The organism is Deinococcus koreensis (assembly GCF_002901445.1).
GTDB classification, from domain to species: Bacteria; Deinococcota; Deinococci; order Deinococcales; family Deinococcaceae; genus Deinococcus; species Deinococcus koreensis.
Map to the genome: position 1 here is coordinate 503149 of NZ_PPPD01000001.1, position 55869 is coordinate 559017.

Consider the following 55869-nt stretch of genomic DNA (forward strand, 5'->3'; position numbering starts at 1 on the left):
CCTGGCGGGTGCGCAGGCGGCTGCGCAGGAAGTCGTACTCCTCGGGGTGCAGGTACTGGAAGCTGAGATCCTCGAGTTCCCACTTGATCTGCCCGATGCCCAGGCGGTGCGCCAGCGGCGCGAAGACCTCCATGGTCTCGCGGGCGATCCTGACCTGCTTCTCGGGCTTCATGGCTCCCAGCGTCCGCATATTGTGCAGCCGGTCCGCCAGCTTGACCACGATGATGCGGATGTCGTCGGTCATGGCGACCAGCATCTGGCGCAGGTTCTCGGCCTGCACGTCGCGCCCGGCGTCGCTGACCTCGGCGGCCTGCGAGCCCTGCTTGGAGAGCTTGGAAACCTTGGTCTCCCCTTCCACGATGCGGCGGACATCCGGGCCGAAGCCCTCTTCGATGCCCTCGAAGGTCACGTCCTCGACGTCCTCCACCGTGTCGTGCAGCAGCCCGGCCATGATGGAGTCCGAGTCCATGCCCAGCCCGGCCAGGATGACCGCCACCGCCACCGGATGCGTGATATAGGGCTCGCCGCTCCGGCGGAGCACGCCGCTGTGGGCACGCCGCGCGAACTCGAAGGCCCGCTCGATGCCGTCACGTTCAGCCGGCGGCCGGTTCGCGACCAGCCGCCTGAGTTCGTCCATTCCCCCATACTCCCCTGTCGAGTGGTGCTCGCGCTCCGGCACGACGCAGAGCATAGCGCGCCGCCCGTCGGGGCGTCCGGGGGCTGTCTCACGCTGGGGGGGCTCACGCTGGAGCGCAGCCACAGCAAACACCCACCCGGTGGGGTGGGCGTGGGAGTGTGGGAAGAGGGAGGCCGTTAGCGCCGGTCACGCACGCGCACGGGAATGGGCACCAGCTGCGGTTGGGGTTCGCCCTTGAGCGCCTCCCGGAGCCAGTCAATAAATTCGCGCAGGCCCTTCATGGACTCAGTGTAAGACTTTCTTTCTGACACAGATGGCACCGGGCTTACGGTCGATTCACGCAGCCCGTGGGGGATGACACAATGCCCGCCATGCCGTCGCCTCTGTCGCCGCTCTCCCCCCGCCCCGTGGTGCTCGACCTCGATCCCGGCCATGACGACGCCGTGAATATCCTGCTGGCGCTCGCCAGCCCGGAGCTGGAGGTGCTGGGCCTGACCACGGTGTTCGGCAACGTGGGCCTGGAGCGCACCACCCGCAACGCCCTGATCACCCGCGAGCTGATCGGTGCGGCCGTGCCGGTCTATGCCGGCGCCGACCGCCCGCTGGTGGTGCCGACCATCTCCGCCGAGGCCGTGCACGGCGCCAGCGGCCTGGACGGCCCGTCTCTGCCCACCCCCACGCGCGGCACCGAGGACGAGCACGCGGTCGACTTCATCATCCGCACCGTGCGGGCGCGGCCCGGCGAGGTGACCCTGGTGCCCACCGGCCCCCTGACGAACGTGGCCCTGGCGCTGCGGCTGGCCCCGGACATCGCCCCCCTGATCCACAGGGTCGTCTGGATGGGGGGCTCCACCGACACCGGCAACTGGACGCCGGCCGCCGAATTCAACGCGCTGGCCGACCCGCACGCGGCGCACATCGTCTTCACGAGCGGGGTGCCGCTCACCATGATCGGCCTGAACGCCAGCCATCAGGCCATCGCGCACCCGGCGCGCGTGCAGGCCCTGCGCGCCCTGGGCACCCCGGTCGGCGAGTTCGTGGCGGTGCTGCTGGAGTTCTTCGCCGGGCACCATCTGGAGCGTTACGGCTGGGACGGCGGCGCGCTGCACGACCCGCTGACGGTGGCCTGGCTGCTGCGCCCGGAGCTGTTCGAGACGCGCCCCATGCACGTCGAGATCGACCTGACCGACGGCCCCAGCCAGGGCCGCACCGTGGCCGACGTGTGGCGGGTGACCGGCAAGGCGCCCAACGCCGAGGTCATGACCGATGTGGACGCCGACGGCTTTTTCGCCTTCCTCACGGAGCAGATCGCCACCTACCGGTAGGCGCGCTACCCTGAAGCCGTGCCCACCCCCGAATACCGGATGCTGGACGCCCTGGACACCCGCCTGCACGCCCGGATCGTGGGCGACCCCGCCCGGCCGCCGCTGATCGTGCTGCACGGCGGCCCCGGCCTGGATCACACGGAGTTCGCGGATTACCTCGACCCACTGGCCGATACCGTGCGGCTCGTGATTCTCGACATGCGCGCCCAGGGCCGCAGCGACCGGGACGCGCCGCAGGAGACCTGGACGCTCGCGCAGATGGCCGCCGACGTGAGCCGGGTGGCCGCCGCCCTGAACGCGGAGCGCTACGCGGTGCTGGGGCACTCCTACGGCGCCTTCGTGGCGCTGCAGCACGCCGCCGACTTCCCCGGCACGGCGGCGGCCACGGTCGCCTGCTGCGGCGTGGGCTCGGCCCGCTGGCTGGACGACATCCCCGCGAAGCTGGAAGGCTTCGAGCCCGTGGAATTGCGCGAACAGGTACGCGCCTCCTGGGCCGACGAGGCCAACGTCCGCACCCAGGCCGACTTCGCCCGGCTGATGCACGAGCAGATGCCCTGGCACTTCGCCGATCCGCTGGACTCGCGCATCGCCGACTATGAGGCGCGTGTGGACGCCCTGGGGCCCCGCTACGCCCCGGACGTGCTGCGGCAGTTCAGCGTGGCGGGCTACGGTGGGATCGAGGTCGAGGATGGGCTGGGCACGGTGTCCCAGCCCCTGCTGGCCCTGGCCGGGCGCCACGACCGCACCTGTCCGCCGGGGGCCAGCGCCGTGCTCGCCCAGCGTGCCCCGGCCGGCGAACTGCACGTGTTCGAAGAGAGCGGCCACATGCCCTTCGTCGAGCAGCCGGACGAGTTCCTGAGCGTGGTGCGGGGCTTTCTTCGGCGGACACTGGGCTAGCGGCCTCAGCGCAGGGCGCGGAGCGCCGCCGCGGACAGCGGGTGCGCCGCGCCCCCGTGCGCCCAGAACGTGACATGCGGGGGCTCGCCCGGCCCCAGGCACAGCACGCCGCCCACTCGGGGGCGCCGCTGCTCGAAGGCGCGGGCGCGCCCGGGCGGCACCCCGGGCAACGTCTCGCCCTGCGCCGCGTGGGCCAGCATCCGCAGGGCCGCCGGAGCGAGCACGGCCGCCTCGCCGTCGGCCGGGAGAACCGCCGCCAGCACCACCCCGGCCCCCGGCGGCAGTTGCCCCGCCTTGTCGGCCAGCACGCGCGCCAGCTTGTATTCGGGGGCCTGCGTCCCACCGCCGCGCAGCCGGGCGACCTCGACAAAGACGAGTGAGCCGCCCGGCAGGCGCAGCGCGAAGTCGGGGCCGCGCCCCCCCGCCGCCTTCAGGGGCTCGTAAACGAGGGTGACACCGGGTTCGCGCAGCAGCCACGCGGCCACCGCGAGTTCGGCCCGCAGGTCGGCCTGAACTTCCTCCCCCACCGCCTCGCGCGCCTTCTTGCGGAGCTTGGGCACGTTGGCCTCGGCGAAGGCCAGGAAGGGGCGCGACTGGCACCACGCGCGCAACGGGACGGCCAGGGGGTGGGCCGGGTCAGGACACACGGCGGCCACGACGCTCTCCAGGCGGCTCACGCCCGCCGGTAGCCGCGCACCCACTCGACCTCCAGCGTCTTGGGCCACGGCCCCTGCCGGCCGGCGGGGAGCTGATCGGGCAATTCGTACAGGTCGAGCATGAACTGCATGGGATAGGCCGGCGACTGCCGCACGCGGCGGCGGAAGGTGTCGTCCACGAAGAAATCCACATGCGTGGGCGTCCAGTCCACCGCGTAGGTGTGGAAGGCGGCGGGATCGACCTCCAGCACCTCCTCGTCAAATTCCTCGCGCAGCGCGGGGTCGCCGAAGGGGTGGATGCCCGACTTCACGGTCAGCGTCTGCGCGGTCACGTCCTGCCCGAACAGCTCGACGACGCAGATCTCGCCGGATTCCTCGGGCCGCTCCTGAAAGCCGATCATCCAGAAGGCCGCCATGTACCCCGGCACCGGCACCGCCTTCAGGCGAACCTCGAAATAGCCGTACCGGGGCGTGTAGAGCCGGGTGGTCGGCTGCTCCTCGGTGACGCGCAGGCCGGGCTTGAAGTGCAGCTGCCCCACGCTGCTCCCCAACGGCCCGGCGAAGCAGCCGGTCTGCAGGTTCGAGACGCGCAGTTCGCCGTCGAAGGCCGGGTTCCAGGGCACCATGTCCTCGGTGATGTGCAGCTGCAGCCCGCGCCCGGGCAGGGTGTAGCGGGTCGCCGTGCGTGCCCGGCTGCTCCAGTGCGGCAGGTAGTGGGGCAGCCAGCGCGAGCGGTCGAGATCGGGGCCGATGAACTCCTCACAGAAATCGAGCACATAGCCGGGGCGCTCAGGGATGGTGGTCATGCCCCAGTGTGCCGGGCGGGGCCGGAGCCGTCCAGGGCGCCCGGAGGTCGGCGGCCCCGAACCGGCCGCTCAGGGGGCCGACTTCAGACGGAGGCCCCAGGCGGCGAGAGCCCTGCGCAACGCCTTCATGAACGCCTCGCCGGGGTCGCTCTTGTGGGTCAGGTAGCCCGGCTGCCGCTCCTCCCACAGGGGCGAGCCCATGAAGCGCTGGGATTCGAAGTGTCCGATCAGGTACTCGATGGGATAGCGCGCCTTCAGGTCGGCCACCAGCGCGGTGTCGGCCCGCAGCTGCTCGGCCGTCAGCGACCCCGAGCCGACGTTCTCGATGCCGATGGCCGAGCGGTTGAGCCCGATGACATGCCGGGCCAGCGTGGTCTCGTTCTGGAGCCGGTACACCGTGCCGTCCCGGTCGACCAGGAAGTGGGCACCGACGTTCAGCCGGCCCCCGCTGCGGATGTCGGCCCGGCCGCTCAGCACCTCGGGCCGCAGGGTCGCCAGCGCCGAAGCGAGGGTCGAGGTCGCCGTCCAGTGGATCACGACCATGACGGGCCGGATGCGCGTGGACGTGGCCTGCGGATCGGAATGCTGCCGGATGTACGCCAACGTGAGCCGGGTGCGCTCGGGACTCGGGGGAAGGCGGTAGCGGTCGGAGACGATCAGGGCGGGCTGAACCGGGGCCGGCCGGGCACTGCCGAAGGACAGGACGCTCAGCAGGGTCGCCAGCGTCAGACACCGCCCCCGGCGGACATGGATCGGCCGGGGACGACTGGACAGGGCCGGTGTGGAGAGGCGTGGCCCGCGCCGCGTGCTCACCGGCAGGCTCAGGCGCCGCGGCGTGCCGAGAGCCGGGTGTAGAGCCCGCCCACCGCGCCCCCCAGCGCCCCGACGCCGGCCAACAGCCAGCCGATCAGGACGACGGGAATCCTGGTGTTCACCTCGGTGACGAGGCGGTGGAAACACATCTCCAGTCGGCCTGCCTGCTGCGGTGCCGGGGCGATCCACTCCCCGATCAGCTCCATCTCCTCATCCTTCGCCACCCACAGCACCGTCTCTTTCGTCCGGTCGTATTCGCGCGCTGTCAGCCCACGCAGGGTCAGCCACTGCGCCAGACCAGCCGTGGCGGCCGGGCCGTCGCGGTACTCGTAGATGCCGACCGAGTCACAGTCAGTGTCGGCCTTTTTGAGAACCGCCGCGATGGCGCCGCCTTCCGAGAACGACGCCATCGCGGGTCGGCCGACGAAGCCGCCGAGAGAATCAGGAAACCCGAATCCAGCGCCCTGGGCTGTACTCCCCACGAGGCACAGCAGGAAGGGGAGCAGCCGGGGACAGGAGGACATGCTTCATCCTATCTTCATGGAGTTTTTATGCCATGCACATGTGACCACCCCCCCCGGAGTGGGCCCCTTCATTCAGTCCGCGAAGCGCCTGAGCACGTCCCGGCTGATGACCAGACGCTGCACCTCGTCGGTGCCCTCACCGATGCGGGTCAGGCGGTTGTCGCGCCAGAAGCGTTCGACCGGATACTCCTTGATGTAGCCGTAGCCGCCGAGCATCTGGATCGCCTCATCGCAGGCTTCCACGCCGACCGTGGTGGCGTACAGCTTGGCGCGGGCCACGTTCACCGTGAAGTTCATTCCGGCGTCCTTCAGGTCGGCGGCCTTGCGGATCAGCAACCTCGCGGCCTCCAGCCTGGTGTCCATGTCGGCCAGCCGGAAGGCGATGTTCTGGTTGTGGGCGATGGCCTTGCCGAACTGCTCGCGGCCCAGCGTGTAGCGCGTGGCGTACTCAAAGGCGGCGCGGCCCAGGCCCAGGCCCATCGCGGCGATGCCCACGCGCCCGCCGTCCAGCACCTTCATGACGTCCTTGAAGGCGTTGCCGCGTTCGCCCAGCAGAGCGTCAGCGGGCAGGTGGATGTCCTCGAAGATCAGCTGCGCGGTGTCGCTGCTCCGCAGGCCCAGCTTGTCCTCCTTCCGGCCGATGGAAAAGCCCTGCACCTCGTCACGGTTGAAGACGAAGGCGGAGATGCCGTCGTTCTTACCCTTGCCGGGCCGCGCGGCGTCGGTGCGCGCCAGCACGACGTAGGTGCCGCCGACCGAGCCCTGCGTGATGAAGTTCTTGGAGCCGTTGAGCACCCACGACCCGTCGGGCTGCTCCACCCCACGCGAGCCCATGCCGCCGCTGTCGGAGCCGCTGCCGGGCTCGGTCAGGCCCCAGGCGCCCAGCTTTTTGGCGGAGGCGAGGTCGGGCAGGAACTTGCGCTTCTGTTCCTCGGTGCCGCCGATCAGGATGTGGCCCTGGCACAGCGAGTTGTGCGAGGCGACCGTCAGGCACAGCGAGCCGTCCACCGCCGCGATCTCCTCGATGATCATGGCGAAGGTGGCCGTGTCCAGCCCCGCGCCGCCGTACTCCTCGGGCGTCTGGGCACCCATGATGCCCATCTCGCCCAGTTCGCGCACGATCTGCATGGGGAATTCGCCGGTCTGGTCGCGCTCGGCGGCGCCGGGTTCGACCCTGTTCTTCAGGAAGGACTTCAGCGCGGAGACGATGGTGCGCTGGTCGTCGTTCAGGGGCGCGGTGTTGGGATTCGTGGTGCTCATGCGGTCGAGGGTGCTGGTCATGGTGGTTCTCCTTGAGTGGGGAAAGGTGGAGGGTTCGGAGTTCAGTCGCGCAGGTGGCTCTGCACCACGTCCAGGGCGTCGGGGTTCTCCAGGCTGCTGAGGTCGCCGCGCACCTCGCCGTGCTCCAGCAGGTCGCGCAGCAGGCGGCGCATGATCTTGCCGCTGCGGGTACGCGGCAGGGTCGGCACGACGTAGACGGCAGCGGGGCGGGCGTATTTGCCCACCCCGCCCACGATGGCCTCGGCCAGTTCGGCCTTCAGGCTGTCGCTGGAGGTGATCCCGGCACGCGGCACCACGAAGGCCACCGGCACGGCGCCGCGCAGCTCGTCGGGCTGGGCGACCACCGCCGCCTCGCTGACCGCCGGGTGGGTGATCAGCGCCGCCTCCAGCTCCATGGTGCCGATGCGGTGGCCCGAGACGTTCATCACGTCGTCCACCCGCCCGGTCACCCAGAGCTGTCCATCCACGTCGATCAGGGCGGCGTCGGCACTGGCGTAGCGGCCGGGGAAGTCGCTGAAATAGGTGTCCAGATAGCGTTGCGGGTCGCCCCAGACAGTGCGGGCCAGGCAGGGGAAGGGTTCGGTGAGGGTCAGCACGCCGAGCTGGCCGGCGGACACGGGCTTTCCAGTTTCGTCCACCACTTCCGCCCGGTAGCCGGGCAGCGCCTCGCCGCAGGCCCCCGGCCGGGTGGGCGTGACCCCCACGATGGCCGAGGCCCAGGCCGTGCCCGTCTCGGTCTGTCCGTAGGTGTTGTTCACGAAGGCGCCGAAGGTGTCGGTCGTCCAGTGCCAGGTCTCGGGGTCGAGGGGTTCGCCCACCAGCGAGATCAGATCGACCCCGCTGGGGTCGTGCCCCGCCAGCGCGTCCTGACCGGCCCGCCGCAGCATCCGCAGCGCCGTGGGGGCCGTGAAGACCTTGTTCACGCCGTACTTCTCGATGAGCTCATACGGGCGGCTGGGGCTGGGCGTGTCGATGCTGCCCTCGTACAGCACCTGCGAGGCGCCGCCCGCGAGCCCGCCGACCAGCGCGAAGATCGGCACGACCAGCCATCCCACGTCCGCCGTGCACCAGTAGCGGTCGTCGGGGCGCAGGTTGAGCGACCACTTCACGTTGGCGTAGGTGCCCACCAGAAAGCCCAGGCCCGCGTGCACCAGCCCCTTGGGTTTGTTGGTGGTGCCCGAGGTGTAGATGATGAAGCCGGGCTCGTTGGCCTCCAGCATGACGGGCTCGGCCAGCCGCGCGGTACGGGCCATGACTTCGGCATAGTCCAGTTCATCGGGTTGGAGGAGATGGCACAGCCCTAGCCGGTCGATCACGATGACGTGCTCGATGCTGCCCACGCCGCGCCGGGCCTCGTCCAGCACCGATTTGAGTTCCACCACCTTGCCCCGCCGCAGGGTACCGTCGGCGACGATGACCACCTTCGGGCGGGCGTCCTCCAGCCGGTCGCGCACGGCGGCGGCCGAGAAGCCCGCGAAGATCACCGAGTAGATCGCCCCGATGCGGTAGCAGGCCTGGATGGCGACGAAGGCCTCGGGGATGTTGGAGAGCAGCAGCGACACGCGGTCGCCCTTCTCGACCCCAAGGTCTTGCAGGGCGGCGGCGAAGCGCGCGGTCTCGGTGGTCAGGCGGGCATACGTCCAGGTTTCGGTCAGGCCGTCCTCGCGCTCGTAGTGCAGGGCCACGCGCTCGGGGGTGGCCGCCGCGTGGCGATCCAGGCAGTTCACGCTGACGTTGCCGCGCGCCCCCACGAAATAGCGGAAGTCGCCCAGCTTTCCATCCAGCACCTGCGTCCAGGGCTGATCCCACTGGAGTTCGGCGGCGACCCTGGCCCAGTACTCGGTGGGCGGGAGCGCCTTCAGTCGCGCCGCTTCCTCGGGCGAGACGATAGCCTGGGCCCGCAGCACGTCGCTGGGCGGCACGAGGGACTGGGCGTGGAGGTCGGCGTCGGTGGTCATGGGGACTCCTTCGGAGAGTGCAGAAGGCGGAAGGCAACAGGCAGATGGCAAAAGACAGGAGCCGGAGCTGAGGCGGTCGTTAGCCTTCTGACATCAGCCTTCCGCCTTCTGCACCCCTACACCTGGAACACGCCCACCCGGAACTCCTCCTGGTGCGGATTCTGGGCGCAGGCGTCCAGGGCGCGGATCAGGCGCTCACGGGTGTCATTCGGCGGGATGATCTCGTCGACCCACAGGCGGGCGGCGGCGTAGCGTGGGTCGAGTTCGGTGTCGTACTTGGCCTTCACCTCGTCGTAGAGGCGCATCAATTCCTCGTCGTCGGGCTCGTGGCCCGCGCGCTTCAGGGCGGCGAGCTGGATGTCCAGCAGGGTCTTGGCCGCCGCGTTGCCGCTCATGACGGCGTATTTGGCACTGGGCCAGGCGAACAGGAAGCGCGGCGCGTAGGCCTTGCCGTTCATGGCGTAGTTGCCGGCCCCGAAACTCCCCCCCGTGATGATGGTGATCTTCGGCACCACCGAGTTGGACACGGCATTCACCAGCTTGGCCCCGCGCCGGATGATGCCCTCCTGCTCGGAGTCGCGGCCCACCATGAAGCCGGTCACGTCCGACAGGAAGACCAGCGGCACGCCCGCCTGGTTGGCGTCCATGATGAAACGCGCCGCCTTGTCGGCCGAGTCGCCGTAGATCACGCCGCCGACCTCGATGCGGGTGCGGAGGCCGGGTTCACCGCCCGCCTTGAGCTTCTTCCTGATCACCGTGCGCTGATTCGCCACGAACGCCACCGGGTAGCCTCCCGCGCGGGCGAAGCCGCAGACGATGGTCTCGCCGTACTCGGGCTTGAACTCGTGAAACTCCCCCCCATCGACCAGCGCGGTGATCAGGTCGCGCACGTCGTAGGGTTTGCTGCCGTCGAAGCCGACCAGTTCGGTCAGGTCGCGTTGGGGGGCGGGCACCGAGTCGCGGCGACGCCGGGCAAACGGGGCCGGGTCGCCCTGCGCGTACAGGTCGGCCAGTGCCCGGACGCGCCTGAGTGCTGCGTCGTCGTCAGGCTCCTTGTAATCCACGGTTCCGGCGATGGAGGCGTGCATCCCCGCTCCGCCCAGTTCCTCGGACTCCACGACCTGCCCGATGGCGGCCCGCACCAGCGCCGGCCCGGCCAGGTACAGGCCCGAGCCCTCGGTCATGATCAGCGTGTCGCACATCACCGGCAGGTAGGCGCCGCCGGCCACGCAGTTGCCCATGATCGCGGCGATCTGCGGGATGCCCCGCGCACTCATGCGGGCGTTCAGGTAGAACACCCGGCCGAAGTCGTCCTGATCGGGAAAGATCTCGTCCTGCATGGGCAGGTAGACGCCCGCCGAATCGACCAGATAGATCACCGGCAGGTGGTTCTCCAGCGCGATGGTCTGCGCGCGGATCACCTTCTTGGCGGTGATGGGGAAAAACGCGCCCGCCTTCACGGTGGCGTCGTTGGCGACCACCATCCAGGGGCGCCCCTGCACGGTGCCGATCCCGGTCACGGTGCCCCCCGAGGGGCAGCCGCCCACCTCGGCGTACATGCCGTGACCGGCGAAGGTCATCAGCTCGTCGAACGGCGTGCCGGGGTCGATCAGCCGGGCGATGCGCTCGCGGGCCGTCAGGCGGTTCTTGTCGTGCTGGCGCTGCTGGGCCTTGGCCCCGCCGCCCGCCCGGACGGTCTGCTGATCGGCCGCGAGGCGGGCCAGCGCATCTTGCCAGGCGGAGCCGGGGACGGAAGGGGGCGGCGCGGTCGCGCTGGAGTCGGGCTGGGTCATTGTCGAGCACAGTCTAACAAACGGTCGTTAGGGACGGGAGAGGGGTGGGCCACGGTTTAGGGGACGGGGCTGAGAACGTCAGAAGCGTCCCCTCCCCCACTCCCTGCTTGACCTCGACCTACGAGATTTCCCTTGAAAGGGAGACTCAAAAGCCAGATTGACACGCCTTTCTTGGCTCCCTTCTGGGGGGAGTTGGTACCGAAGGTGACTGGCCGGTACAGCCGCGAAGCAGGGGGGTCGCCTTCCACCTGGCCGCACCCACCCACATTGATTCCTCGTCCGCCCCCACCACACCTGCTCTAATTCCCCCATGACTTCCCTTCCAGGCTGGCCGGACGGGCCGCGCGGCCACGGCCTGCTGGGCAACCTGCCGGAACTGCGCCGCGACGCGGTGGGCTTCATGCGGCACACGCGCGCCGCCTACGGCGACCTGTACCGCATTCGCCTGGGCCCGCGCGACGTGCTGGTCGTGGCCGACCCGGCGGTGGCGCGCGAGGTGCTGGTCGGGCACGCCGCCAGTTTCCGCAAGGGGCGCGGCATCCAGAAGATGCAGGACTTCCTGGGCACCGGCCTGCTGACCGCCGAGGGCGAGACCTGGCGCGGGCACCGCCGCCTGATGCAGCCGTCCTTTCATCGCGGAGCGATGGAGGGCATGGCCTCCGAGATCGTGGGGGCCTGTGAACCGCTGCTGGCGCGCCTGAAGGGCGCCGCGCAGTCGGGCACGGAGGTGGACGTGGGTTCCGAGATGCTGCGGGTGGCGCTGCGGGCCGTGGCCTCGGTGCTCTTCGGCACGGCGCTGAGCGAGGCGGAACTGGAGGTGGTCGAGCGCGAGCTGCCGCCCCTGCTGGGCCGGACGGCGCGGCGGGTGCGGTCCGTGGTCGATCTCGACCTGCCCACGCCTCAGCGGCAGCGGGAGCGGGCGGCCGCGCGGGCCCTGGACGGCATCGTTCACCGCATCATCCGCGAGCGGCGGGCCTCCCACGAGGACGGCCACGACCTGCTGGGCCTGCTGCTGGCCGCCCGCGACGAACACGGCGAGGGCGGCCTGAGCGACCGCGAGCTGCGCGACGAGGTGATGACCCTGTTCCTGGCGGGCCACGAGACCACCGCCACGCTGCTGACCTTCCTCTTTCTGGAACTCTCCCGCCGTGGGGACATCCGCGCCCGGGTGCAGGCGGAGGTGCGCTCGGTGCTGGGGGACTCGGTGCTGGGCGAGAGCATCCCGAGCGCCGCCGACCTCCGCGCCCTCCCCCTCCTGAACGCCTGCATCCAGGAAACGCTGCGCCTGTATCCGCCCGCGTGGCTGATCCCCCGGCAGGCGACCCAGGGTGTCACGGTGGGCGGCGTGCCCGTGCCGGAGGGCGCCAACGTCTCCATCAACATCTTCCTGATGCAGCGCAACGCCCGGCACTGGCCCCGGCCGGACGAGTTCCGCCCGGAGCGCTGGCTGGAGACCAGGCGGCCCCCCGAGGCGTTCATGCCCTTCGGCGCGGGCGCGCGGATGTGCATCGGCAACCACCTCGCGCTGCTGGAAGCGGGGCTGATCGCGGCGCTGGTGCTGCGCGGCTTCACGCTGGACGTGCCTGGTGGTGGGCCAGAGGGCTTGCTCGCGGGCGTGACCCTCAAACCCGGCGGCCCGGTCTGCGCGTCGGTCGAGGTGGGCTGAAGAAACAGGCCCGGAAGCATCTCGCCTCCGGGCCTGAATTCAGTCCGCCTTACTTCGCGGCCGAGTAGCGCTTCTGCACTTCGTCCCAGTTCACGACGTTCCAGAAGGCCTTCAGGTAGTCCGGGCGGCGGTTCTGGTAGTTCAGGTAATAGGCGTGTTCCCACACGTCCACGCCCAGGATCGGCGTGCCACACACCCCGGCGACGCTCTCGCCCATCAGGGGGTTGTCCTGGTTGGCGGTGGACACCACGGCGAGCTTGCCGTTCTGGACGACCAGCCACGCCCAGCCGGAGCCGAAGCGGGTCTTGGCGGCGTCCTCGAACTTCTCCTTGAAGGCGTCGTAGGAACTGAAGGCGTCGGTGATGGCCTGCAGCAGCTCACCGCTGGGCTGGCCCGTGCCCCCCGGCCCCATGATCTGCCAGAACATCGAGTGGTTGGCGTGCCCGCCGGCGTTGTTGCGGAGCACGTTCTTCTTGTCGGCCGGCACCTGATCCAGTTTGGCGATCAGTTCCTCGACCGGCATGTTCGCCATGTCGCTGCCTTCCAGCGCCTTATTGGCGTTGTCCACGTAGGCCTGGTGGTGCTTGCCGTGGTGGATCTCCATGGTGCGCGCGTCGATGTGGGGCTCCAGGGCGTTGGGGGCGTAGGGTAAAGGGGGCAGTTCATAGGCCATGACAGGACTCCTTTCACGCCGGAGAACGCGGGCCACTGCGGCCTTCCTCCCGGCGAACGTTTCGTATCTTACGCGCCGCCCCTGAGGCCCGAGCCGGCCCCGGAACTTTATGGGGCCTTAATGCCCCGGCTCGCCCGGATGGGCGTTCTGGCGGCCGAACGCCCGCAGCACGACTTTGCTCTAGCATGGGCCCGATGCGTTCTCCCCTGCCACGCGCCGTCATGACCCGTCTGGAAACCGGGCGGCTGGTGGTGCTGAGCGTGCTGTTGGGCGGGCTGGTCGGCGGCCTGTGCATCCTGCTGCGCTCGGGCCTGGACGCGCTGCTGGGCTTCGGGGCCACGCTGACCGGCTACAGCCCGCCGGGCACGCCGGGCGAGGGCGGTCTGCTGATCGCCTTCGGCACGGCCACCCCCTGGGGGCTGCTGGCCCTGCCCTTCGTGGGGGCCGCCTACGCCTGGCTGATCCCGGCGGCCACGGGCGGCCCGCTGACCCAGCTGGTGGGCGGCTACCACGCCCGCGGCCAGTGGCCCTCCCTGAGCACGCAGCTGCGAACCCTGGTGGGCAGCGTGCTGGGCTACTCCTCGGGCCTGCTGGTGGGCCGCGACGCCGCCTTCACGATGACCGGGCAGCTCGGCACCCGGCTGATGCAGCGCGTGACCCGCCTGGACGCCGTGGAGCTGCGGGCGCTGACGCTGGCGGGCGCGGCGGCGGCGCTGGGCACGGTGCTGCACGCCCCGCTGGCGGCGGCGGTGTTCGTGGTCGAGGTGCTCTACCGCCGCTTCGAGTTCGAGTTCGAGGTGCTGATGCCCTGCGTGCTGGCTGCCGTGGCCGGCAGCGCCGTGTACGGCCTGGCCTACGGCTTCGAGCCCCTGCTGAGCCTGCCCGACCTGCAGGTGCCGGCGGCGGCGCAGGTGCCGGCCTTCGTGCTGATCGCCGCGCTGGTGACCCTGGCGGGCTGGGCGCTGCTGTGGCTCACGCGGCTGTGGCCCCAGAAGGTGCTGAGCGGCTGGCTGCGCCCCCTGCTGGGCGGGGTGTTCGGCCTCCTCACCGCCCTGATCGCCTGGTTCTTCACCCCCTCGGTGCTGGGCGACGGCAGCGGCTTCGTGCAGCTGGCCACCTCGGGCTTCGTGGGGCCGGAGGGGGTGGGCCAGGGAGCGTGGCGCTGGGCGCTGCTGGCGCTGGGTGCGGGGCTGGCCTTCGGGGGCGGTGTGTTGCCCTCGGTGGGGGTGGGCGGCCTGCTGGGCGCCGGGCTGGGCAGCCTGCTGGGCATCGACACGGCGATTTCCACGCTGGTCGGCGCGGTGGCCTTCCTGACGGTGACCCTGAACGTGCCGCTGGCCGCCGCGCTGCTGGGCGTGGCCTGGGGCGGCGAGGCGCTGCTGCCCATCGCGCTGGTCGCCAGCGGCCTGGCCCACGCGCTGAGCGGGGTCTCGGGCCTGCTGCCCACCCAGCTGACCTCCCGGCGGGAGAGCGGCGTGCACGCGGGGGGCGCCGCCCTGCTGCCCGACTCGGTGCGCTTCATTCCGCGCCGCGCGCCGGACGCGCCCGCCGTGCCCTTCGACGCTCCGGCGGCGCCGCAGGCGGTGGAGTCCGGCCCCGTGGCCCTGGCGGAGCGCGAACTTTACCGCCGCGGCGTGCCGCCCAGCTGGCGCGGCGCGCGGCTGCAGCTCCTCAGCCTGCCCCCCGGTGTGGAGGTGGTGGGCATCGTCCGCGACGGCACTGTGCGCCTGCCGCGCCCCGAGCTGCGCCTGACCTCCGAGGATGAGCTGGTCTTCCTGGCCCGGCCCGATGCCTACGCCGCGCTGGAAGGCATCCTGCGGCTGCCGGGGTCGTGAGCTTCGGGTTCGGATTGGAGATCATACGGTCTGCCGCCCCATCCCGGAACATCGACGGTGCGGACACGTCCGATGAAATGCAGGGAGCCGACTGGAAGACTTCCATCCCGGACGCTTTTTCCTCTCGCGCCCTCTGCCTCGCCGCTCCGCGAATCCTTTCGATTGGATGAATTCCGGACTCAGTACGGACGACATTCGGAATTCGCTTCAGCCCATCACCGGGAGCTTGCCCGCGATGATCATCTCCAGCACCTGATCCTGGGTGATCTGCGAGGTCAGCGCCGAGCCGACCACCCGGCCGTTCTTCATGACCGTCAGGCGGTCAGCCAGATGAAAGACGTCGTGCAGGTCGTGGCTGATCAGGAAGATGCCCACGCCCTCCTGCCGGAGCGAGCCGATCAGTTCGTTCACCTGCGCGGTCTCCTGCGGGCCGAGCGCCGCCGTGGGCTCGTCCATGATCAGCACCTTCGCCTTGAAATAGATGGCGCGGCTGATGGCGATGCACTGCCGCTGCCCGCCCGACAGGTTGAACACCGGCTTCTTGAGATCCGGCAGGTTGACCTTCAGGCGGTCGAGCACCCGGCGCGACTCCAGCTCCATGCTGTCCTCGTCGAGCACGCTGCCGCGCATCAGCTCGCGGCCCAGGAAGATGTTGGCGGCGACGTCGAGGTTGTCGGCCAGCGCGAGGTTCTGGTAGATGGTCTCGATCCCGAGCCTCTGCGCGGTGCGCGGTGAGCCCAGGCGCACCTCCTCGCCGTTCATCAGGATCTGGCCGCTGTCGGCGGTGTACGCCCCCGAGAGCATCTTGATCAGGGTGGATTTGCCGGCGCCGTTGTGCCCCAGCAGGCCCAGCACCTCGCCCGGGTAGAGCTGCACGGACACGTCTTCCAGGGCGTGGACACCGCCGAACGCCTTGGAGAGCCCGCGGGTCTCGATCAGGGGCACGCCCGTGCGCTCGACCGGACTGCCAGCAGCATGACCGGCGCTCACCGGTTCCTCCGCTGCTGCGCCACCACGTCCAGCGTGACGGCCAGCATCAGCACCAGCCCCTGCACCACGTTCTGCCACGCGCTGGACAGGTCGAGCAGCAGCATCCCGTTGATCAGGCTGGCCATCAGGACGGCGCCCAGGAACGCGCCGGGCACGCTGCCGGTGCCGCCCGAGAGCGAGGTGCCGCCGATCACGGCCGCCGCGATCACGCTCAGTTCGGCCAGCGTGCCGGTGGAGTTCGTGCCGGCGTTCAGGCGGGCGGTCTGGATGGCGCCCGCCAGCGCGGCCAGCACGCCCATCAGGGCGAAGACCGAGACCGTGAGCTGCGTGGTGTTGATGCCGGCCAGCCGCGCGGCCTCCGGATTGCCGCCGTAGGCGAACACGTAGCGCCCGAAGCGTGTGGCGCGTACCACCCACATCATCAGAGCCGTCACCGCCAGCATGATCAGCACCGGCACCGGCATCCCGCGCGGCTGGCCGCTGCGCGGATCGGGGTAGCCGTTCATGACCAGCACGAAGCCCAGCACCAGCAGCAGGCTGCCGCCCGTGAACAGCGTCTGCAGGGGCAGCGGGCGGTTGGGCAGCCCCCGCCGCGCCCGTTGGCGCCGCGTGAGCAGGTCGCTGGCCAGGATCGCGGCCATCAGGGCCAGACCCACCAGCCAGCTCCAGAGGCCGCCGATCGAACCGTTCAGGCCGCCGCCCAGCACCTGGAACGACTCGGTCAGCGGGGCCACGGTCTGGCCGCTGGTGAGCAGCCAGGCGCCTCCCCGGAAGATCAGCAGCCCCCCCAGCGTGACGATGAACGAGGGCACCGCCAGCCGCGCGACCCAGGTGCCCTGCAGCGCCCCCAGCACGCCGCCCAGCAGCAGCCCCAGCGCCAGCGTGAGCAGCGCCCCCCACGCGCTGTCCTGCGGGATCAGGCGGGTGTTGACGACCGCCATCGCCATGCCCGTGAACCCCAGGATCGAGCCGATGGACAGGTCGATGTTCCGCATCACGATGATCAAGACCATGCCGCTAACCATCACGCCCACGGAGGCCGTCTGCACCGACAGGTTCCAGAGGTTGCGGGACGTGATGAAGGTGCCCTGGGTGAGCAGATGGAACATGATCCAGATGCCGGCGATGGCGGCCACCATGAACACCAGCCGGCCGTCGAGACCGAGCTGGGCCAGCAGGGGCCGCCGCGAGACGGGAGCAGGACGGACGCTCTGCATAGACCTCCAATGAGCGGATGGGGAGAACGAGGAAGGGCCTGCGCTGGACGACCCGGCGCCGGCGCGAACCCTCTTCAGGCTGGCCGGCATCCAAACCCGCCTGGCACGGCAGCGGGACGCTGGCTGAGTGCCCGGCGCCCCGCTCCTGTGCTAGGCGGCGATCAGCGGCAGGCGGCCGGCGCGGCCGCGCCCGTGACGCCCTTGCAGATCTCGGCCTTGGTGGCCCACCCGGCCGTGATCAGCGTGCCCAGGTTGGCCCGGGTGATCACCACCGGCTTGAGCAGGATGGAGCTGACCGCCACCTTGCGCGGCCCGCCGTTAAAGCTCTTGCTGCCGCTCACGGCCGCGACCCTGGTGCCCCCGGCGAGCTGCACGGCGATCTTGGCGGCCTCGGTGCCCAGCGTGCGCGAGTCCTTCCAGACAGTGCCGGTCTGCTGGCCCAGCGCGATGCGGTTCAGGGCGGCCTTGTCGGCGTCCTGGCCCGAGACCGGCACCTTGCCGGCCAGACCCACGCTCGCCAGGGCCGCGACCGCGCCGCCCGCCGTGCCGTCGTTCGAGGCGACCACCGCGTCGATCCTGTTGGCGTTGGCGGTCAGCATCTGCTCCATGTTGCGCTGGGCGGTTTCGGGCTTCCAGCCCTCGGTGAACTGGTTGCCCACGTTCTTGATCGCGCCGGACTTGATGGCCGCGCCCAGGACTTCGAGCTGCCCGTCGTACAGCAGCTGGGCGTTGGGATCGGTCGGGCTGCCCTTGATGAAGGCGTAGTTCCCCCTGGGCTTGGCGCTCAGGATCATGCGGGCCTGGAGCCGGCCGACCTCCTTGTTGTCGAAGGAGATGTAGAAGGCCCAGGGGTCTTCGATCAGGCGGTCGTAGGAGATGACCGGGATGCCCTCGGCCTTGGCCTTGGCGACGGCCGGCAGCACGGCCTCGGAGTCCTGGGCCAGCACGATCAGCACCTTCGCGCCGCGCGTGATCAGGCTCTCGATGTCCGAGAGCTGTTTTTCGTTGCTGCTCTGGGCATCGGCGCTGATGTACCGGGCCCCCAGCTTGGCGAGCTGGGCCTTGATGGCGGCTTCGTCGGTCTTCCAGCGTTCCTCCTGAAAATTCGACCAGCTCACGCCGACCGTGACCGGAGTCTGGGCGTGCGCGGGGCCGGTCAGCAGGGCGAGACCGAACAGGGCCGACATGAGCGTGGCACTTCGTTTCATGGCACTCCTTGTGCGGGACAGGCCGCCCGCCGACCTCAGAACACAGACCTCGGAACGCAGCCCTCACGGCACACGACACCGCGGGACACCCTGGAACACCGCACCCGGAGCCGCTCCACCACGGGAATTGGCGCCGCCTGTGATCCAGGCCACCCGGCCGCTGCGTCACAGGGAAATGAATTTCGGTAGATCGATGGTACACCTTTCGGGGCGCCGCTCCGGCACCGACGCCCGGCGCGGCCAGGGGCCGATAATGCCCCCCATGCCGCGAATGAACTGGAGCCGGAACGAGCGGCTGGGCATCCTGAACGGCTGGGCCGTGTTCACCGGCGACGGCTTCCTGAACGTGTCGGTGGTGGTCTCCGGCTTCGCGGCGCGGCTGGGCACCCCGAACTGGGTGATCGGGCTGCTGCCGGCCATCGCGGCGGGCGGCTGGATGCTGCCGCAACTGCTGGTCGCCGCGCGGGTGCGCGCCCTGCCCTACAAACTGCCGGTGTACCGCTCGGCGGCCGGACTACGGGCCGGCGCCTACGTGGCGATGGTGCTGATCGCGGCGCTGCTGGCCGACCGTCCAGCGCTGTGCCTGTCGCTGTTCGTGCTCGCCATGCTGGTCAACGCGCTGGCCTCGGGGGTCTCCGGGCTGCCCTTTCTGGAAGTGGTCAGCAAGACGGTGGACACGGGGCGCCGGGCGCGCTACTTCGGCACACGCAACCTGTACGGGGGCCTGCTGGCCTTCGGGGCGGGGCTGCTGGTGCGCTGGATTCTGGGTTCGGAACTTGAATTCCCGCTGAACTACGCGCTGATCTTCGCGCTGGGCACGGTGGCGTATTCCTACGGCTACTGGGTGTTCGGGCGGGTCGAGGAGCCGCCCGATCCGCCCCAGGCCGCGCAGGGGGTGCGCGCCGAGTTCCGGGCCATCCCCGAGACGCTGCGCGATGGGCACTTCCGCGCCTTCCTGAACGTGCGCCTGCTGCTGGCCGGCGCGAGCATGGCCGAGCCCTTCTTCGCCGTGTACGCCCTGCGCGAGCTGAACTATCCCGCCGCCACCCTGGGCATCTTCGTGATGGCCCTGACCGGCGCCGCGCCCTTCTCGAACGTGGTGTGGCAGCGGGTCGCGGAGCGCAAGGGCTCGCGGCGGATCATCCGCTACGCCACCTTCTTCTACGCGCTGGCCCCGCTGTACGCCGGGACGGTGGGGCTGCTGGGGCTGGGCCCCTGGGCCTACCTGGGCGTGTTCATCCTGACCTCGGTGGCGGCGCAGGGCTTCAACCTGGGGCACACCAACCATCTGCTGAACATCGCTCCGGCCCACGCCCGCAGCCGCTATATCGGCACGCTGAACACGCTGGTGGGCACCGCCCTCTTCACGCCCGTGCTGGGCGGCCTGATCGCGGACGCCGCCGGCTACGGGCCGGTGTTCGTCCTGAGCGCCCTGTTCAGTGCGGCCGCCTGGTGGCAGTGCGGGCGGCTGCGGCGGGATGCGTGAGAGCGAGTGATGAGGCTTGAGCGACGGGTGATGAGCCGTCGCCCGCCCCTGCTCATCACTCAACCCTCGTCCCTCATCACCTCACTTCAGTGCCCCAGGATCTTGCTCAGGAACGCCTTCGCCCGCTCGTGCTGCGGGTTGTTGTAGAACTCGTCGGGCGTGGTGTCCTCCACGATGTTGCCGTGGTCGAAGAACAGGATCCGGTCAGCCACCTCGCGGGCGAAACCCATCTCGTGGGTGACCACCAGCATGGTCATGCCGCTGCGGGCCAGCTCCTTCATCACGTCCAGCACCTCCTTGATCATCTCGGGATCGAGGGCGCTGGTGGGCTCGTCGAAGAGCATGATCTTGGGATCCATCGCCAGGGCGCGGGCAATGGCCACGCGCTGCTGCTGGCCGCCCGACAGCTGGGCCGGGTACTTGTGCGCCTGCTCCTCGATGCCCACCCGGCGCAGCAGCTCCATGCCGCGCGCGTCGGCGTCGGCCTTGCTGGTCTTGCGAACGCGGATAGGCGCCAGGGTGATGTTCTCCAGCACGCTCAGGTGCGGAAAGAGGTTGAACGACTGGAACACCATGCCGACCTCGCGGCGGATGGCGTCCATGTTCCCCTTGCCGTTCAGGGGAATGCCGTCCACGGTGATCTCGCCGCCGTCGTGCGGGTCGAGGGCGTTCAGGGTGCGGATGAAGGTGCTCTTGCCGCTGCCGGAGGGGCCGATCACCACCACCACCTCGCGGGGCTGCACGCTCAGGTTCACGCCGCGCAGGGCGTGGAAGGAACCGAAGTGCTTGTGCACGTCCTGCGCGACGATGATGGGCGCCTCACCGGACGCGCCGGACATACGGGACTGGGTCATGGCGCCACTGTACAGGGCCGCCAGCGGGCAGGAACAGCCTGGAGCTTAAGCCGCCTTCAGACCGGGCTTTCCGGACGAGCACCCTCGTGGTTGTCCGGGTGAACAACCGGAGCACAGGAGGCCGTGTGCTACCATTCCGGCATTCACAGACCCTTCAGGCAGAGCCACTTTGCCCGTGCAGCAGGAGAAAATCATGAAAAAAGCAGTGACACAGCTCAGCGCCGTTCTCGTGCTCGGTACCGCCGCCTTCGCGCTGGCGCAGGGCGCCAACTTCCTGACCATCGGCTCCGGGAGCACCACCGGGGTCTACTTCCCGGTCGCCACCGGCATGGCCAAGCTGGTCAACGACGCCGGCGACGGCGTGCGCGCCAACGCCCGCTCGACCGGCGGCAGCGTGTTCAACGTGAATGCCCTGGCGACCGGCGAGCTGGACGCCGCCCTGGTGCAGAACGACATCACCTACTACGCCTACAAGGGCACCGGCCTGCCCAGCTTCGAGGGCAAGGCCAACGCCAAGCTGCGAACCATGGCCGTGCTGTACCCGGAAGTCCTGCACGTGGTGGCCCGCAAGGACTCCGGCATCCGCTCGATTGCCGACCTGAAGGGCAAGCGCGTGGTCATCGGCGACCTGGGATCGGGCACCGAACAGACCGCCAAGCAGGTGCTGGAGGCCTACGGCCTGGGCTTCGACGATCTGGGTCAGGCGCTGCGTGTTTCCCCTGCCCAGGGCATCACGCTGATGCAGGACAAGCGCGCCGACGCGCTGTTCTACACGGTGGGCGTGGGGGCCAGCGCCATCGCGCAGATCGCCCAGACGGTGCCGGTCAGCCTCGTGCCGGTGGCCGGCAACCAGGCGACCACGCTGCTCAAGAAGTACCCCTTCTACGTGCGCTACAACATCCCCGGCGGAGCCTACAAGGGTGCGGGCGCCACGGTGCCCTCGGTGGCCGTGCAGGCGACCCTGGTGACCACCACCGCCGCCACCGACGACACCGTGTACAAGGCGATGACGGCCATGTTCGGGAACGAGGCCGCCCTCAAGGCCATCCACCCCAGCCTGGCGAACAACTTCTCCTACGCCAAGGCGGTCAAGGGCCTGCCCGCGCCGCTGCACCCCGGCGCCGTCAAGTTCTTCAAGGAAAAGGGCCTGAACGTCAAATAAGGCCCCTGCCGGCCACACCTGGGCCAGCCGCGAACCACCTGCGGCTGGCCCCCTGCATTCAAGGAGGATGAGCAACATATGAGTGATCCGACGAAACCCATCAGCTCCGATCCCTCCCTGGGGCGCACTGGCCTGGAGCACGCCGGGATGACGGAGGGCGAGCGGCGGGCCATCGAGATGGTCGAGGCGGCCGAGACCGGCGGACGCAAGCTCTTCGGGTGGCAGGCCGGGCTGGTCACGCTGCTCGCCGTGGCCTGGTGCCTGTTCCAGATGTACGCCGCCTACGACGGCACGCTTGTGCCCACCACCCTGCGCTCGGTTCACCTCGCCTTCGCCTTCGCGCTGGCCTTCCTGGTCTTTCCCTTCCGCAAGACGCCGGGCGCTCTCCAGACGCGGGTGCCCTGGGCCGACTGGCTGCTGGGGGCGGTCGCCACAGCCGGTGCCCTGTACTTCTTCGTGGAATACGCGAACATCGCCAACAACGGCGGGATGAGGGCCGACGTGCCGCTGGATCTGTGGGCCGGCAGCGCCCTGGTCGTGCTGCTGCTGCTCACCGCCTGGCGCACGCTGGGCATCGCCATGCCGCTGATCTCGCTGGCGTTCATCCTCTTCGCCTTCGTGGGCGCGCGCGGCCTGATCCCCTTCCTCCAGACCCCCTTCCACAACGGCTACACCTGGCCGCAGCTGATCGGGCAGCTCGCCACCAACACCGAGGGCATCTTCGGCACGGCGCTGGGCGTCAGCGCTCAGATCGTGTTCCTGTTCGTGCTGTTCGGCGCCGTGTTCGACAAGCTGGGCGCCGGCGACTGGTTCATGCGCGTGGCCCAGGGACTGCTCGGCTCCTTCCGGGGCGGCGCGGCCAAGGCCAGCATCCTGAGCAGCGCCCTGAACGGCATCATCTCCGGCTCGGCGGTCAGCAACGTGGTCACCGGCGGGAACATCACCATCGGCACCATGATCCGCACCGGCTACAGCCGCGAGAAGGCCGGGGCCATCGAGGTCGCCAGCTCCTCCAACGGCCAGCTCATGCCCCCGGTGATGGGCGCGGCCGCCTTCATCATGGCGCAGAACCTGAACATCGAGTACCGCTCGCTGATCCTAGCGGCGGCCATTCCGGCGTTCCTGTGCTACGCCGCGCTGCTGGTCGTGTCGCACATCGAGGCGCTGAAGCTGGGCCTCAGGGGCCTGCCCAAGAGCGAGCTGCCGCGCGTGCGCCAGACGCTGCTCGCGGGCTGGTACTACCTGCTGCCGCTGGGCTACCTGCTGGGCACCCTGCTCGTGAACCCCGACGCCAACCCCGAGCGCATCGCGCTGTACACGATCCTGATGATGCTGGTCATGATGCCGCTGCAGGAGGTCTTCTTCGGCTCGCGCGACGGGCGCACGCCGGGACAGGGCCTGCTGGACGGCGGGCGCAAGATCATCCAGGCCTTCGAGGCCGGCGCCCGGAGCATGATCGGCATCGCCATCGCCACCGCCGCCGCCGGGATCATCGTGGGCATCGTGACCATCACCGGGCTGGGCTTCGGGCTGGCCGACGTGGTGCAGGGGGTGGCCAACCTCTTCGCCAACCCGTTCATCCGCATCCTGGTCGTGCTGTTCATGGGCCAGCTCATCGCGCTGATCCTGGGCATGGGCCTGCCCACCACCGCCAACTACATCCTGATGAGCGCCCTGATCGTGCCCATCATCGCCAAGGTCGCGGGGCTGGACACCTCCAACCCGGCGCAGATGCTGCCCGTGCACATGTTCGTGTTCTATTTCGGCATCATGGCCGACTCCACGCCGCCCGTGGCGCTGGCGGCCTTCGCGGCGGCGGCCATCAGCGGGGGCAACCCGGTGGCGACCGGCGTGCAGGCCTTCCAGTACGAGCTGCGAACCGCCCTGCTGGCCTACATGATGTTCTTCAACCCGCAGCTGCTGCTGATCGCAGGTGGCCGGCTGGGTGGGCTGCCGCTGGGCGAGGCCATTCCTATGGTCATCTTCGCGTTCATCGGGCTGGTGGCCTTCAGCGCGGCCACCCTGCGCTTCCTGCACCGCAGGACCAACCCCGTGCAGTTCGTGATGCTACTGGTCGCGTCGTTCATCCTGATCATCCCCACCCACATCTTCTGGAACCTGGGCGCGCTGGCGTTAATCGGGCTGGTGTACTTCTGGCAGAAGGCCGGCAGCCGCGCCGAGCCGCCCCCCGCCCTGAGCGCCGCCGCCTGAGCGTCCCGATCGCGCTCTGATTCCCTGCCCCCGGCCTCCACACCGGGAACCACTGCCTGTGAATCCAGGCGTGTTCAGCACGGAAAGTGGCAGGATAGAGCCATGCCTTCCCACCCCGACGCGCCCCCACCGCCTGAGCACGCCCTGGTGAGCTGGTGGAACGCGCGCGATGTGCGCCACCTGCTGCGCCTGATGTGGGCGCGGCCCCTGGTGCGGCTGCTGGCCTACCTGGGCATGGCGTGGCTGGCGTGGAGGGTGCTGAGCTGGGGCTGGGGGCTGCTCGCCAGCGTGATCGTGACCGTGTTCACCGCCTACGCGCTGGCCTTCCTGGCCCAGCCGGTGCTGAGCTGGCTGGAGCGCCGCCGGGTCGGGCGGATGTTCGGGGTGCTGCTGCTGCTGGTGAGCACCATCGCGCTGCTGACCCTGCTGGTCATGACCCTCAGCTCGCAGGTCACCGGCCTGATCAACAGCATTCCGCAGATCGCCTTCAATCTGGAAAGCGTGCTGCTCAAGACCCTGGATCGCCTGGACAAGATCCCCGGCGCCGAGGGCCTCAAGACCAGCCTGGATAGGTACATCAGCGAGCAGTCGGCCAGCTTCACGCAGAACGCCGGGCCGCTGCTCGAACGCCTGCTCAGCTCCGGCCCGACCGTGCTGAGCACCCTCTCGAACCTGATCGGCTGGATCGGGCAGGTGGGCTTCATCGTCACGCTGGCGATCTATTTCATGTTCGATTACGCCCGCGTGGGCGTGGGCACCCTGCGCGTGTTCCCGCGCGCCTGGCAGCCCACCCTGTACCGCCTCTCCGAGGACGTCAGCGAGAGTTTCGGCGGGTATATCCGCGGGCAACTGCTGCTGATGCTGGCCGGCGCCGCGCTGGCCTATCTGGGCCTGCTGATCCTGAAGGTGCCCAACGCGCTGGCCCTGGGCGTGCTGAGCGGCTTGCTGAGCCTGGTGCCCTACGTGGGCATCGTGCTGGCGGCGGTGGTCGCCATGCTGCAGGCCATTCCGCAGGGCACGCTGGTGGTCGGTCTGGTGGCGGTGGTGTACTTCGTGATCAATCAGTTGCAGGGCAACGTGCTGGGGCCGCTGATCATGGGCCGCACCGCGTCGCTGAGCCCCTCGGCCATATTGATCGCGCTGCTGGTGGGCCTCAGCCTGGGCGGGGCGGTAGGCGCCATCCTGGCGGTGCCGGTGGCCACGCTGCTTAAGCGCTGGATCGAGCGCTACTGGCTGCCCAGCGCGGCCTACCGGGGCCGCGCCGTTCCCTTCACCATGCCCACCCCCACGCCGCCCGAACGCCCGCCCGGCAAGGCCGTATCCTCCGGGGAATGAGTGACCTGTTCCCACAGCCCGATTCCGGCACCTCTGACCGCAGCACCTCTGACCGCAGCACCTCTGACCCCAGTACCCCCGACCTCGGCACCTACGACCCCCGTCCCCACGCCGACCTGCTCACGGACTACTGCCTGTCGGCCCAGCCCGGCGAGCGCATTCTGGTGGGCGGCACGCTGGAGGCCGCGGCGCTGCTGCGCGAGGTCACCCGTGCCCTGCTGCGGCGTGGCGCGCGCCCGGTGCCCCGGCTGGACTACCCCGAGTTTCAGGACGATCTGGCCGAACTGGCCTCGGACACGGTGCTGGACGCCTTCCACCCGGTCGAGGCGCAGGACATGGAGGCCATCGACGGCAGCCTGCGCCTGCTCACCACAGACCGGCAGGCGCCGGGGAACGCGGCCCGCCGCGCCCGCCTGAGCGCCTCACGCGCGCCGCTGGCGACCCTGCGCGCCCGGCGCAAGTGGGCGCTGACCCTGTACCCCACCGCCCGCGCCGCCGAACTCGCCGGCCTGAGCCTGCCGGAATTCGGCACCTTCGTCATGGGGGCCATGTTCCTGGATCGGCCCGACCCGGTGGCGGCCTGGGGCGAGGTGCGGGCCTCGCAGGCCCGGCTCATAGCGCGCCTGTCACGCGGCGACCTGATCCGTATCGAGGCGCCGGGCACCGACCTGACGCTGCGCGTGGGCGGCCGCACCTGGGCCAACTCCGACGGAAAACGCAACATGCCCAGCGGCGAGGTCTTCACCGGCCCCGTTGAAACCTCCGCCGAGGGGGTCGTGACCTTCACGGTTCCCGCGCTGTACGGGGGCCAGATGGTGCGCGGCGCCCGGCTGGAGTTCCGCGCCGGGCAGGTCGTGGAGGCCCGCGCCGACGAGGGCGAGGCCACGCTCCTGGCCGCGCTGGAGACCGATCCCGGCGCCCGCCTGCTGGGGGAACTGGGCATCGGCACCAACACGGGCATCCAGCGGCCCACCGGCAACATCCTCTTCGACGAGAAGATCGGCGGCACCGTGCATCTGGCGCTGGGACGCAGCTACCCCGAAACGGGCGGCGTGAACGCCAGCGCCATCCACTGGGATCTGATCACGGATATGAGGACGGGCGGCCGCCTGAGCGTGGACGGCGAGGTCATTCAGGAGAACGGGGTCTTTCTCTGAGCACTGGTCAGCTCAGTCCAGGCGTCCTCTGGGTGCTGTCCGGCAGTCCGGGGGTGGGCAAGAGCACACTGGCGCGGGCGCTGCTGAGGCGCTTCGAGCGGGGCCTGCACCTGCCGGTCGATGACCTGCGGGAACTGGTCGTATCGGGCCTCGCGCACCCCAGCCTGGACGAGAACCCGGAGGCGACCCGGCAGTTCCGCCTGGCCCGGCACGCCGCCGCGTTCCACGCCCGCCTGTATGTCGAGGCAGGGTTCACCGTCGTGGTGGACGATGTGCTGTGGCCCGCCGATCTGTCGGTGCTGGCAGGTCAGTGGACAGGTCTGGATGTCCGCCCCGTCCTGCTCGCCCCGACCCTGACCGTCACCCTGACGCGCAACGCTGAGCGCACTGGAAAGGCCTTCGAGACGTCGTTGCTCGTGCCCCTGATCGACGCCCTGCACCCGGCGATGCGCCCTCCCGACTTTCAGGCGGCGGGTTGGGCGGTGCTCGAGACCTCCGGCCTCACGGTCGAGGAGGCGGTGGACGCGCTGCTGGCGATATCCTGGCCGACCCATTGATCGGCGTGCAGAACTGGCTCGACCGGACTCACCCTCCTCCCGGGGCGCGCCGGGCTACAGCAGGGGTCGGCTCCGCCGCCAGCTCAGCAGGGCAATGATCAGGGTGAAGGCGACCATGCTCAAGACCGGAATGGTGACGACCGTGTTCAGTCCGGCCAGTGCGCCGCCGCCCCACAGCGGCCAGGGCACGTTGCAGGCGACCGTGCCGGGATCGGCGGTGCAGGCCCTCAGGGTGGGAATCCAGCCCCAGGTTTCGGCATTCTGCACCAGGGCGACCACCCAGCCGATAGCCGCCAGGGGCAGGGCGTAGACCCGCACCCCCAGGTCGCCGCGCAGGGCCGCGATGCCGAGCCACAGCGCCAGCGGATACATGCAGATGCGCTGGTACCAGCACAGCACGCAGGGCTTGAAACCCAGCACGTTGCTGAAATACAGGCTGCCCAGCGTGGCGACCAGCGCGACCACCCACGCCAGATAGAGCCGGTTGTCGCGGGTGAGCATGGCTTAAGGCTGCGCGGCGTCGATCGCCCGGCTGATGTCGGCCAGGAGGTAGCTGCTCTGGCCGCTGCCATTGAGCACTTCCTTGCCGTTCACGAACACCGTGGGCGTGTGGTTCACGCGGGCGTCCTCGACCTGCTTCTTGTCGGCCTCCACGCGGGCGGCGGTGGCGTCGGAGTCCAGGCAGGTGGCGAACTTCGCTCCGTCCAGGCCCTCGACGTTGCCTGCCAGTTCCTTCAGGCGGGTCTTGGTGGCCCAGACCTTGGTCTCGTCGCCCTGCCCGCGGAAGAGGATGGCCTTGAAGGCGTTGAAGCCGTCGTTGCCCTGCTGGTCGTAGACGCAGCGGGCGGCCTGCGCCGCGAACTTGGAGTCGTCCTGCGCCAGCCCGCGCGAGGGCGAGGCCAGGAAGGGCCAGATCAGCGAGTACAGCTTGACCTTGCCGGTGTCGACATATTTCGTCTTCAGTTCGGGGGCGATGGTGTCTTCGAACTGCTTGCAGACCGGGCACTTGAAGTCCTCGATCACCACCACGTTCACCGGCGCACTCTCCTGACCGGCGTAGGCCACGCCGCTCAGGTTGAAGTTGCCGTTCAGGCCAGCGCCGGGGGCCGGCCGGCCGCGCACGGCGAAGAGGGCCACGGCGATCAGGGCCACGGCGATCAGCGTGCCGATCACGAGCACGCTGCGGTTGGAGTTGTTTCCCTGGAGTCTGGTCATGCTGATCAGGAGTCTACCGCCTCAAGATGAAGGCTGAACCGGCGTTCAGGCCGGCAGATCCACAGCCTGACCGGTCGCTCCGGCCTGCGCTTCCCGGAGCTGCCGGGCCCGCAGGCGCCAGATGATGCCGATCAGTTGCCGCACGAAGCTGAAGGTGAGCCCGGCCAGCATGGCGATCAGGGCGGTGCGCTGGAAGGTCGCGTTGGCCGGCAGGGTCAGCTGCGGATCGATCTTCGGGCCGAAGCGCCCCACCGCCAGCAGGGTGCCGCCGAACAGCAGGGCCGCGAAGGGCAGCACCAGCGGCCCCCCCGAATGCTTGACCAGCAGCAGCGCGAACAGGGCGCCGCCCACCAGCGGCAGGATGACCAGCCACTGGGCGGGCTGGGCCTCCGGACTGAGATAGCCCAGCCCGCCCAGCAGCACGCCCACGTACCCGAACCAGCCACCGAACTCGTCGGCCAGGATGGTCAGCGCCACCCAGGCCAGCAGCCTCGTGGGCCACTCGCCCGGCGTCCACATGAAGTAGGCCAGCACGAGCAGGGTCGCCGCCCCTCCGAACAGCCGCAAGAAGCCCAGGAACTGCGCCCGGTGACGCTCCTCGGCCGGGGTGCGGACGCGGCGCAGGCGCCTGAGTCGGGCGCCCTGTCCTGACTCCGGCGCCACCGGCCGGCCCACGACGGGGGAAGCCGGCGTGAGGTCGGCAGCGGGGTCAGGGGTCGGCTTCGGGTCGGGCGGCTGGGTCATGCTGCCCCTTTCTTAGCACGTCCCTTGCGGGCCGGGGCCGCCCCCACCAGTTCCGGCGCCGCCAGCGCGGTATTCGCCGGGATGATGCCGGGGACTTTACGCAGGTACAAGCCGGTGTGGCTCGTGGAGTGCGCGGCCATCTCCTCGGGTGTACCGGTGGCGACCACGGTGCCGCCGCGCACGCCGCCCTCCGGCCCCAGGTCGATGATGTGGTCGCCGCACTTCATCACGTCCAGGTTGTGCTCGATGATGACCAGCGTGTTGCCGCCCTCGACCAGGCGCTGCAGCACCTCCATCAGCTTGCGGACATCCTCGAAGTGCAGCCCGGTGGTGGGCTCGTCGAGGATGTAGATGGTCTTGCCGGTGGCGCGTTTGCTCAGCTCGGTCGCCAGCTTGATGCGCTGCGCCTCGCCACCCGAGAGCGTGGTGGAGGGCTGCCCGATCCGCATGTAGCCCAGGCCCACGTCGAGCAGCAGCTGCATCTTGCGCTGGATGGGCGGGATGGCCTCGAAGAAGGTGTTGGCGTCCTCCACCGTCATGTCCAGCACGTCGGCAATCGTCTTGTGGTTGTACTTCACTTCCAGCGTCTCGCGGTTGTAGCGCGCTCCCTTGCAGACCTCGCAGGGCACGTAGATGTCGGGCAGGAAGTTCATCTCGATCTTCATGACCCCGTCGCCCTTGCAGTGCTCGCAGCGCCCGCCCTTGACGTTGAACGAAAAGCGGCCCGCCAGGTAGCCCCGGCGCCGCGCCTCGGGCGTGCGCGTGAACAGGTCGCGGATCTCGGTGAAGACGCCCGTGTAGGTGGCGGGGTTGCTTCTGGGCGTGCGCCCGATGGGACTCTGGTCGATCTCGATGACCTTGTCCAGATGCTCCATGCCCTCGATGCGGTCGTAGCGGCCCGGCGTGGTCTTGGCACCGTTCAGCTCGCGCGCCAGCGTGGCGTGCAGGATGTCGTGGATCAGCGTGGACTTGCCCGAGCCGCTGGGGCCGGTCACGACCGTCATGGTGCCCAGCGGGATGTCGATGTCCACGTTCTGCAGGTTGTGCTCGCGGGCGCCGATAACCCGCAGGGTCTTGCCGTTGCCGCGCCGCCGTTCCTGGGGCACCTCAATCTTCAGCTCTCCGCGCAGGTACTTGCCGGTCAGGCTGTGCCGGTCGTGCTTGACCTGCTCCGGCGTGCCGACCGCCACGACCTCGCCGCCGTGGACGCCCGCGCCCGGCCCCATGTCAACCAGGTAGTCGGCCTCCATCATGGTGTCCTCGTCGTGCTCCACCACGATCAAGGTGTTGCCCAGGTCGCGCAGGTGCTTGAGGGTGCCGATCAGGCGGTGGTTGTCCTTGGGATGCAGCCCGATGGAGGGTTCGTCCAGCACGTACAGCACGCCGGTCAGGCCCGAGCCGACCTGGGTCGCCAGCCGGATGCGCTGGGCCTCGCCGCCCGAGAGGGTGTTCGCGGTGCGGTCGAGGCTCAGGTAATCCAGTCCGACATCCACCAGGAACTTCAGGCGGGTGCGGATGGCCTTCAGGATGGGGGCCGCGACCGCCGTGCCGAAGTCGCCCAGCACATACTCGTAGGCGCGCGGGCCGTGGGCCCTGGCCTCGCCGCCCAGGTGGCCCTTCAGGAAAGGCTCGATGGCGGCGTGGTTCAGCTCGGCGTCCTGAAGGCGGCGGAAGTAGGCGTCGGCGTCCAGCACGCTCATGCCGCTAAGCTGCGAGATGTTCAGGCCGCCCACCCGCACGGCCAGGATTTCGGGCTTGTAGCGCGTGCCGCCGCAGGTCGGGCAGGGACGCAGCTCCATCAGTTCCTCGAGCTTCTCGCGCATGAACTCGGACTCGGTGTCGGCGTAGCGGCGCTCCAGGTTGGAGATCACACCCTCGAACTCGGTCATGAAGCGCATGGTTTCCTTGCTGCCGCGCCGGTAGATGACTTCAAAGGGGGCGCCGGGGCCGTGAAGCACCGCCTTATGGGCCGCCGCGCCCAGCGTCCGCCAGGGCGCCTTGAGGTCGAAGTCCAGATGCTCGGAGAGCGCCTTGAGCTTGTCCCAGTAGTACACGCCGCCGCCCGTGCCCTTCTTGCTCCAGGGCAGGATGGCGCCCTCGGCGATGGACAGCTTCTCGTCGATGACCAGATCGGGTGAAAATTCCTGCTTGCTGCCCAGGCCCGCGCAGTCGCCACAGGCGCCGTAGGGCGAGTTGAACGAGAACGAGCGGGGTTCCAGCTCCTCCAGCACGGAGCCGTGCTCGGGGCAGGCGAACTTCTCGGAGTACAGCTCCTCGTGGGCGCTGCCGTCCTCGGCCCCGTCGGGCATCAGCACCCGCAGCAGGCCCTCGCCCCGGCGCAGGCCCAGCTCCACGCTCTCGGCGATGCGGCTACGATCCGCGCCGCGCAGGGTCACGCGGTCGATCACCACGTCCACGTCGTGCTTCTCGAACTTCTCCAGCTTCAGCTTCTCGGCCTCGTCCAGCTCGTACAGCGTGCCGTCCACCCGCACGCGGGCGAAGCCCTCACGCCGCAGGTCGCCGAACAGCTTGCGGTACTCGCCCTTGCGCCCGCGCACGACCGGCGCGAGCAGGATGGCGCGCTTGTCCTCGAAGCCGCTCAGCAGGCGATCCGTGATCTCGCTGGGGCTCTGCTTCTCGATCTTGCGCCCGCAGACCGGGCAGTACGGCGTGCCCACCCGGGCGTACAGCAACCGCAGGTAGTCGTGGATCTCGGTGACCGTGCCCACCGTGCTTCTGGGGTTGTGGCTGGTCGTCTTCTGGTCGATGGAGATGGCCGGCGAGAGGCCGGTGATGCTCTCCACGTCGGGCTTTTCCATCAGGCCTAGGAACTGCCGGGCGTAGGCACTGAGGCTCTCCACGTAGCGGCGCTGCCCCTCGGCATAGATGGTGTCGAAGGCCAGCGTGCTCTTGCCGCTGCCCGACACGCCCGTAATGACCACGAACTGGTCGCGGGGCAGCTCCACGGTGATGTCCTTGAGGTTGTGCTCTTTCGCGCCACGGACGATCAGGTTGCTCTGCAAGGTCGACTCTCCTTATTTCCTTGGCCTTTTCCTGTCCTGCACAGCACGCAGCCTCACAGGCGGGTTATGACTGGGGCGTAAGACACAATGCATCCTACGTTCTGAAACGGGCCATTGTAGCAAGTCGGGAGGGGATCGGGCTAGCCGTCAGAACGTGACGGGAATGGCGACCGCGAAGTCGGCGAAGTGGCACATTCGATAACGCTGGGGACGACGCCTCTGCTCCGCAGCTCTGCGAGTCCGGCGCTCCGCGCGTGGCTCCCCTTAGAAGGGAGGCAAGGAAAAGACCGAGTGGTACGCCTTTCTTGGCTCCCTTTTAAGGGGAGCTGGCCGCCTAGCGGACTGAGGGGTCGTCGGCCGCGCAAGCGGACACACCATTGAGAACTGTTGAGACTGCGTGCTTCCCGCATCGCCTCTCCCATCCCCCCTTGCACTCCACCGCGCACTCGTGTATGGTTCTTCCTTGTGCGCCGACCGGGAATCACCCGGCGGCCGGAGAGTGCCCCACACTCAGGACGAGCTTTCGCGATAAGGCGTTTGTAGTTCACGAGGGGACTTTCCCAAAAGGACTACAAATGAATTTTGACCAACTGATCGCGCCCGAACTGGCGGCGCGCCTCGCCGAACGCGGTATCACCGAAGCGACCTCCATTCAGGTGGAGAGCCTGCCCCAGACCCTGGCCGGGAAAGACCTGATCGGCCGCGCCCGCACCGGGACGGGCAAGACCCTGGCCTTCGCCCTGCCGATCATCCAGGCGCTGGCCCCCAGCCGTGAACGCGGCCGTCTGCCCCGCGCCATCATCGTGGCCCCCACCCGCGAACTGGCCAAGCAGGTCGCAGATGAGTTCAGCAAGAGCGGCGGCGACCTCGTCACCGTCACCGTGTATGGCGGCGCCGCCTACAGCCCGCAGGAGAGCGCGCTGCGCCGTGGCGTGGACATCGTGGTGGGCACCCCCGGCCGCCTGATCGACCACCTGGAGCGCGGCAACCTGGATCTGGGCGACGTGAAGTTCGCCGTGCTGGACGAAGCCGACGAGATGCTGTCGGTGGGTTTTGCGGACGCCATCGAGACCATCCTGCAGAAGACGCCGGAAGGCCACCAGACGATGCTGTTCAGCGCCACCCTGAGCGCCGACGTCCGCCGCCTGAGCAAGAAGTACATGCATGACCCCGTGCTGGTGGACGTGGTGGGCGAAGACCGCAACCAGACCGCCCAGACCGTGGAGCACCTGAAGATCAAGGTGGGCCGCAGCCGCACCCGCGTGCTGGCCGACCTGCTCACCGTCTACAACCCTGAGAAGGCCATCGTGTTCACGCGCACCAAGCGCGAGGCCGACGAGCTGGCGAACGAACTGATCCACCGTGGCCTGGAAGCCGAGGCGCTGCACGGCGACCTGGCGCAGACTCAGCGTGAGCGGGCCCTGGGCGCCTTCCGCAGCGGCCGCGTGGGCGTGCTCGTCGCCACCGACGTGGCGGCGCGCGGCCTGGACATCCCCGAAGTCGATCTGGTGGTGCAGTACCACCTGCCCCAGGATCCGGACTCCTACGTGCACCGTTCGGGCCGCACCGGCCGCGCGGGCCGCACCGGCACCGCCGTGATCATGTACTCCGACCGCGAGCAGCGTGACGTGGCGGGCCTGGAGCGGATCACCGGCGTACGCTTCACCGAGCGCCAGCTGCCTACGCCCAAGGAAGTCGCGGCGGCCAGCGCCAAGGCCAGCGCCGACATGGTGCGCAAGGTCGACGCCGACGCCGCCAGCGGCTTCCAGGCCGAGGCCGAGCGGCTGTTCAGCGAACTGGGCCTGGAGGCCCTGGCCCGCGCCCTGGCCAAGATCAGCGGCGTGACCGAGCCCATGAAGGCCGCCAGCCTGCTGTCCGGCGAGGAAGGGCTGACCACCATCATCCTGAACGGCGAGCGCCTGGGCGTGGCCCGCACCGTGGCCCTGCTGGCCCGCGTCGGCGACGTCGATACCCGCCGTCTGGGCAAGGTGCGCCAGTGGCGCGGCGGCACGGTCGCCGACGTCCCCAGCGAGTTCATCGCCAAGCTGATGGCCGCCAACCCGCTGGAAGGCGAGATCCAGATCGAGATCGCCCAGGAACTGCCCGAACTGTTCGAGGCCCCGACCCGCGAGCGTCAGGGCGGCTACCAGGGCGGCGGCCGCAGCGGCCGTGACGAGGGTGGCTACCGCGGCAAGGGCGGCGGCCAGGGTGGATACCAGGGTGGCGGCAGCCGGGGCGGAGGTCAGGGCGGCCAGGGTCGCTGGAGCCGTGACGGTGGCGGCAACTCCGGCGGCGGCAGCCGGGGCGGCCAGTCCAGCCAGGGCACGGCCCGCCCCCGCGAAGACTTCGCCGACCGCGAATTCCGCGGCTGAGGAAATGTGAACGCAAGACCCCCGTCCGAGTGGCGGGGGTTTTTCCGTTCAGGTCGGTTCGATCAGGGTCACGCCCGTGAACATGCTGTCGTACACGGTGCGGTCGAAGCTCATCACGTCCAGGCCGTGATGCTCGGCATGGGCAGCGATCAGGAAGTCGGCGGCGATGCGGCGGGGGACGGTGCCACCCCGGCGCAGGGCGATGTATTCACTCTGCCGCCTGCCAGCGAGTTCCCAGACCGCCTGCGGCATCTCCCAGATGACAAACACTCTGGTGAGGAACAGCCAGCTCTGAACCACTGGCCAATCCAGCCCGGCGCGCAGTTCGCTATACACGGGTGGAGACAGCACCAGCCCCCGCGACCGTTCCCGGAAGAGGGCGGCCAGGGCCTGGACGTGATTGGTGTCTGCCGGTCTCAACGCAGAGATTACCGTGTTGGTATCCAGGGAGATCATTGAGGAGTTCTTTCGTCCTGCTCGTCATCCAGCCAGCCGCGTGCCTCTCTGATTTCCAGGTAGGCATTGCTGGGTTTGCCATCGTCGATGAAGTGCTGCCGGGTGATCGCCTCGAAGTCGCTGGGTGCGGGCGTCAGGTGAAGTTGTCCGCCACTCACCTCAATGGTCACCCGGTCACCCGGTTCCAGCCGCAGCGCCCTGAACGCCTCAGCCGGAATGGTGATCTGCCGCTTGCTGCTCACCGTCCCTGTGTAGATTTTGCTTGGCTCTTTCTGCTTGGTAGTCATAACCAAGCATATCACGTGTCTGACCGGCCTGTCCCCCTGCCTGTACCCCTTCCCCGTCTAGACCCGCCTTGCCAAGTTCACGCCGCGCGCCGTAAGCTGACGCCCATGAGCGCGAGCATTGTGGTGGTACTTCTTGGCGTCGGGGATCTTCGAGGCTGAGTACCACCGTCTGCCGCATCCCCCGCCCGAACACGAGGCGGGGGTTTTTCATAGGAGGCCGGAGATGGGCAACGACACAGGACTGCAGCGGGGAGACATGACGGGCGCCAAGGCGCTGTGGGCCACGCTGGCCAACCACGGCATCACGACCGTCTTCGGGTATCCGGGCGGGGCGATCATGCCGGTGTACGACGCGCTCACCTTCTACCCGGAGGTGCGGCACGTGCTCACGCGGCACGAGCAGGGCGCGGCCCACGCGGCTGAGGGCTGGGCCAAGGCCACCGGCGAGATCGGCGTGTGCATGGCGACGTCCGGCCCCGGCGCGACCAATCTGGTGACCGGCCTGGCCGACGCCATGCTGGACTCGGTGCCGCTGCTGGCGATCACCGGCAACGTGGCCCGGCACCTGATGGGCACCGACGCCTTCCAGGAGGCCGACATCACCGGAATCACGCTGCCCATCACCAAGCACAACTACGTGGTGCGCGAAGTCGAAGACCTGCCGCGCATCATCGCCGAGGCGATCCGCATCGCGCGCAGCGGGCGGCCGGGGCCGGTGCTGGTGGACATTCCCAAGGACATCCAGCTCGCGGCGTTCCACGGCGAGATCCCCGCGCCGCACGCCCGGCCGGAGATTCCCGCACCCGCCCCGGAGGCCATCGAGCGGGCCCGCGACATGCTGAGCGGCGCCAAGAAGCCCGTGATGATGGTCGGCGGAGGCGCGCTGGACGCCGCGCCCGAGATCACCGCGCTGGCCCGCGCCTGGGACATTCCCGTAATCACCACGCTGATGGGCCTGGGGGCGTTCCCCTCCAGTGACCCGCTGTGGCTGGGGATGCCGGGGATGCACGGCTCGGTGGCCGCCAACCGAGCGATCTCGGAGGCCGACGTGCTGCTGGGCATCGGCCTGCGCTTCGACGACCGCGTGACCGGCCGCGTGAACGGCTTCGCGCCGGGCGCCGCGATCATCCACATCGAGCTGGACGCCGCCGAGATCGGCAAGATCATCCGCACGCACGTCCCGGTGCGCGGCGACGCCAAGGTGGCCGCGCGGCTGCTCACCGAGGGGGCGCGGCCCATCCAGACCGCCGAGTGGAGGGCCACGCTGGCCGAGTGGACATCGCGCACCGAGACGCCGGGGAAGTGGGGGGCCGGCTACGCGGTGAAGGCGGTCGTGGATCGCCTGAGCGAAAACGACATCCTGAGCAGCGACGTGGGGCAGCACCAGATGCTGGCCGCGCAGCTCGCCCGTTTCGAGAAGCCGCGCCGCTGGATCAACTCCGGCGGCCTGGGCACCATGGGCTTCGGCTTCCCGGCCGCCATCGGCGCGGGCATGGCCGAGCCCGGCGTGAGAAGCGTGGTCATCGCTGGCGACGGCGGCTTCCAGATGACCGCCCAGGAACTTGCCACGCTGAAGATGTACGACATCCGCAACGTCAAGATCTGCGTCGTGAACAACTCGTTCCTGGGCATGGTGCGCCAGTGGCAGGAGATGTTCCACGAGAAGCGCTACTCCGAGGTCTGGCTGGGCGACTCCAACCCCGATTTCCTGAAGCTGGCCGACGCCTACGACGTGCCCGGCTACCGCGCCACGAACGCCGAGGAGCTGCCCGCCGCCATCGACGCCTGGCTGGCCGATCCGAAATCCGCCCTGCTGGAAGTGGTCGTGCCGCACGAACACGGCGTCTTCCCGATGGTGCCGGCCGGCGCCGCCCTGTACGAGATGATCGAGACCGAGCCGGGGCGCACGCCCGACCTGCACGACGCCATGGACAAGGCCGCCGAGGAGGCGAAGAACGCATGAGCCACACGCCTCCGATTGATCAGCTGCTGTCCATCCTGGTGCGCGACGAGCCGCGCGTCCTGACCCGCATCACGGCCCTGTTCGGCCGGCGCGGCTACAACATCCGCAGCCTGAGCGTGGGCAACACCGAGCATCCGGGCATCTCGCGCATGACGATCGTCGTCAGCGGCGACCGGGGCGTGGTCGAGCAGGCGATCAAGCAGCTGGAGAAGCTGCACGACGTCATCAAGATCATCGACCACAGCCTGGAGAAGTTCGTCGACCGCGAACTCGTGCTGGTCAAGGTGGCCATCACACCCGAGAGCCGCGTGGAGGTGCGCCAGATCGCCGAGGACTTCCGCAGTCGCATCGTGGACGTGGGCCGCCACGCCCTGACCTTCGAGGTCACGGGCGACGAGGGCAAGCTGACCGCGTTCATCGAGCAGATGCGCCCCTTCGGCATCCTGGAGACCATGCGAACCGGCCGAATCGCCCTGACGCGCGGCTCCAACGCCGACATCCCGGCGCACGTGTATCACGAGGGCGAGACCGAGACGCTGCGGCCTGTGGTGGAGGGCATCGAGGCGAGAGAGGAGCGGGCGCGGGGCGTGCCGAATCTGTTCTGAGTCGAGGGCGACCCCTCAGTCAGCTTCGCTGACAGCTCCCCTCAAGGGGAGCCGAGTTAAACCCTTGGCTCCCCTTGAGGGGAGCTGGCGCCGAAGGCGACTGAGGGGTTCGCCCGCGACTCCCCCTCCCCTAGCCCACATTCCCCCCGAACTCACCAACCTGTAGGAGAATCCCCCAATGGCAGCAAAAATGTATTACGACCGCGACGTCAGCACCGCCCCCATCGAAGAGAAGCTGATCGCCATCATCGGCTACGGCTCGCAGGCGCACGCGCACGCGCAGAACCTGCGCGACAGCGGCTTCAACGTGGTCGTGGGCCTGCGTGAGGGCAGCTCCAGCCGGGCCAAGGCCGAGCAGGCGGGCCTGCGCGTGGCGAGCATCGAGGACGCGACGAAGGAAGCGGACGTGGTCATGCTCCTCATTCCGGACGAGCAGCAGCCCGGAACCTACGAGCAGAGCATCGCCCCCAACCTGACGGACGGCAAGGCGCTGGCCTTCGGACACGGCTTCAACGTGCACTTCGGGCGCATCAAGCCCCCGGCGGGCGTGGACGTGTTCCTGGTGGCGCCCAAAGGCCCCGGCCACATGCTGCGCCGCGTCTATGCCGACGGCGCGGGGATGCCCGGCATCTTCGCCGTGCAGCAGGACGCCAGCGGGAAGGCGCGCGAGATCGCCCTGGCCTACGCGCGGGGCATCGGCTGCGCGCGGGCGGGCGTGCTGGAGACGACCTTCAAGGAAGAGACCGAGACCGACCTCTTCGGCGAGCAGTCCGTGCTCTGCGGCGGCGTGACCCACCTGATCCAGGCGGGCTTCGAGACGCTGGTGGAGGCCGGCTACCAGCCCGAGATCGCCTACTTCGAGACGCTGCACGAGGTCAAGCTGATCGTCGACCTGATCTACGAGAAGGGCTTCGAGGGCATGCGCCACAGCATTTCCAACACCGCCGAGTTCGGCGACTACGTGACCGGGCCGCGCATCATCACGCCAGAGACGAAGGCGGAGATGGGCCGCGTGCTGGGCGACATCCAGAGCGGCGCCTTCGCCAAACGCTTCATCGACGACGCCGAGGCCGGCTTCCCGTACATGAACGAGCAGCGCGGCAAGATGCGGACTCACACGCTGGAAGTGGTGGGCAAGGAACTGCGCGACCAGATGCCCTTCATCACCAAGAAGGCGCTGGAAGTCTGAGCCCTGCCTGAGCGGCGTCCACGAGCGGCCCCTGGTGACCGGGCGGGCCGCTTCCGCTCCTCCCGTGTAGACGACCCTTGCATTCGGCCCCGCCCCGCGCTTAGGCTGGAGCCATGTCCAAGTTCGGCCTTCTTCTTAGCGTTCCTCCGGTGGAGTGAGCGGCTGAGCAGTGTGGCCCGACCCCCCGGAGGAACGCCCTCCGGGGTTTTTCATTGCCGTCTCTCATCCCCGTTCAGGAGCCCCCTATGACCCAGCAACAGCCTGCAGAACGCATCCGCATCTTCGACACGACCCTGCGAGACGGCGAGCAGTCGCCGGGCGTGGCGCTGAACTTCGCGCAGAAGCTGGAGATCGCGCACCAGCTGGCGCGGCTGGGCGTGGACGTGATCGAGGCCGGCTTCCCCATCGCCAGCCCCGGCGACCTGGAGGGCGTGAGCCGCATCGCGCGGGAGGTGCGGGGGCCGATCATCGCCGGGCTGGCCCGCGCAGGGCGCCCCGACATTGAGGCCGCCGCCAAGGCCGTGGAGGCCGCCGAGAAGCCGCGCATCCACACCTTCATCGCCACCAGCCCGATCCACATGCAGAAGAAGCTGAACCTGGAGCCCGACGCGGTGGTCGAGCGCGCGGTGCAGGCCGTGCAGTACGCCCGGACGTTCGTAGACGACGTGGAGTTCAGCGCCGAGGACGCCACCCGCTCCGAATGGGCGTTCCTGGTACGCATCTTCAAGGCGGCCGTGGAGGCCGGCGCGACCACCATCAACGTGCCAGACACGGTGGGCTACACCACCCCGAAAGAGATGCGCGAGCTGTTCGCCTTCCTGAAGGGGGAGCTGCCCGCCCACATCATCCTGAGCAGCCACTGCCACGACGACCTGGGCATGGCGGTCGCCAACTCGATCGCCGCCGCCGAGGGCGGGGCGCGGCAGATCGAGTGCACGGTGAACGGCATCGGCGAGCGCGCCGGGAACGCCTCGCTGGAAGAGATCGTGATGGCCTTTCATACCCGGCGCGACGTATATGGCTTCGAGACCGGCATCCGCACCCGCGAGATCTACCGCGCCAGCCGCCTGATCAGCCGCCTGAGCGGGATGCCCGTGCAGCCCAACAAGGCCATCGTGGGCGACAACGCCTTCGCCCACGAATCGGGCATCCATCAGGACGGGGTGATCAAGGCCCGCGAGACCTACGAGATCATGAACGCCGAACTGGTCGGCCGCGAGGCCGCCGTGCTGGTGATGGGCAAGCACTCGGGCCGCGCCGCCTTCCGCAAGGCCCTGACCGACCTGGGCTTCGTGGACATGCCCGACGACAAGGTGCAGTCGCTGTTCGGCCGTTTCAAGGACATGGCCGACCGCAAGGGCCAGATCTTCGCCGACGACCTGCGCGCCCTGGTCGAGGCCCGCACGGACGTGCCGCAGACCTTCACGCTGGAGGGCTTCCAGATCACCTCCGGCATGAACATGACCCCGGTGGCCTTCGTGCGCCTGGCAACCCCGGACGGCCCCGTGGACGCCACCGCGCACGGCGACGGCCCGGTCGAGGCGGCCTTCCAGGCCATCAACAAGATCACCGGCCTGTCCCCCACCCTGGAGACCTACCGCATCCAGGCCGTGACCGGCGGCGGCGACGCGCTCGGCGAGGTCAGTGTGACGGCCCGGCACGGCGAGACCCTCCTGCACGGCCTGGGCGTGGCGACCGACGTCGTGGAGGCCAGCGCCCGCGCCTGGGTGCGGATTCAGAACATGCTCGTGGCGGGCCTGGGGGCCGAGAGAAGACAGGGAGAGTTCGCACCGGGACGGATCTGATGGTGCTGGAGGATGGGTCGCCGCTGCGCGGCTGATGGGTGATGGGGCGGGGCGCCATGTTCCGCCCACATTCGTTGAGGGAGACATGCAGCGACCATGATCGATCCGGCACCCTTTCAGAGAACCGCCGTCCAGCTCGGTTTCGACGCGAGTTGCGACGCGGCCACCGCCTCCCTGCTCGGCACCCTGGCGGCCAGCAAACCGGGCGGACGCCTGCTGGAACTGGGCACCGGCATCGGCTTCGGCACCGCGCATCTGCTCGGCGGAATAGATGCGCGGGCCAGGTTAGACACGGTGGAACTCGATGGAAGGCTCAGCGCCGCCGCTCAAGACTTGCTGGGTCTCGATCCTCGCGTGACGTTCACCGTGCAGGACGGCACAGCCTGGATTCAGGCGCATCAGGGGCAGATCTTCGACCTCATTTTTGCCGACACCTGGCCCGGCAAGTTCTCGGCGCTGGATGAAACGCTCACGCTGCTGGCACCGGGCGGCATCTACTTCATCGACGATCTGCTCCCCCAGCCCAACTGGCCCGACGGGCATCAGGCGAAGGTAGATGGGCTGCAGCAGTCGCTTCTGGCCCGTACTGATCTTCAGTGCGTCGAATTGAACTGGGCGACAGGATTGATGGTGTGCGTGAAACTGGGAGCAATGACATGATCCTCGAACTCGCCCTTCTTCAGATCCGCCCCGGCCTCACGGCCGACTTCGAAGCGGCCTTCGCCCAGGCCCAGGCGATCATTGCCCGCATGACGGGGTACGAGCGGCACGAGCTTCAGCGCTGCGTCGAGGACGACCACCGGTACGCCCTGCTGGTGTGGTGGGACACGCTGGAAGACCACACGGTCGGCTTCCGGGGCAGCGCGGAATATCAGCAGTGGCGCTCACTGCTGCACCACTTCTACGATCCGTTCCCGACGGTCGAGCACTTCACGCGGGTGCCGGGCCTGACTGGAGAGCAGTGAACGCCGTGACAGACTGAGACCATGAATGATCCTGTCCTTCGGGCGGCGGTGCTGGCGGGCGCCGCTATCGGCGTGGTGAACATCCTGTTCGCCGGATTCCGGCACGGCTTCGGCACGCTGCCCGTGTGGTTCTACCTGGCGCAGCTCCTCCTGATCCCGTCGATGTTCTTCACCCTGCCGATGTTCCGCCGGGCGATGGTCACGCCAGAGTTCCTGACCCGTGCGGGGCGATACGCGCTGGGGTGGGCGCCGCCCTATCTGGTGTACAGCCTGTCCGGTGAGCTGCTGGTGCCGGGGGTCAATCCCGTGGCGGCCCTGGTGAACGCCCTGCTGCTGCTGGCGGTGTTCGCGGTCGTCTTCGCGGCCATCCGCAGGCCGCCCCGGTGAGGATCGCTGTCCTCGGGGATGTCCACGGCAACGCCTTCGCGCTGCGGGCCGTGCTGGACGAGATCCGGGACGAGGCCCCCGACCTGACGCTCAACCTGGGCGACAGCGTGTGGGGCGCGGCCGACCCGGCGCAGGCGTGGGCCCTGCAGGCGGAACACGTGCCGCCCACCGTGCGCGGTAACACCGATGAGCGGGTGGCAGGAATGCGTTCAGGCAAGGAGCACATGCGCGCCTGGGTGCTCTCGCAGCTTCCGGACGACGTGCCTCGGAAACTGGCCGACCTACCTATCCACGTGGACGTGGCCGATGGCGAGGTGCGGCTCGCCCACGGCAGCCCGCGCGACCCCTGGGAAGACCTGATGTTGACCGAGACTGAAGATGAACACACCCGGCCCGCGCACTTCTCCGAGATGCGTGACCGCCTGGACGGATTCTCCTTCGCTACGGGCGGCCGGGTCTGCGTGGTCGGCCACACGCACCGCGAGATGCTGAGCGTGGTGGACGGCCTGACCGTGGTCAACGCGGGGCCGGTCTCGCGCCAGAAAGACGGCCTGCCCGTGAGTCGCTGGGTACTGCTCACGCGGCACGGTGGGCACTGGAGCGTGGAGTTCCGCCGCACGGCGTACGACGTGGCGGGGGCAACGGTCTGGGCACGGGCCCACGCTCCGGCGCGTATAGCGGAGGACGAGGCGCAGTGGCTGACGCTGGGGCGCGAACCGTGACCCGGCCGCTCCGGGTCGTGTTCGTCTGCGCTCAGAACAGACTGAGGAGTCCGACCGCCGAAGCTGTCTTCCGGGACATGGAGGACTGGGAGGTCACCTCAGCCGGCACCAACCGGGACGCCATCACGCCGCTCAGCCGCGACCTGCTGGAATGGGCGGACGTGGCGGTGTGCATGGAAAAACGGCACCGGGACATCATCCGTCAGCGCTTCAAGGGCACTCTTCCTGACGACCGCATCCTGATCCTGGGCATTCCTGACGACTTCGAATTCATGGACGAGACGCTGACCGGGATGCTCCATCGGATCGTGCCGACGCGCCTGGAGTCGGTGCGCCCGCGGGAAACGACATGAAGCTCCTCGGCCTGCTGGGCGGCATGAGCTGGACGAGCACGGCGGAGTATTACCGGCTGCTCAACGAGGACGTGACGCGCGAGTTGGGCGGGCTGCATTCCGCGCGTCTGCTGCTGCATTCGGTCGATTTCGCGGAGGTCGCCGCGCTGCAGAAATCAGGCGACTGGGACGCCGCCGCAGCCCTGCTGGCCGACGCCGCGCGGGGGCTGGAACGTGCCGGGGCCCAGGGCCTGCTGCTGGCGACGAACACCATGCACAAGGTCGCGGATAGGGTTCAGGACGCCGTGGACATTCCCCTGCTGCACATCGCGGACGCGACGGGCGAGGCTGTGCGCTTGGCGGGCGTGACGCGGGTCGGTCTTCTGGCCACCGCCTTCACGATGGAACAGGCGTTCTATAGGGGGCGACTGGCGGAACAATACGGGCTGGACGTGATCGTGCCCGAAGCTGCCCAGCGGGCGGACGTCCACCGGATCATCTACGACGAACTGTGCCGGGGCGAGATCCGGGAAGACTCGCGCCAGACCTACCGGCGGATCATGACCGGGCTGGTCGATCAGGGCGCCCAGGGGATCATCCTGGGCTGCACCGAGATCACGCTGCTGGTGGGCGCCGGGGACGTCTCCGTGCCGGTGTTCGACACCACCCGGATTCATGTGCAGGCGGCCGTGCGCTGGATGCTGGACTGACCCTCAGCCCTCTGCCGTCCAGCGCGCGTCCGTCCATTTGCGCTCGCTCTGGCTGCTTTCGACGGTCTTCTCGATGAAATGCACGCCCCGCGCCCCGTCGGCCAGGGTAGGGTAGATGGCGATCAGGGGGTCGGGCTCGCGGCGCTCCTGCCGGGCGCGGATCGCCTCGGCGGCGCCGCTGTAGACGTTGGCAAAGGCCTCGATGAAGGCCTCGGGGTGCCCGCCCGGCAACCTCGTGGCGGCCTGCGCGGCGGGGCTCAGGTACCCCTGACCGCGCGTGAGCACCTGGCGGGGGCCGTCCAGCGGCAGATAGTCGAGCTGGTTGGGGTGTTCCTGACACCAGCTCAGGCTGCCCTGTGTGCCGGCCACGCGCAGCCTCAGGTCGTTCTCATGGCCGACCTCGATCTGCGAGCACAGCAGCACGCCGCGCGCCCCGCTGGTAAAGCGCAGGAGCAGGCTGGCGTCGTCGTCCAGGCGGCGGCCGGGGACGAAGGTGCTCAGGTCGGCGCAGATGGACTCCAGCTCCAGGCCGGTCACGGTGGCGGCCAGGTTCTCGGCGTGAGAGCCGATATCGCCCACCGCGCCCGCCAGCCCGGAACGGGCCGGATCCGTGCGCCAGCCGGCCTGCTTGGAATCGGTGTCCTCCAGCCTGGTGGCGAGCCAGCCCTGGTGGTACTCCACGACGACCTTGCGGAGGTCGCCCAGGGTGCCGGCGCGGATCATGTCGCGGGCGTGGCGGATCAGCGGGTAGCCGGTGTAGTTGTAGGTCACCGCGAACACGACCCCGGACTGTTTCACGACCGCCAGCAGGTCGTTCGCCTGATCGCTGCTGTGCACCAGCGGCTTGTCGCAGATGACGTGGATGCCGGCCTGCGCGAAGGCGCGGGCCACCGGGTAGTGCAGGTGGTTGGGCGTGACGATGCTCACCGCGTCGATGCGCTCCCCTTCCGGCCGGGCGAGTTCGCCGTCCAGCATGGCCTCCCAGGTCGGGTAGCTGCGGGATGCATCCAGTCCCAGGTCTCGCCCAGATGCAAGGGCCTTTTCCGGCGTACTGGACAGCGCCCCGGCCACCATCTCGTAGTGCCCATCCAGGCGGGCAGCCATGCGGTGAACTGCACCGATGAAGGCGCCCTGCCCGCCGCCGACCATGCCCAGCCTGAGCGGGCGGCTCACTGACGGTCTCCCGCGAACGCGGCGTCGAACGCGACATTCGAGCCGGGGAAGTCCAGCCTCCGCACGTAGGCGGCGCTCTCGGTCGCGCCATGGACGCGATCCATGCGGGAGTCCTCCCACTCCACGCTCAGCGGGCCCCCGTAGCCGACGTCGTTCAGGGCCACGATGACGTCCTCGAAGCGGATGTCGCCGCGCCCCACCGAGCGGAAGTCCCAGTAGCGCCGGGCGTCGCCGAAATCGGTGTGGCCGCCGAATACGCCGACCTCGCCCGAGCCGTGGCCCCACCAGACGTCCTTCATGTGGGCGTGGAAGATCCGCTCGCCGAAGGTGCGGATGAAGCGCACGTAATCGACATGCTGGTAGCCGAGGTGGCTGGGATCGTAGTTGAAGCCGAAGCGCCGGTGCCCGTTCACCGCGTCGATGGCGCGCCGGGCGGTGGCGAGGTCGAAGGCGATCTCGGTGGGGTGGACTTCCAGGGCGAAGTTCACGCCCACCTCGTCGAAGGCGTCCAGGATCGGCGTCCAGCGGCGCGCGAAGTCCTCGAAACCGGCGTTCCAGTAGGCCTGATCGGTGGGCGGGAAGGCGTAGAGGCTGTGCCAGATCGAGGAGCCGGTGAAGCCGTTCACCACGCCCACCCCGAACCGCGCGGCGGCGCGGGCGGTGTCGATCATTTCCTGCGCGGCCCGCCCGCGCACACCCTCGGGGTCGCCGTCGCCCCAGACGTGGGCGGGCACGATCGCCCTGTGGCGCCCGTCGATGGGGTCGCACACCGCCTGCCCGACGAGGTGGTTGGAGATGGCATGGCACTCCAGACCGTGCCTGTCGAGCAGTTCACGTTTCTGCTGAACATAGCGGTCGTCCTGCAGGGCGGCCTGCACGTCGAAATGGTCGCCCCAGCAGGCGAGTTCCAGGCCGTCGTAGCCCATCGTCCTGGCCAGCGGCGCGAGGTCGGCGAGGGGCAGATCGGCCCACTGGCCGGTGAACAGGGTGACGGGACGGGGCATGAGACCTCCTGGCGGGGAGCGGGACGGGGCGAGAGGAGCAGGCGCGAGGGCCGTGCGGCAGAGGGAGAGTCTACCCGGCCGGCCGCTTCGGCCGTCCAGGGCGGCGCCCAGCCCAAGCCCCCGGTGCCCTACTCGCCCGCGATGGGGGGGCGCCCGGCGGCCGGCAGCCACGCGGGCTGCGCGTCCAGGGGGGCAGGGCGCTCGACCGCCGTGCGGGGCCTGAGCGTGCGTTCCGCCCCGGCCGACTCCAGAATAGTGTGCATGACGTCCAGCACATGAAAAGCCAGGTCGCCGCTGGCGCGGTGGGCACCGCCGGTCTGCTGGGCGTGCAGCATGTCAGCCAGCCCGATCCCGCGCGAGTTCCCGGCGAAGGGCCGGGTCAGGGGCACGTCTTCCCAGTCGGCCTGAGCGTTCAGGCGGAGCTTCAGCGGCCCGCCGAAGGTGTTCGGATCGGGCACGCTCAGGCTGCCCCCGGTGCCGTGGATCTCGATGCGGGGCGCGTCGGACGCGGGCACGTCGAAGGAGGTGATCAGGGTCGCCAGGGCGCCGCCCTCCAGCAGGAGGTTGGCCGCCACGTGGGTCGGCGTATTCACAGTAATGAACTCGCCGGCCCGGGGCTGGGAGGTAATCGGGCGCTGCACGAAGGCCCTGGTGGCGGTGGCGCTGACCGTCTGCACGCCGCCCAGCAGGGTGACCAGTGCGCTCAGGTAGTAGGGGCCCATGTCGAACAGCGGGCCGGCGCCGGGCTGGTAGAAGAAGTCGGGATCCGGGTGCCAGGACTCCGGGCCGCTGCCCATGAAGAACGCGGTGGCCGACACGGGCCGCCCGATCCGCCCGGCGTCGATCAGCTCGCGGGCCGTCTGGATGCCCGCGCCCAGCACGGTGTCCGGCGCGCAGCCCACGCGCAGGCCCCTGGATGTCGCCCGATCCATGATCGTCTGTCCGTCCTCGCGTGCCACGGCCAGAGGCTTTTCGGAATAGACGTGCTTGCCGGCGTCCAGCGCGGCCAGCGTCACGGCGGCGTGGGCGCCGGGCGGCGTCAGGTTCACGACCGCCACGATCTCCGGGTCGGTCAGCAGCCCTGCCAGCGTCAGGGCCTGGATGCCGTGTTCGGCGGCGACCGTGGCGGCGCGGGCGGTATCCAGATCCGCCACCGCTTTCACCCGGAAGAGCTTCAGGTCGCGGGCGATCTTCAGGTACGCCGCGCTGATGTTGCCGGTGCCGACGATGCCGATGGTCTGCGGACTCAGTCCCATGTGGAGAGCCCCTCCTGGATCAGCCGCCGGGCGCTCTGGCCCACCTCGGCGAAGACGTCGCCGGCCGTGCGATCCATCTCCAGCACGTGCCAGCGGGCAGACGGCGCGGCGGCGATGGCGGCGGCGTAGTCGACTCTCCCAGTACCCAGCGGCGTCTGGTCGGCCTCGGGGGTGGCGGGGCCGTCTTTCAGGTGCAGGGCCTTCACGCGGCCTCCCAGGCGGCGCAGCAGCGCGGCCACGTCCTGCCCGCCGGTCTGCGCCCAGTAGGTGTCGACTTCCAGAAACACCGCGGGATCGAGCTGGGAGAGCAGCTGGTCATAGGCGTGCTGGCCGCCCACGTCCGACCACTCCCACCAGTGGTTGTGGTAGCCCAGCTCCATGCCGCGTGAGGCGGCGTTCAGGGACGCCTCGTTCAGCGCGTCGGCGAAGCGCTCGGTGCCTTCACGGGTGTCCATCACGTCCCGCTCGAAGCCGGGCACCTCACCGGGCCAGGAGATCACCGGCAGGCGGCAGCCCAGCGCCTCCAGGCTGTCCAGCACGGCGGCCGAGACCGGCCCCAGGGGCGCGGCGGCGTGCGCGGTCGGCGCGCTCAGGCCGTGGCTGTCCAGCAGCCGGCGAAGGGCCTGCGCCTGCCGCACCTTGTCGCTGTCGGTCAGGCCCTGGGAGGCGATGCCGAAGGGTTCCAGGTACCGGAAGCCCAGCCCGGCGATGCGGGCGATGGTGCCCCCCGGTTCGGCCGCGTAGGCGTCACGGAAGGTGTACAGCTGGACGGAGAGGGTACCGGGCTGAGGGGTCATGGGAGGCTCCTTCCGGGGTCGAACTCAGGGGTGAGGTCGGGTGCCGAGGTCAGACAGAGGGTCGGGGGCCCCCCAGGCCATGCCGGCCAGACGCGCCCCCTGCCGCCTGATCACCATACGCCCGAGACCACACGGAGGGCCGCACACCTGAGCCGCGATTCCTGACGCCAGCCCACCAGTTCGTCGGGCACGGTTCAGGGGGCACAGTTCCGGGGGTACTGTGCGGCAGGCACGGTGTCAGGGGACAGGCACAGGGTCAGTGATCAAGACAGCCCCCGGAGTTCAGCGTGCCGGTCTGGAGGGGGTGCCGGGGGGCCTCAGTTGCGCGGCCCCATCTCGTACACGGCGCGCCAGGGCTTGTAGACGGTCTTGGTCACGTCAGAGCGCACGCCCGAAGCGTCCTTGATGGTGCGGGTGATGTAGAGGTTGTAGCCGTCCTGGGCCCAGTCGACCTGGTTCATGGCGCCGGGGCGCAGGGCTGGGTTGACCACGTACTGCGCGGGTGGGTGCGGCGTGCGCGACAGGATGGTCGCCGGGCTGATCGCCACCGTGCGCCTGGGCTTGATGCCCCAGACCTCCACCTGCAGTGTGCTGCGGGCATTGTTGTTGATGGTCTTGATCAGCAGCGGGGCGCCCGTGTCGTTCATGAACTTCAGGTCGACCCCGGGATCGTACACGGCGGCCTCGTAGCCCACCTGGGGTTCGTAGTAGCCGACCCGGTAGGAATGCTGGTTGCGCTCTACGACCGGCAGGCCCGCCTGATACAGCGCGCGGAAGGTGGTGGTGCTGACCTGACAGACCCCGCCCCCCAGGCCATCGACCGTACGACCGCCGCTGATGATCAGGCCGCTGACGAAGCCGTTGCCGGCGCTGATGCCGCCCAGCGTGTTCAGGAAGCTGAAGACCTCGCCCGCCGGCACGACTGCGCCGCTGATCTTGGCCGCCGCGTTGGCCACGTTGGTGCGCCGGGCCGGGCTGGAGTGGTAGTAGGTGCTCTGCCCCACGGTGATCAGCTCCAGCTTGCCGGGATCCGGCAGCTGGGCCAGGGTCAGGGTCGGGGCGCTGACCTTGCTGGGAAACAGCACCGCACTTTTCTCCGCGTCCATGACCGCCGACTTGAAGGCCGCGTAGGCGGCGGCGCGGTCGGTCACGCGGCCTGCCTTCTCGGCCACCTTGACCAGCGCCTCGCCGTTCAGAGCGTAGCGGGCGTTGCGGGCCGGCTGATCCACGTAGGCGGTCAGGCGGCCGAAAGCGGCCTTCATGGCCTGCTCGTCGGGCTCCACGCCGGCGGCGCGAACCCAGTACAGGTTGGCCACCTGCAGGGCGTTCAGGATGCCCGTGCGGGGAGTGCCCTGGAGCTGGATGGTCAGCGGCCGCATCAGGGCGTTGCCCTGGGTGACCAGCGGCTGCAGGGCCTGCGCGGTGACCTGCGCCTTCCACTCCTTCACCGGAATCTGCAGGCTGGTCAGGGCGGGGGCCGCCACATAGGTCGTCACGGCCGTCTCCACGTCGACCTGGCGGCCGGGCGCGTCCGGCTTCACGGCGTAGCGGCGGGCGGTCTGGTCGAAATAGACGGCGGCGCTCCGGGGCTGGGTCTCCAGGCCGGCGGTCAGGGTGCCCAGCGTGGCGCGGGCGGCGGCGGCGTCGACGCGCGTGACCAGCGGGAACTCGCGCACCCTGACCTGTCCCAGCATGGCCTGCAGGCGCTCCAGCAGCCCGCGCCCGGCCGCGACCTTCTCGGCGGCGGCCAGGCTGGCCCCGGCGTCGGCCCGCCAGCCCAGCTGGTCGGCGCTCAGCGTCCAGGCATTCGTGCCCGCGCTGACCCTGACCTGGGGCGCCGCCACGGCCTGGGCTTCCAGGGCGCCCAGCGCCTGGGCCCGGGTCATGCCGCCGACCTCGACTCCGGCGACCCGCAGGCCGGGCGCCAGCGTCCCGTCCGCCTGAGACGCCACGCCCATCGCCAGGGCCCCGCCCAGGAGCACCACCGCCGCCACACCACCCATCCACAGCTTCATCGTTCCTTAGTGTAAAGAATTTCACTCACAGATGTATGACGGAATTTCACAGTGCTGGACACATTCAGCATTCATGAAGCGTGTCCGTGGGGCTCGTTGAGACGGCCAGAGGGCTAGGCAACAGGTACGATCGCCTACAGATCAGCTCGCCTGAGGCCAGATCCGGTGCTCAGGCCGACAGCGGAGTGCCGCCCACCGCGTCCTGGCGCCGGGATTCCCCGACAGCGGGGAGCAGGGGCACACCCTCTCCCCTGCTCCAGCTCTTGCCCGGCCCGCTACTCCGTCTGTTTGTCCTCTTTGCCCTGGGCCAGCTCGGCGCGGCGTTCGGCGCGTGGGTCGACCCGCTCCAGCACGCGGGCGAAGGCCGCCACCACCGTGTCGATCTGCTCACGGGAGATGGTCACGGGCGGCAGGAAGCGCACCACCAGCGGCGTGGCCTGCAGGCTCAGCACGCCCTCGTCGTGTTCCAGCGCGTGGATGTAGGGCGCACTCTTCTCCTTGAGTTCCACGCCGATCATCAGGCCCAGGCCGCGCACCTCGCGGATCTTGGGCGAGCCGATGGCGCGCAGCTTCTCCATGAAGTAGTCGCCCTTCTCGCGCGCCTGCTCGGCCATGCCCTCGCGCTTCATGGCGCGGATCGCGGCCACGCCGGCCGCCATGCTCAGGGGATTGCCGCCGAAGGTCGTGCCGTGCCCGCCCGCCGGCATCCGGTCGGCGACCTCGGCGGTCATGGCGAAGGCGCCCACCGGCATCCCGCCCGCCATCGCCTTGGCGAGCGTCATGCCGTCGGGGATCACGCCGGAGTGCTCGCAGGCGAACATCTTGCCGGTGCGGCAAAACCCCGTCTGGATCTCGTCGAGGATCAGCAGCGCGCCCTTCTCCTGCGTGATGCGGCGGGCCTCCTGCATGAACTCCACCGTCGCGGGGCGCACGCCGCCCTCGCCCTGCACGGGTTCCATGATCACAGCGGCGGTCTGGTCGGTCACGGCCGCGCGCAGTTCCTCGAGACTGCCGTAGGTCACGAAGTCCACGTTTTTGTTGTCCACGGCGTCGCCGAAGGGCTCGCGGTACTTGGGTTCCCAGGTAAACGCCAGCGCGCCCAGCGAGCGGCCCGAGAAGCCCCGCCGCATCGACACGAAGCGCTTACGGCCGGTGCCGGTAATGGCGAACTTCTTGGCCGCCTCCATCGCCTCGGTGCCGGAGTTGCACAGGAACACGCGGGAGAGGCCCTGGGGCAGCACGCCGACCAGCTCCTGCAGGAACTCGGCGCGCTTGTCGTTGGGCAGGGTCTGGGGCATCACGATCAGCCGGTCGACCTGATCCTTGATGGCGCGCACCACGTCCGGGTGGCTGTGGCCGATGTTCGCCACGCCGTAGCCGGCCACGCAGTCGATGTACGAGCGGCCGGTCTCGTCCCAGACGGTGGCCCCCAGGCCACGGGTCATGACGACGTGGTGCTTGTTGTACACACCGGAGTCGTACTTCAGTTCGGCATCGAGCCATTTGCTCTGGGTGGTGGTCATGGTTCCTCCTGAATCGGGGTGCTGATGGATGTGGTGCTCTGGGGGCCAAGCTCCGAGCTAAGAGCCCTACGCTCTGGGCTGACAGCCCTCTGGTTCCAGTGTAGGGCGTGGCGGCGCTTCTCACAGGGCCAGTGTCCAACATGCGGGACAGCGCGCCCGCCCTCAGGCCGGGGCCGGGCGCGGGCGGGCCGGCAGGTTGATCAGCGCCAGCCCCGAGAGCACCACCGCCACGCCCAGCAGCGACCACAGGCCCAAGCTCTCGCCGGCCAGCGCGCCCCAGCCCAGGCCCCAGACCGGCAGCGCGTAGGTCACGGCCGTGACCTGGGTGGGCGAGACCCGCGCCAGCAGGCCGTAATACAGCAGGTAGGCCAGCCCGGAGCCGACCACGCCCAGGAAGATCACCGAGCCCCAGGCGCGGGCGTCCGGGGCGGCCGGCTGGGCGCCCAGCAGCGCGAGCGGCAGCAGCAGCGCGCTGCTCAGGGCCAGTTGCGTGGTCGCCAGCCCCACCGGGTTCAGGCCGGAGAGCGTGCGCTTGGCGATGGTCGTGGCGACCGCGTAGCCCAGGCTCGCCAACGCCAGGATCAGCACGCCGAAGGGCGTGGCGTGGCCGCCGCCCAGCCCGCCCGAGACCGTCAGGGCCACGCCGCCCAGGCCGAGCATCACACCCGCCATCTGCGCCCCGCGCAGCCCGCGCTCGCGCAGGCCCAGGCCGATCAGCAGGGCGAACAGCGGGGTGGTCGCGTTGATGATCGCGGCGATGTTCGAGCTGACCGTCTGCTCGCCCCAGGCGAAGAACGTCCAGGGAATGACATTGTTGAACAGGGCCACCAGCAGCAGCGGCCGCCACAGCCTCAGCGGTGGCAACGTGTGGCGGCCCAGGCGCAGCGCCAAGAGCAGCACCAGCGCCCCGAAGAAGGAGCGCAGCAGCGCCACCCAGAGCGGCGGGAACGCCTCGCCGCTCCATTTGATCAGCAGGAACGACACGCCCCAGAAGGCCGAGAGCAGGAACATCTCCGAGAGGTCGCGGCGGGTCACCGGGGCTCCTGCACGGGCCGCAGGCGGCTCTGTTCCTCGCTCAGCGACGGCCAGCACTCGTCCTGGATGGCAGCGTCCACCCAGTTCTCCTTGCCGCTCCAGCGCTCGATGTGCAGCGAATAGACGCTCGTGCGGGCCAGATCGCTATCGAGGATCGGGCGGGTCTCGCGGCCGATGGTCAGATCCGGGAACACGCGCTCGGAGAGGATGGTCATGGCCTCCCGCTTCTCCTCCAGGGCGGTCAGGAGGCGGGCGCGGCCGAACACGATCACGGAGCGGTACTGCACGCTCAGCTCCAGCGGCGAGGTGCTGGGCAGCAGCGAACCGATCTCGGAGACCTCGAAGGTGGCCGGGTGCCCCTGGCCGGTGTTGGCCCACAGCCGCCCGACGACGTTGGTGTGGTACACGAGGTCGCGCCTCTCGGGGCGGTACGCGAAGGCCAGCGGCGTGATGAAGGGGACGGGCGTACCGTCCTCGCCCTGCCAGACGGTCGCCACACGGCCCAGGGGCACGCGCAGCAGCAAGGCCTCGATCCAGGCGTCGTCCCGGCGGTTCTGCGGCCGGCGGCTGAGGGAAGGGTCGCGCACGGCGGGGTCGTAGGGATTCATCATGCGTTCACTCCGTTTTCCGTCCAGAGGCCGTCTGTCCAGCGGTACTCCATCTGCCGCGCGGTGCGCTCGGCCAGATCACGCGAATGCAGGCGCTCCACCAGATGCAGGGTCATGTCGATGCCCGCGCTGATGCCCCCGGAGGTCACGACCGCGCCCCCGTCCACCCAGGAGACGCCGGGCACGACCTCCAGCGCCGGGAACTGCCGGGCCAGCTCGTCCTGATCCTCCCAGTGGGTGGTCGCGCGCCCCGTGGTCAGCACGCCGGCCCAGGCCAGCACGAAGGCCCCCGTGCAGACCGACGCCGTGAGTTCCGCCTCCGTCGAGCGCGCCCGCACCCACTCCAGCAGCGCCGGGTCGCTCCGCAGGCCGTCCACCACGCCGCCCGGCACCAGCAGCACGTCCAGCGGCGGGTGGTCGTCCAGCGTGCAGTCCGGCAGCACGCGCAGGCCACCGCGCGCCGTCACCGGGGTCAGGTCGTGGGCGATCAGCACGGGCCGGAAGGGTGGAGACTCGCCGCTGCGCCCGGCCAGCCGGGAGGCCACGCTCAAGACCTCGAAGGGGCCGCCCAGGTCGAGCACCTCCACGCCGCCGAAGACCAGCAGACCGACCGTGCGGGTCATCCCTGCCCCGCGAGTCTCTTCTGAAAATGGTGCGCCACGATGTTCATGCCGTGCTTGAGGTACTGCCGGTGCGCCGTGTGCCTGGCCTCGCCCACGCCGGAGTCGAGGTGCAGCCCACGGCAGTCCAGACGCAGGGCCTCGGCGTCCAGCCAGCTCAGCAGCGCCCCGGCGTGGCCGCGCCCACGGGCGTCTGGCAGGGTCGAGAGGTCATCCACGTACAGCATGGGGCCGTCCCAGAGCGTGGTCATGCTCCGGAACCCGGCGACGGCGGCCGCTTCCAGCCGACCGGGCTCGAACGCCCCGACGAGGCGGTAGCCCTCGGCCCCGGCCAGCCGGAGGTGAGCCTGCAGGGCCTCCACGCTGACCAGTGCCGGCGACGCCGGGCGCAATTCGCGCAGGGCCGGCAATGCCAGCGCCGCCTCGGGCGGGAGGATCGGGCGCAGGGTGCGGAGGTCGGTCATGGCCCTACACTACGGCCATGGTGGCCCCCCGCACAGCTCCGGTTTGGCCCACAACGAGCAGTCCACTGGCGAGGGTGGCCGATCTCCCCTTCGCGTTGAGCCTGCAGCGGAACGCAGGGGAGCCGCTGCACGCGCAACTGGCCGCGCAGGTGCGCGGCGCCGTGCTCGCGGGCACCCTGCCGGGCGGCGCGGCCCTGCCCGGCACGCGCACGCTGGCCGCCGCGCTGGGCGTGACGCGCGGCGTGGTGGCCGACGCCTACGCGACCCTGATCGCGGACGGCACGCTGGAGGCGGCGGTGGGCCGGGGCACGCGGGTGCCGCCGGGCGCCGCCCGCGACGCCCCGCCGGAGACCGACGCCGCGCCCGGCTGGCTCCCGCCCGTGCCTCCGCTGCCTATCGACGGCCCCGTTCCAGCCACGGGCCTGCACTTCCAGGCCGGCGTCACCGGCACCGCCACGCTGGACGCCCGCGCCTGGCGACAGGCCTGGGCGGCGGCGGCCCGCGCCCCGGTGGGCGGCGACTATGCCGATCCGGCCGGCGAAAGCGAGCTGCGCGCCGCACTGGCAGCCTTCGTGGGGCGGCAGCGCGGGCTGGGTGCCGGGGCCGCCCAGGTGGTCGTCACGGCGGGCACGCTGCACGCCCTGAACCTGATCGTGCGCGCGCTGCTGCCGCCCGCCTCGGCCGTGCTGGTCGAAAATCCCGGCTACCGTGCCGCGCGCCAGGTGCTGCTGGACGCCGGGCATACCGCCGTGCCGGTGCCGGTCGATGGGGACGGCCTGGTGGTCGGCCCCGACACGCCCCCCGCCCGGCTGGCCTTCGTGACGCCCAGCCACCAGTTCCCGCTGGGCGGGCGCATGAGCCTGCCCCGCCGCCTCGCGCTGCTGGCCTGGGCACAGCGCCACGACGCCCTCATCGTGGAAGACGATTACGACGGTGAATTCCGCTACGACGCGCCGCCGCTGCCCACCCTGGCGAGTCTGGCGGCGCAGACCGGCGCGGCGGGCCGGGTGATCTACCTGGGCACGCTCAGCAAGGTGCTGACCCCGGCCCTACGAACCGGCTTCCTGGTGGCCTCGCCCGCACTGCTGCCGGCGCTGGTGCGGGCGCGCACGCTGCTGGATTTCGGCCACGCCCTGCCGGTGCAGCGCGCCCTGTCCTGGCTGCTGCTGGGCGGACATCTGGATCGCCATATGCGCCGGGCGCGGCGCTGGCACGCCGGGGTCCTGGGGGCGCTGAGCCGGGAGCTGGCCCCCCTGGCTCCGCAGGCCACGCTGGGCGGCATCCAGGCCGGCCTGCACGTCTGCCTGCACCTGGCGCCGGGGCTGGACGCGCGGGAGGTGACAGCCGCGCTGGCCCGGCGCGGTGTGTTCGTCTCCACCCTGGAGAGCTACACCTTCGCCGGCCCGGTGCCCAACGCCCTGCTGCTGGGCTTCGGCGGCCTGAACGTGGAGACCGCCCGAAGGGGTGCGCGCGAGATCGTGGGTGTGGTTCGGGCGCTCAGCGGCTCTGACAATGGTGCGGACAGTATTGACTAAGTGCCCTTTCAAATGCGATGAAC

Annotated in this window: 51 protein-coding genes (1 of these 51 only partly in view); 22 read left to right on the plus strand and 29 right to left on the minus strand. The window is 69.7% G+C overall.

The window, feature by feature from the left end; all coding sequences use genetic code 11:
- Positions 1 to 637 carry the beginning of a RelA/SpoT family protein gene (locus CVO96_RS02345; protein WP_165795347.1) on the minus strand. The gene continues 1637 nt to the left of window position 1, outside the view, so only the first 637 of its 2274 coding nucleotides appear in the window; its start codon is at positions 635 to 637; the stop codon falls past the left edge of the window.
- A gap of 371 nt (positions 638 to 1008) precedes the next feature.
- On the opposite strand from CVO96_RS02345, the gene CVO96_RS02350 reads away from it, so the two are divergent.
- Together CVO96_RS02350 and CVO96_RS02355 are read left to right on the plus strand one after the other, a co-directional pair.
- Complete coding sequence (locus tag CVO96_RS02350) at positions 1009 to 1962, plus strand: nucleoside hydrolase (RefSeq protein ID WP_103313251.1); 954 nt, start codon at positions 1009 to 1011, stop codon at positions 1960 to 1962.
- Between the two features lie 18 nt (positions 1963 to 1980).
- Positions 1981 to 2859 carry an alpha/beta fold hydrolase gene (locus CVO96_RS02355; RefSeq protein WP_103309896.1) on the plus strand — a complete coding sequence of 293 codons (879 nt, stop codon included), beginning with the start codon at positions 1981 to 1983 and terminating at the stop codon, positions 2857 to 2859.
- Positions 2860 to 2864: 5 nt separating this feature from the next.
- Here CVO96_RS02355 and CVO96_RS20965 read toward each other — a convergent pair whose 3' ends face one another.
- From CVO96_RS20965 to CVO96_RS02390, 7 genes are all read right to left on the minus strand, one after another.
- Positions 2865 to 3560, minus strand: coding sequence for a hypothetical protein (locus tag CVO96_RS20965; RefSeq protein ID WP_103309898.1), 696 nt, complete (start codon positions 3558 to 3560; stop codon positions 2865 to 2867).
- Positions 3533 to 4321, minus strand: a complete 789-nt coding sequence (locus tag CVO96_RS02365) for a glycoside hydrolase family 16 protein (protein ID WP_103309901.1) — start codon at positions 4319 to 4321, stop codon at positions 3533 to 3535. Before CVO96_RS02365 ends, CVO96_RS20965 begins: the two co-directional genes overlap by 28 nt.
- Before the next feature lie 69 nt (positions 4322 to 4390).
- Positions 4391 to 5134 (minus strand): N-acetylmuramoyl-L-alanine amidase, encoded by a 744-nt coding sequence (locus CVO96_RS02370; RefSeq protein WP_207795272.1) that lies wholly within the window; start codon positions 5132 to 5134, stop codon positions 4391 to 4393.
- 8 nt (positions 5135 to 5142) lie between these two features.
- Positions 5143 to 5658, minus strand: coding sequence for a hypothetical protein (locus tag CVO96_RS02375; RefSeq protein WP_133161728.1), 516 nt, complete (start codon positions 5656 to 5658; stop codon positions 5143 to 5145).
- Between the two features lie 72 nt (positions 5659 to 5730).
- Positions 5731 to 6939: an acyl-CoA dehydrogenase family protein gene (locus tag CVO96_RS02380; RefSeq protein ID WP_103309905.1), complete on the minus strand. Its 1209-nt coding sequence runs from the start codon at positions 6937 to 6939 to the stop codon at positions 5731 to 5733.
- Positions 6940 to 6980: 41 nt separating this feature from the next.
- The gene (locus tag CVO96_RS02385) at positions 6981 to 8897 is read right to left on the minus strand and encodes an acetate--CoA ligase (protein ID WP_103309907.1); all 1917 of its coding nucleotides are present in this window, start codon (positions 8895 to 8897) and stop codon (positions 6981 to 6983) included.
- A 116-nt stretch (positions 8898 to 9013) separates the two neighbouring features.
- Positions 9014 to 10690: an acyl-CoA carboxylase subunit beta gene (locus tag CVO96_RS02390; RefSeq protein WP_103309909.1), complete on the minus strand. Its 1677-nt coding sequence runs from the start codon at positions 10688 to 10690 to the stop codon at positions 9014 to 9016.
- 310 nt (positions 10691 to 11000) lie between these two features.
- Here CVO96_RS02390 and CVO96_RS02395 point away from each other — a divergent pair, with 310 nt between their 5' ends.
- Positions 11001 to 12356, plus strand: coding sequence for a cytochrome P450 (locus CVO96_RS02395; RefSeq protein ID WP_103309912.1), 1356 nt, complete (start codon positions 11001 to 11003; stop codon positions 12354 to 12356).
- Positions 12357 to 12405: 49 nt separating this feature from the next.
- On the opposite strand, the gene sodA is transcribed toward CVO96_RS02395, so the two are convergent.
- Positions 12406 to 13029, minus strand: coding sequence for a superoxide dismutase [Mn] (gene sodA / locus CVO96_RS02400; protein WP_103309915.1), 624 nt, complete (start codon positions 13027 to 13029; stop codon positions 12406 to 12408).
- Between the two features lie 194 nt (positions 13030 to 13223).
- On the opposite strand from sodA, the gene CVO96_RS02405 reads away from it, so the two are divergent.
- A complete protein-coding gene (locus CVO96_RS02405; protein ID WP_103309918.1) occupies positions 13224 to 14864 on the plus strand; it encodes a chloride channel protein in 1641 nt (546 codons plus the stop codon).
- Between the two features lie 207 nt (positions 14865 to 15071).
- On the opposite strand, the gene CVO96_RS02410 is transcribed toward CVO96_RS02405, so the two are convergent.
- The 3 genes from CVO96_RS02410 to xylF all read right to left on the minus strand — a co-directional run bounded on the left by CVO96_RS02410 (position 15072) and on the right by xylF (position 18279).
- Positions 15072 to 15854: an ATP-binding cassette domain-containing protein gene (locus tag CVO96_RS02410; RefSeq protein ID WP_103309921.1), complete on the minus strand. Its 783-nt coding sequence runs from the start codon at positions 15852 to 15854 to the stop codon at positions 15072 to 15074.
- The gene (locus CVO96_RS02415; RefSeq protein WP_103309924.1) at positions 15851 to 17071 is read right to left on the minus strand and encodes a sugar ABC transporter permease; all 1221 of its coding nucleotides are present in this window, start codon (positions 17069 to 17071) and stop codon (positions 15851 to 15853) included. The genes CVO96_RS02410 and CVO96_RS02415 overlap by 4 nt, the downstream gene beginning before the upstream one ends.
- Before the next feature lie 161 nt (positions 17072 to 17232).
- A complete protein-coding gene (gene xylF / locus CVO96_RS02420) occupies positions 17233 to 18279 on the minus strand; it encodes a D-xylose ABC transporter substrate-binding protein (RefSeq protein WP_103309927.1) in 1047 nt (348 codons plus the stop codon).
- Between the two features lie 262 nt (positions 18280 to 18541).
- Between xylF and CVO96_RS02425 the strand changes: the two genes are divergently transcribed.
- Entirely contained in the window at positions 18542 to 19765 is a 1224-nt protein-coding gene (locus CVO96_RS02425; protein WP_103313253.1) for an MFS transporter, read from the plus strand.
- A gap of 86 nt (positions 19766 to 19851) precedes the next feature.
- Here CVO96_RS02425 and CVO96_RS02430 read toward each other — a convergent pair whose 3' ends face one another.
- Entirely contained in the window at positions 19852 to 20619 is a 768-nt protein-coding gene (locus CVO96_RS02430) for an amino acid ABC transporter ATP-binding protein (protein WP_103309929.1), read from the minus strand.
- A 193-nt stretch (positions 20620 to 20812) separates the two neighbouring features.
- Here CVO96_RS02430 and CVO96_RS02435 point away from each other — a divergent pair, with 193 nt between their 5' ends.
- The 5 genes from CVO96_RS02435 to CVO96_RS02455 all read left to right on the plus strand — a co-directional run bounded on the left by CVO96_RS02435 (position 20813) and on the right by CVO96_RS02455 (position 27041).
- The gene (locus tag CVO96_RS02435) at positions 20813 to 21781 is read left to right on the plus strand and encodes a TAXI family TRAP transporter solute-binding subunit (protein WP_103309932.1); all 969 of its coding nucleotides are present in this window, start codon (positions 20813 to 20815) and stop codon (positions 21779 to 21781) included.
- 78 nt (positions 21782 to 21859) lie between these two features.
- A complete protein-coding gene (locus CVO96_RS02440) occupies positions 21860 to 23992 on the plus strand; it encodes a TRAP transporter permease (RefSeq protein ID WP_165795177.1) in 2133 nt (710 codons plus the stop codon).
- 102 nt (positions 23993 to 24094) lie between these two features.
- Positions 24095 to 25327: an AI-2E family transporter gene (locus CVO96_RS02445; protein ID WP_103309934.1), complete on the plus strand. Its 1233-nt coding sequence runs from the start codon at positions 24095 to 24097 to the stop codon at positions 25325 to 25327.
- On the plus strand, positions 25324 to 26484 hold the full coding sequence (locus CVO96_RS02450; RefSeq protein ID WP_103309936.1) for an aminopeptidase: 1161 nt from the start codon (positions 25324 to 25326) through the stop codon (positions 26482 to 26484). The genes CVO96_RS02445 and CVO96_RS02450 overlap by 4 nt, the downstream gene beginning before the upstream one ends.
- Before the next feature lie 32 nt (positions 26485 to 26516).
- On the plus strand, positions 26517 to 27041 hold the full coding sequence (locus tag CVO96_RS02455; protein WP_165795178.1) for an AAA family ATPase: 525 nt from the start codon (positions 26517 to 26519) through the stop codon (positions 27039 to 27041).
- Positions 27042 to 27095: 54 nt separating this feature from the next.
- Here the strand turns inward: CVO96_RS02455 and CVO96_RS02460 are convergent, their stop codons facing one another.
- The 4 genes from CVO96_RS02460 to uvrA are packed head-to-tail and all read right to left on the minus strand — an operon-like array spanning position 27096 to position 32023.
- The gene (locus CVO96_RS02460) at positions 27096 to 27542 is read right to left on the minus strand and encodes a disulfide bond formation protein B (RefSeq protein WP_103309941.1); all 447 of its coding nucleotides are present in this window, start codon (positions 27540 to 27542) and stop codon (positions 27096 to 27098) included.
- A 3-nt stretch (positions 27543 to 27545) separates the two neighbouring features.
- A complete protein-coding gene (locus tag CVO96_RS02465; RefSeq protein WP_103309944.1) occupies positions 27546 to 28256 on the minus strand; it encodes a DsbA family protein in 711 nt (236 codons plus the stop codon).
- Between the two features lie 45 nt (positions 28257 to 28301).
- Positions 28302 to 29000, minus strand: a complete 699-nt coding sequence (locus CVO96_RS02470) for a hypothetical protein (RefSeq protein WP_103309947.1) — start codon at positions 28998 to 29000, stop codon at positions 28302 to 28304.
- Complete coding sequence (gene uvrA / locus CVO96_RS02475; protein ID WP_103309950.1) at positions 28997 to 32023, minus strand: excinuclease ABC subunit UvrA; 3027 nt, start codon at positions 32021 to 32023, stop codon at positions 28997 to 28999. The genes CVO96_RS02470 and uvrA overlap by 4 nt, the downstream gene beginning before the upstream one ends.
- A 575-nt stretch (positions 32024 to 32598) precedes the next feature.
- On the opposite strand from uvrA, the gene CVO96_RS02480 reads away from it, so the two are divergent.
- Complete coding sequence (locus tag CVO96_RS02480) at positions 32599 to 34395, plus strand: DEAD/DEAH box helicase (RefSeq protein ID WP_103309953.1); 1797 nt, start codon at positions 32599 to 32601, stop codon at positions 34393 to 34395.
- A 48-nt stretch (positions 34396 to 34443) separates the two neighbouring features.
- On the opposite strand, the gene CVO96_RS02485 is transcribed toward CVO96_RS02480, so the two are convergent.
- Both CVO96_RS02485 and CVO96_RS02490 read right to left on the minus strand, forming a co-directional pair.
- Entirely contained in the window at positions 34444 to 34851 is a 408-nt protein-coding gene (locus tag CVO96_RS02485) for a type II toxin-antitoxin system VapC family toxin (RefSeq protein WP_103309955.1), read from the minus strand.
- A complete protein-coding gene (locus CVO96_RS02490) occupies positions 34848 to 35138 on the minus strand; it encodes an AbrB/MazE/SpoVT family DNA-binding domain-containing protein (protein ID WP_103309957.1) in 291 nt (96 codons plus the stop codon). Before CVO96_RS02490 ends, CVO96_RS02485 begins: the two co-directional genes overlap by 4 nt.
- A gap of 223 nt (positions 35139 to 35361) precedes the next feature.
- Between CVO96_RS02490 and ilvB the strand changes: the two genes are divergently transcribed.
- The 10 genes from ilvB to CVO96_RS02540 all read left to right on the plus strand — a co-directional run bounded on the left by ilvB (position 35362) and on the right by CVO96_RS02540 (position 43816).
- Positions 35362 to 37101 carry a biosynthetic-type acetolactate synthase large subunit gene (ilvB, locus tag CVO96_RS02495; RefSeq protein ID WP_103309959.1) on the plus strand — a complete coding sequence of 580 codons (1740 nt, stop codon included), beginning with the start codon at positions 35362 to 35364 and terminating at the stop codon, positions 37099 to 37101.
- Complete coding sequence (gene ilvN / locus CVO96_RS02500; RefSeq protein ID WP_165795179.1) at positions 37098 to 37706, plus strand: acetolactate synthase small subunit; 609 nt, start codon at positions 37098 to 37100, stop codon at positions 37704 to 37706. The genes ilvB and ilvN overlap by 4 nt, the downstream gene beginning before the upstream one ends.
- A gap of 178 nt (positions 37707 to 37884) precedes the next feature.
- Positions 37885 to 38895 carry a ketol-acid reductoisomerase gene (gene ilvC / locus CVO96_RS02505; RefSeq protein WP_103309961.1) on the plus strand — a complete coding sequence of 337 codons (1011 nt, stop codon included), beginning with the start codon at positions 37885 to 37887 and terminating at the stop codon, positions 38893 to 38895.
- 245 nt (positions 38896 to 39140) lie between these two features.
- On the plus strand, positions 39141 to 40700 hold the full coding sequence (locus CVO96_RS02510) for a 2-isopropylmalate synthase (RefSeq protein ID WP_103309964.1): 1560 nt from the start codon (positions 39141 to 39143) through the stop codon (positions 40698 to 40700).
- 96 nt (positions 40701 to 40796) lie between these two features.
- Positions 40797 to 41360 (plus strand): O-methyltransferase, encoded by a 564-nt coding sequence (locus CVO96_RS02515; RefSeq protein ID WP_103309967.1) that lies wholly within the window; start codon positions 40797 to 40799, stop codon positions 41358 to 41360.
- The gene (locus tag CVO96_RS02520; RefSeq protein WP_103309969.1) at positions 41357 to 41665 is read left to right on the plus strand and encodes an antibiotic biosynthesis monooxygenase family protein; all 309 of its coding nucleotides are present in this window, start codon (positions 41357 to 41359) and stop codon (positions 41663 to 41665) included. The genes CVO96_RS02515 and CVO96_RS02520 overlap by 4 nt, the downstream gene beginning before the upstream one ends.
- A 21-nt stretch (positions 41666 to 41686) precedes the next feature.
- On the plus strand, positions 41687 to 42052 hold the full coding sequence (locus CVO96_RS02525; RefSeq protein ID WP_103309971.1) for a hypothetical protein: 366 nt from the start codon (positions 41687 to 41689) through the stop codon (positions 42050 to 42052).
- Entirely contained in the window at positions 42049 to 42774 is a 726-nt protein-coding gene (locus CVO96_RS02530) for a metallophosphoesterase family protein (RefSeq protein WP_103309973.1), read from the plus strand. Before CVO96_RS02525 ends, CVO96_RS02530 begins: the two co-directional genes overlap by 4 nt.
- A 17-nt stretch (positions 42775 to 42791) precedes the next feature.
- On the plus strand, positions 42792 to 43127 hold the full coding sequence (locus CVO96_RS02535; RefSeq protein ID WP_279327013.1) for an arsenate reductase/protein-tyrosine-phosphatase family protein: 336 nt from the start codon (positions 42792 to 42794) through the stop codon (positions 43125 to 43127).
- Positions 43124 to 43816, plus strand: coding sequence for an aspartate/glutamate racemase family protein (locus CVO96_RS02540; RefSeq protein ID WP_103309980.1), 693 nt, complete (start codon positions 43124 to 43126; stop codon positions 43814 to 43816). Before CVO96_RS02535 ends, CVO96_RS02540 begins: the two co-directional genes overlap by 4 nt.
- Positions 43817 to 43819: 3 nt before the next feature.
- Here the strand turns inward: CVO96_RS02540 and CVO96_RS02545 are convergent, their stop codons facing one another.
- The 10 genes from CVO96_RS02545 to CVO96_RS02590 all read right to left on the minus strand — a co-directional run bounded on the left by CVO96_RS02545 (position 43820) and on the right by CVO96_RS02590 (position 54311).
- Positions 43820 to 44989 carry a Gfo/Idh/MocA family protein gene (locus tag CVO96_RS02545; protein WP_243398133.1) on the minus strand — a complete coding sequence of 390 codons (1170 nt, stop codon included), beginning with the start codon at positions 44987 to 44989 and terminating at the stop codon, positions 43820 to 43822.
- A complete protein-coding gene (locus CVO96_RS02550) occupies positions 44986 to 45993 on the minus strand; it encodes a sugar phosphate isomerase/epimerase family protein (protein WP_103309983.1) in 1008 nt (335 codons plus the stop codon). Before CVO96_RS02550 ends, CVO96_RS02545 begins: the two co-directional genes overlap by 4 nt.
- Positions 45994 to 46121: 128 nt before the next feature.
- Entirely contained in the window at positions 46122 to 47249 is a 1128-nt protein-coding gene (locus CVO96_RS02555; protein ID WP_103309986.1) for a Gfo/Idh/MocA family protein, read from the minus strand.
- The gene (locus CVO96_RS02560) at positions 47240 to 48046 is read right to left on the minus strand and encodes a sugar phosphate isomerase/epimerase family protein (protein WP_103309987.1); all 807 of its coding nucleotides are present in this window, start codon (positions 48044 to 48046) and stop codon (positions 47240 to 47242) included. Before CVO96_RS02560 ends, CVO96_RS02555 begins: the two co-directional genes overlap by 10 nt.
- Before the next feature lie 317 nt (positions 48047 to 48363).
- Complete coding sequence (locus CVO96_RS02565) at positions 48364 to 50061, minus strand: VanW family protein (RefSeq protein WP_103309990.1); 1698 nt, start codon at positions 50059 to 50061, stop codon at positions 48364 to 48366.
- A gap of 275 nt (positions 50062 to 50336) precedes the next feature.
- Positions 50337 to 51584, minus strand: a complete 1248-nt coding sequence (locus CVO96_RS02570; RefSeq protein WP_103309993.1) for an aspartate aminotransferase family protein — start codon at positions 51582 to 51584, stop codon at positions 50337 to 50339.
- 162 nt (positions 51585 to 51746) lie between these two features.
- Positions 51747 to 52619 carry a DMT family transporter gene (locus CVO96_RS02575; RefSeq protein WP_103309995.1) on the minus strand — a complete coding sequence of 291 codons (873 nt, stop codon included), beginning with the start codon at positions 52617 to 52619 and terminating at the stop codon, positions 51747 to 51749.
- Positions 52616 to 53230, minus strand: a complete 615-nt coding sequence (locus tag CVO96_RS02580) for a pyridoxamine 5'-phosphate oxidase family protein (protein WP_103309998.1) — start codon at positions 53228 to 53230, stop codon at positions 52616 to 52618. The genes CVO96_RS02575 and CVO96_RS02580 overlap by 4 nt, the downstream gene beginning before the upstream one ends.
- Positions 53227 to 53850 (minus strand): DJ-1/PfpI family protein, encoded by a 624-nt coding sequence (locus CVO96_RS02585; protein ID WP_103310001.1) that lies wholly within the window; start codon positions 53848 to 53850, stop codon positions 53227 to 53229. Before CVO96_RS02585 ends, CVO96_RS02580 begins: the two co-directional genes overlap by 4 nt.
- Complete coding sequence (locus CVO96_RS02590; RefSeq protein ID WP_103310004.1) at positions 53847 to 54311, minus strand: GNAT family N-acetyltransferase; 465 nt, start codon at positions 54309 to 54311, stop codon at positions 53847 to 53849. Before CVO96_RS02590 ends, CVO96_RS02585 begins: the two co-directional genes overlap by 4 nt.
- Before the next feature lie 74 nt (positions 54312 to 54385).
- Here CVO96_RS02590 and pdxR point away from each other — a divergent pair, with 74 nt between their 5' ends.
- On the plus strand, positions 54386 to 55846 hold the full coding sequence (pdxR, locus tag CVO96_RS02595) for a MocR-like pyridoxine biosynthesis transcription factor PdxR (RefSeq protein ID WP_243398134.1): 1461 nt from the start codon (positions 54386 to 54388) through the stop codon (positions 55844 to 55846).
- The last annotated feature ends 23 nt before the right edge of the window (positions 55847 to 55869 follow it).

Excerpts from the sequence above, each read along its gene's own strand:
- CVO96_RS02350 (WP_103313251.1), top strand. The coding sequence starts at position 1,009 with ATGCCGTCGCCTCTGTCGCCGCTCTCCCCCCGCCCCGTGGTGCTCGAC.
- CVO96_RS02365 (WP_103309901.1), bottom strand. The coding sequence starts at position 4,321 with ATGACCACCATCCCTGAGCGCCCCGGCTATGTGCTCGATTTCTGTGAG.
- CVO96_RS02375 (WP_133161728.1), bottom strand. The coding sequence starts at position 5,658 with ATGTCCTCCTGTCCCCGGCTGCTCCCCTTCCTGCTGTGCCTCGTGGGG.
- CVO96_RS02380 (WP_103309905.1), bottom strand. The coding sequence starts at position 6,939 with ATGACCAGCACCCTCGACCGCATGAGCACCACGAATCCCAACACCGCG.
- CVO96_RS02385 (WP_103309907.1), bottom strand. The coding sequence starts at position 8,897 with ATGACCACCGACGCCGACCTCCACGCCCAGTCCCTCGTGCCGCCCAGC.
- CVO96_RS02390 (WP_103309909.1), bottom strand. The coding sequence starts at position 10,690 with ATGACCCAGCCCGACTCCAGCGCGACCGCGCCGCCCCCTTCCGTCCCC.
- CVO96_RS02395 (WP_103309912.1), top strand. The coding sequence starts at position 11,001 with ATGACTTCCCTTCCAGGCTGGCCGGACGGGCCGCGCGGCCACGGCCTG.
- sodA (WP_103309915.1), bottom strand. The coding sequence starts at position 13,029 with ATGGCCTATGAACTGCCCCCTTTACCCTACGCCCCCAACGCCCTGGAG.
- CVO96_RS02405 (WP_103309918.1), top strand. The coding sequence starts at position 13,224 with ATGCGTTCTCCCCTGCCACGCGCCGTCATGACCCGTCTGGAAACCGGG.
- CVO96_RS02415 (WP_103309924.1), bottom strand. The coding sequence starts at position 17,071 with ATGCAGAGCGTCCGTCCTGCTCCCGTCTCGCGGCGGCCCCTGCTGGCC.
- xylF (WP_103309927.1), bottom strand. The coding sequence starts at position 18,279 with ATGAAACGAAGTGCCACGCTCATGTCGGCCCTGTTCGGTCTCGCCCTG.
- CVO96_RS02425 (WP_103313253.1), top strand. The coding sequence starts at position 18,542 with ATGCCGCGAATGAACTGGAGCCGGAACGAGCGGCTGGGCATCCTGAAC.
- CVO96_RS02430 (WP_103309929.1), bottom strand. The coding sequence starts at position 20,619 with ATGACCCAGTCCCGTATGTCCGGCGCGTCCGGTGAGGCGCCCATCATC.
- CVO96_RS02435 (WP_103309932.1), top strand. The coding sequence starts at position 20,813 with ATGAAAAAAGCAGTGACACAGCTCAGCGCCGTTCTCGTGCTCGGTACC.
- CVO96_RS02440 (WP_165795177.1), top strand. The coding sequence starts at position 21,860 with ATGAGTGATCCGACGAAACCCATCAGCTCCGATCCCTCCCTGGGGCGC.
- CVO96_RS02445 (WP_103309934.1), top strand. The coding sequence starts at position 24,095 with ATGCCTTCCCACCCCGACGCGCCCCCACCGCCTGAGCACGCCCTGGTG.
- CVO96_RS02450 (WP_103309936.1), top strand. The coding sequence starts at position 25,324 with ATGAGTGACCTGTTCCCACAGCCCGATTCCGGCACCTCTGACCGCAGC.
- CVO96_RS02460 (WP_103309941.1), bottom strand. The coding sequence starts at position 27,542 with ATGCTCACCCGCGACAACCGGCTCTATCTGGCGTGGGTGGTCGCGCTG.
- CVO96_RS02465 (WP_103309944.1), bottom strand. The coding sequence starts at position 28,256 with ATGACCAGACTCCAGGGAAACAACTCCAACCGCAGCGTGCTCGTGATC.
- CVO96_RS02470 (WP_103309947.1), bottom strand. The coding sequence starts at position 29,000 with ATGACCCAGCCGCCCGACCCGAAGCCGACCCCTGACCCCGCTGCCGAC.
- CVO96_RS02480 (WP_103309953.1), top strand. The coding sequence starts at position 32,599 with ATGAATTTTGACCAACTGATCGCGCCCGAACTGGCGGCGCGCCTCGCC.
- CVO96_RS02485 (WP_103309955.1), bottom strand. The coding sequence starts at position 34,851 with ATGATCTCCCTGGATACCAACACGGTAATCTCTGCGTTGAGACCGGCA.
- CVO96_RS02490 (WP_103309957.1), bottom strand. The coding sequence starts at position 35,138 with ATGACTACCAAGCAGAAAGAGCCAAGCAAAATCTACACAGGGACGGTG.
- ilvB (WP_103309959.1), top strand. The coding sequence starts at position 35,362 with ATGGGCAACGACACAGGACTGCAGCGGGGAGACATGACGGGCGCCAAG.
- ilvN (WP_165795179.1), top strand. The coding sequence starts at position 37,098 with ATGAGCCACACGCCTCCGATTGATCAGCTGCTGTCCATCCTGGTGCGC.
- ilvC (WP_103309961.1), top strand. The coding sequence starts at position 37,885 with ATGGCAGCAAAAATGTATTACGACCGCGACGTCAGCACCGCCCCCATC.
- CVO96_RS02510 (WP_103309964.1), top strand. The coding sequence starts at position 39,141 with ATGACCCAGCAACAGCCTGCAGAACGCATCCGCATCTTCGACACGACC.
- CVO96_RS02515 (WP_103309967.1), top strand. The coding sequence starts at position 40,797 with ATGATCGATCCGGCACCCTTTCAGAGAACCGCCGTCCAGCTCGGTTTC.
- CVO96_RS02520 (WP_103309969.1), top strand. The coding sequence starts at position 41,357 with ATGATCCTCGAACTCGCCCTTCTTCAGATCCGCCCCGGCCTCACGGCC.
- CVO96_RS02525 (WP_103309971.1), top strand. The coding sequence starts at position 41,687 with ATGAATGATCCTGTCCTTCGGGCGGCGGTGCTGGCGGGCGCCGCTATC.
- CVO96_RS02540 (WP_103309980.1), top strand. The coding sequence starts at position 43,124 with ATGAAGCTCCTCGGCCTGCTGGGCGGCATGAGCTGGACGAGCACGGCG.
- CVO96_RS02550 (WP_103309983.1), bottom strand. The coding sequence starts at position 45,993 with ATGCCCCGTCCCGTCACCCTGTTCACCGGCCAGTGGGCCGATCTGCCC.
- CVO96_RS02555 (WP_103309986.1), bottom strand. The coding sequence starts at position 47,249 with ATGGGACTGAGTCCGCAGACCATCGGCATCGTCGGCACCGGCAACATC.
- CVO96_RS02560 (WP_103309987.1), bottom strand. The coding sequence starts at position 48,046 with ATGACCCCTCAGCCCGGTACCCTCTCCGTCCAGCTGTACACCTTCCGT.
- CVO96_RS02565 (WP_103309990.1), bottom strand. The coding sequence starts at position 50,061 with ATGAAGCTGTGGATGGGTGGTGTGGCGGCGGTGGTGCTCCTGGGCGGG.
- CVO96_RS02570 (WP_103309993.1), bottom strand. The coding sequence starts at position 51,584 with ATGACCACCACCCAGAGCAAATGGCTCGATGCCGAACTGAAGTACGAC.
- CVO96_RS02580 (WP_103309998.1), bottom strand. The coding sequence starts at position 53,230 with ATGATGAATCCCTACGACCCCGCCGTGCGCGACCCTTCCCTCAGCCGC.
- CVO96_RS02585 (WP_103310001.1), bottom strand. The coding sequence starts at position 53,850 with ATGACCCGCACGGTCGGTCTGCTGGTCTTCGGCGGCGTGGAGGTGCTC.
- CVO96_RS02590 (WP_103310004.1), bottom strand. The coding sequence starts at position 54,311 with ATGACCGACCTCCGCACCCTGCGCCCGATCCTCCCGCCCGAGGCGGCG.